We start from the raw sequence: 56357 nt of genomic DNA on the forward strand, positions 1-56357 counted from the left end.
AACGACGAACATCGACCCGGGTACTACTGCGTACCGGCGGAACGTTCGTCGTTCGAGGAGACGCCCCGGAGGGGCACCGGACCCCCACCCACCGGAACAAGGCGAACCCCGCAACGCGGAGCGACCCGCACCCACGGGGCGACCCGCACACACCAAGCCCGTCCGGCGATTGAGGACGGAACCCCACGCCCCGGACCGGGACAAGGCCAAAGCCACCCGCTGCCGCCCGCCCAAGGGCAACGGTCACTCCACGAACAGCCCCCGGGCCACAGCCCCCGCGTCGAACTCCTCCAGGCGGGCCTGCGCGTCGGGCAGGGCGTCGCACATGGCCTCCAGCAGCACGCGCCCGAGCAGCATCGGCGCGCACGCGGTGTCGAAGGCGAGCCCGGTCCCCACGGCGGCCGGGATCAGCAGATCGCTGTGCCGGGCCACGGGGGCGAAGGCGGAGTCGGCGACCGACACCACGGTCAGGCCCTGGTTCCGCGCGTGGCCGAGCGCGTCCACGACCTCGCGGGGGTGGCGGGGCAGCGCGAAGCAGATCAGCGCACTGGCACCGGCCCGCCGGGCCGCGTCGATCCGGTCGTGCAGCATGCTGCCGCCCTCGTCGAGCACCCTGACGTCGGGGTGCACCTTGGCGGCGAAGTACCCGAACCCCCGGGCCTGGGAGGACGCGGCGCGCAGCCCGAGCACGAGCAGCGGGCGTGAGGCGGCGAGCAGTCTTCCGGCCCGCTCGACGGGGCCCGGGTCGGCGAGCAGTTCGGCGAGGTGGCGCAGGTTCTCGATCTCGCCGAGCACCGCCTGCTGGTACTCGTTGCGCACGTCCTCCCCGTCGCTCTCGGCAGTTCCGGCCGGGGCGACCTCGCGCAGGTGCTTGCGCAGCGCGGGATAGCCGTCGAAGCCGAGGGCGACGGCGAACCGGGTGACGGAGGGCTGGCTGACCCCGGCCAGTTCGGCCAGTTCCACGCTGGAGAGGAACGGGGCGTCACCGGCCCGGCGCACCATCGAGTGCGCGATGCGCCGCTGCGTGGGTGTGAGCCTGCGCCCCTCGAACAGCTGCTGCAGACGTGCGCCCTGGCTGCTCCCGCTCATCCTGTCCCCTCGGTAGACGGTTCGCCGGGATCCTGCACCGACGAATCCATTCAGCCAGCAAGCCGTCTGCATGTCCATATGCAGCCGGGCGGGGCACGGGGCCGATCTTCGTGAGGCCCGGCGCGGGTGCCGGCCCTCGTACGGCCACCCGCTCGGACGCCCCGGCCACCCGGAGGCCCCCGCCCGCACCGAGGACCCCGGCCGTCAGCCGGGCAGGCCGGCCCGCTCGGCGAGTACGGCGAGAGCGTCGCGCAGCCCGGCCACCGACGCGGCGTCCAGGCCTGCCGTCAGCTCCTCATCGAGGGCGGCGGCCGTCGACGCGCAGAGGTCGAGCAGTTCACGCCCTCTGGCGGTGAGGGTGAGGATCTGACGGCGGCGGTCGCCGGGGTCCCGCTCCCGGCCGACCGCGCCCAGCTCTTCGAGATGGTCCGCGAGGCCGACGACCAGGCTCGGAGTGACCCGCATGGTGCGGGCGATCTCCTGCTGCGAGGCGGCGGCGCCGCTGGCCAGCACTGCCATCAGCCCGGCGTGTTTGGGCTTGAGCGGTCTCAACGCGGTCATGGCGGTGGCTTCGGCGGCCGCGGCCGTGGCCGGGGTTGTGCGCCCCACGCTCGTCCTCGGTCCCGGCGCGGAGCCGACAGCCGGGCTACAGCTCTACGCCGAGGCGTACGCGGTCCGCGCCGTCCCGCTCGCCGCCGCGGTGCTGTACCTGCTGCGCGGCGAAGGCCGCGGACTGGTCCCGGTCCTCGCGGTGGCGGGCACGGCCCAGCTCGGTGATGTGTACATCGGCGGCAGCCGGGGGATCACCGGCATGGCCGTCGGCGGAGCGCTCGCGGCGGGCACCCACCTCGCCTCCGCATGGTGGCTGAACCGCCGCACCGGCCCCCGCACCCTGCGGCCGGCTCTTTAAGGGGCGACGGAGGACCGCGACCCCGGAATGGCCGCACGCGTCCCGGGGCCGGGTCCGTCCTCCGGCCCCCCCGCCCCGGCTCGGACTCCGGGGCCGGGTCCGTCCTCCGGCCCCCGGAAACAGGGGGGCTAGCCCCACTGACCCGGCCGCCCCCGCTTCGTACCGTGGAACGATGGACGCACCCGACACCGAGCTCAAGAAGGAGCTCAACGCCACCCTTCAGGCCCGAGGCGAGCTTGGGGCCGAGTACGAGTCCGCGCTCGTCGAGTCGTTTCTGGAGAAGGTCGAGCAGCGGCTCGACAGCACCCTCGACCGACGGGTCCGGCGGCATCTCGCGGAGCAGCAGGTCGTCGTCGCGCGCGGGGCCCGCGCTCCGGAGCCGCTGCTGGGCAACTTCGGTGAGCGCTTCGGGTTCGCGATCATCACGCTGGTCCTGGCGATCCCGCTGTCCGCGATCGGGGTGGCCAACGCGGGGATCGAGGGACTCGCCGTGACCTGGCTCGGGATCGTCGGGGTGAACGCCTTCCAGGCCGCGCACGGCGGACGGCTGTTCCGGCGCCGGGACGAGCGACGGACGGCGTCCGACTGGGACAACTGAGACGGCTGGGACGACAGAGCGGAGGGCTCATGGGGCGGCCGCCCCGGAGTGACGGACCGTCGGCCGGATGCGCGCACCGGCGCCACGCGTCAGCACCCGGCCTCGGTCCGTATGACGGGTCCTACGCCTGCCGGGTCGGCAGGACGACCAGCTGGCGCAGGTTGATGTGGCGCGCGCGGCTGGTCGTGTAGGCGATCAGGTCGGCGATCTCGTCGCTCGACAGTCCCCCGAGCGCGTCGAACATGCCGTCGAGCCGGCCGCTCAGCTCCGCGTTGTCGATGTGTCCGGCCAGTTCGGATTCGGTGAGGCCGGGCTCGATGTTCGTGACGCGGACGTCGCGCGGCCCGAGTTCGGTGCGCAGCGAGGCCGACAGATGGGTGAGCGCGGCCTTCGTGGCGCCGTACACCGCGTAGTCGGGGAAGGTGATGTGCGCGCCGATCGAGGAGATGTTGACCAGGTCGGCGGTGCGGCCGTCGGCGGCGGCTGCCACCAGGTCGGCCGTGAAGACCCGGATGACGCGCAGGGCGCCGGTCACGTTGGTGTCGAGCATCCGCTGCCACTCGTCGGCGCGGCCCGCGTCCACCGGGTTCGGCAACATCACCCCGGCGGCGTTGACCACCAGGTCCACCCGGCCGAACTCCGCGTGCACCCGCTCGGCGGCGGCGTCCACGGAGGCCTGGCCGGTGACGTCGGTGACCACGGCGAGCGCCTGCCCGCCCTTGGCGGTGATCTCGGCCGCCAGCTTCTCCAGCCGCTCCGCGCGGCGGGCCAGCAGTGCCACCCGGACCCCCTGGGCGGCGAGCAGCCGGGCGGTCGCGTTCCCCATGCCGCTGGCGGCTCCGGTGATGACGGCGGTGCGGCCTGCGAGCGTTCCGTACGACATGTGGGTGCTCCTTGACGCGGTTCTGCCGGGGCGTCCGCTCCGGCCGGTCCCCACTCTGTGACGGCGCGCGGCCGCCACCCAGGGATGCGTCTTTCCTGGGTCCGGCAGTACCAGGCCGGGAGACGGCCGGTCTTCTACGATCGCGGCATGGACGGCGACCTCGGAGACTTCCTCCGCTCACGACGTGCCCGTATCCAACCCGAGGACGTGGGGCTGAACTCGTACGGCAGAAGGCGTGTCCCCGGGCTCCGGCGCGAGGAGGTCGCCCAGCTCGCCGGGGTGAGCGTCGACTACTACATCCGGCTGGAACAGGGCCGGGGCCCCAGCGTCTCGGACGCCGTGCTCGACGCGATAGCCCGGGTGCTCCGGCTGGACGGGACCGAGCACGGCTATCTGCGCACGGTGGCCCGTCCCGGGACACGTAGGGCAACGCCTCCCGCGCAGCGTGTGCGGCCGGGGCTGCGACTGCTCCTGGACTCGTTCGACCGGGCGCCCGCCTTCCTTCTGGGCCGCCGGATGGACGTCCTGGCGTGGAACGCGCTGGGCGACGCGGTCGTCGGCTTCTCCCGGATGCCGGCCGCCGAGCGCAACATGCCGCGCCAGACGTTCCTGGAGCCGTCGGCCCGGGAGCTGTACCCGGACTGGCCGGCCGTCGCGGCGGAGACGGTCTCGTATCTGCGACTGGACGCGGGCCTGCACCCCGACGACAAGCGGCTCGCCGCCCTGGTCGGCGAACTGTCCTTGAAGAGCGAGGACTTCCGCCGACTGTGGGCGGATCACCAGGTGAGGGCGAAGACCTACGGCGTGAAGCGGATCGACCACCCGGTCGTGGGCGCGCTGACGCTGCCGTACGAGACGCTCGGCGTGCCCGGCGACCCCGGTCAGTCCCTGGTGGTCTACACCCCGGAGCCCGGTTCGGAGACGGCGGAGCGCATCGCGCTGCTGGCGAGCTGGGCGGCAGCACAGCGGACGGATGACGAAGGAGGTGACGAAAACGGGGGCGAGGACGGGGACGGGGACGGGGAGCACGAGGGCCCGCGTGGTCTCCGCGCATAGATGTGTCGCGGGGACCGCCGCACCCCCGGTTTCCCAGGGGGCGGGACGACGGCGGTCCCCGCGAAGGACGCAATCCGGGTCAGGGCCGGTCTCGCATCCGGGCGACGGTGGAGGTCCGGGAGCCGCTCCGTAGTCCGTGTCGCCGTTCGGGTGCCGACGGGTTTCCCTGCCGACACCCACTAATCTGCCCGAGCCGTGTTAAGCCGGTGCTGCGCGTACGTGTCGTGCGCGTACCGTTTTCACGAAGCGCGCGTTCCGTCCCGGGCGGGCCCGCGTTCCGTTCCGGGCCCGGCGTTCCGTCTACGGGTGGGCGGACGTGGCCGTCGTGTCCCTGGCGAGGAATGCCAGCAGGTCCTGCCGGCTGACGACGCCCTTCGGCTTGCCCTCCACCAGCACGATCGCCGCGTCGGCCGCGCCCGTGCCGCCGAGCACCGCCATCAGGTCCTCGACCGGTTCGCCGGAGCCGACCTGCGGCAGCGGCGGGGACATGTGCTTCTCCAGCGGGTCGGTGAGCGAGGCCTGCTGGGCGAAGAGCGCGTTCAGCAGCTCCCGCTCGACGACCGAGCCGATGACCTCGGCGGCCATCACGTCCGGGTGCCCGGCCCCGGGCTTCACGATGGGCATCTGCGAGACGCCGTACTCGCGCAGCACGTCGATCGCCTCGCCGACGGTCTCCTCCGGGTGCATGTGGACGAGTGTGGGGATCGGACCCGCCTTGTGGTCGAGGACGTCGGCGACGCGGGCGGACGGGCCGGTGTCCTCCAGGAAGCCGTAGTCGGCCATCCACTCGTCGTTGAAGATCTTCGAAAGGTAGCCTCGGCCGCTGTCCGGCAGCAGGACGACGACCACGTCGTCGGGCCCGAGCCGCTTCGCGACCTCCAGGGCGCCCACGACCGCCATGCCGCAGGAACCGCCGACCAGCAGCCCCTCCTCCTTGGCGAGGCGGCGGGTCATCTGGAAGGAGTCCTTGTCGGACACGGCGACGATCTCGTCCGTGACCGTCCGGTCGTACGCCGACGGCCAGAAGTCCTCGCCGACGCCCTCGACCAGATACGGCCGTCCGGAGCCGCCCGAATAGACCGAGCCCTCCGGGTCCGCGCCGATGACCTGGACGGCGCCGCCGCTGGCCTCCTTGAGATAGCGGCCGGTGCCGCTGATCGTGCCGCCGGTGCCGACGCCCGCCACGAAGTGGGTGATCTTCCCGTCCGTCTGCTCCCAGAGCTCGGGACCGGTGGTCTCGTAGTGGGAGCGCGGGTTGTTCGGGTTGGAGTACTGGTCGGGCTTCCAGGCGCCCGGCGTCTCACGGACCAGCCGGTCGGAGACGTTGTAGTACGAGTCCGGGTGTTCGGGGTCGACCGCCGTCGGGCAGACGACGACCTCGGCCCCGTAGGCGCGCAGCACGTTGATCTTGTCCGTGGACACCTTGTCCGGGCAGACGAAGACGCACTTGTAGCCCTTCTGCTGCGCGACGATCGCCAGGCCCACGCCCGTGTTGCCGCTCGTCGGCTCGACGATCGTGCCGCCGGGCCGCAACTCGCCGCTCTGTTCGGCTGCCTCGATCATCCGCAGGGCGATCCGGTCCTTGACCGATCCGCCGGGGTTGAAGTACTCGACCTTGGCCAGGACCGTCGCCTGGATGCCGGCCGTCACACTGCGCAGCCTCACCAGCGGGGTATTGCCTACGAGGCTGATCATCGAATCGTGGAATTGCACCGTGTACTCCGGGGTCTCCGAGATGGTGCGGCAAGAGTATGCGTATGGGCACGAGATTGGGCGAAGCGATTGAACAACTGCCCCTTGGGGGCAGTTAGCTCTGTGTACGGCGGTACTGCGACGAGGAGGTGGACCGGACTGTGTCGAGGGCAAGGGTGGCACGGCGGATCGCGGCGGGCGCGGCCTACGGCGGTGGCAGCATCGGGCTGCTGGGCGCTGCGGCGGCAGGCGTCCTGCTGGCGGAGGTCCAGCTGGCGAAGCGGCAGGTGGGCGGCGGTATCGCACCGGTCCCGCCGAGCGCGGACGGGCGGTACGGGGTGGCCTTCGCCGGGTCTTCGGACCCGCTGCGGTTCGGGCTGCTCGGGGATTCCACGGCGGCCGGGCAGGGGGTGCGGCGGGCCGGGCAGACCCCGGGGGCGCTGCTCGCCTCGGGGCTGGCGGCGGTGTCGGAGCGGCCGGTGGATCTGCGCAACGTCGCGCAGCCGGGCGCCCGGTCGGACGATCTGGAGCGGCAGGTCTCGTTGCTGCTCGCGGACCCGTCCCGGGTGCCGGACGTCTGCGTGATCATGATCGGTGCGAACGACGTGACGCACCGGATGCCCGCCACCCAGTCGGTGCGCTGTCTGACGACGGCGGTGCGCAGGCTGCGTACGGCGGGGGCCGAGGTCGTCGTGGGCACCTGCCCGGACCTGGGCACGATCGAGCCGGTCTACCAGCCGTTGCGGTGGATGGCCCGGCGGGTGAGCCGGCAGCTGGCGGCGGCCCAGACGATCGGTACGGTGGAACAGGGCGGACGCACGGTGTCGCTCGGGGACCTGCTGGGCCCGGAGTTCGAGGCGAACCCTCGCGAGCTGTTCGGCCCGGACAACTACCACCCGTCGGCGGAGGGCTACGCGACGGCCTCGATGGCGGTCCTGCCGACGCTCTGCGCGGTGCTGGGCCTGTGGCCGGAGACCGACCGGCTGGACGGCGCCCGGCGCGAGGACATGCTGCCGGTGGCCAAGGCGGCCTCCCAGGCGGCCAGGGAGGCCGGTACGGAGGTCACCGGGGCCCGGGCGCCCTGGGCGCTCCTCAAGCACCGCAGGCGGCGGCGTCTGCCTGCGGCGACGGAGCCTCACCCGCACCCGGAGACGCAGGGGGAGGCGGGCGGCTCGACCCGGGTGGAGCCGCACCCGGGTACGGACACGGGCACCTCGCCCCGGCGCGTCCGAGGGCGGCGGCCCGGCGCCCCGGCACCCGGGTCCGCGCCCCGGCCCTCCGGTGCGGACCCGGCGAACTGAGCGGTCGCTTAGAAAAGAGGCCCGCATCACATGCCCGGTCGGGTGACCTCTGCGGGTACGTCCGGGTAACTTCCAGAGCAGTCCTGCCAGACAGCCTTCCAGCCCTCATGGAGCCGTGTGATGCCCGAAGCCGTGATCGTCTCTGCCGCCCGTTCGCCCATCGGCCGGGCCTTCAAGGGTTCACTGAAGGACCTGCGCGCGGACGACCTGACCGCCACGATCATCCAGACCGCCCTCGCCAAGGTCCCCGAGCTGGACCCGAGGGACATCGACGACCTGATGCTCGGCTGCGGCCTCCCCGGCGGCGAGCAGGGCAACAACCTGGGCCGCATCATCGCCGTACAGATGGGGATGGACCACCTCCCCGGCTGTACGGTCACGCGCTACTGCTCGTCCTCCCTCCAGACGAGCCGCATGGCGCTGCACGCCATCAAGGCCGGCGAGGGCGATGTCTTCATCTCCGCCGGTGTCGAGATGGTGTCCCGCTTCGCGAAGGGCAACTCCGACAGCTGGCCGGACACCCACAACCCGCTCTTCGCCGACGCCGAGGCCCGCACCGCGGCCCGCGCCGAGGAGTCGGGAGCGAGCTGGCACGACCCGCGCGAGGACGGCCTCGTCCCGGACGCGTACATCGCGATGGGGCAGACGGCGGAGAACCTGGCCCGGACCAAGGGCATCACCCGTCAGGACATGGACGAGTTCGGCGTCCGGTCGCAGAACCTCGCCGAGGAAGCCCTGAAGAACGGCTTCTGGGAGCGTGAGATCACTCCGGTGACCACCCCGGACGGCACGGTGGTCTCCAAGGACGACGGCCCGCGTGCGGGTGTCTCCCTGGAGGGCGTGCAGGGTCTGAAGCCGGTCTTCCGCCCCGACGGCCTGGTCACGGCCGCCAACTGCTGCCCGCTCAACGACGGCGCCGCGGCGCTCGTGATCATGTCCGACACCAAGGCGCGCGAGCTGGGCCTGACCCCGCTGGCGCGGATCGTCTCCACCGGCGTCTCGGGCCTCTCCCCCGAGATCATGGGCTACGGACCGGTCGAGGCGAGCAAGCAGGCGCTGAAGCGGGCCGGGCTGACGATCGACGACATCGACCTGGCCGAGATCAACGAGGCGTTCGCCGCCCAGGTGATCCCGTCCTACCGCGACCTGGGCCTGCCGCTGGACAAGGTCAACGTCAACGGCGGCGCCATCGCCGTCGGGCACCCCTTCGGCATGACCGGCGCGCGGATCACCGGCACGCTGATCAACAGCCTGCAGTTCCACGACAAGCAGTTCGGCCTGGAGACCATGTGCGTGGGCGGCGGCCAGGGCATGGCGATGGTCATCGAGCGACTGAGCTGAGCCCCTCCGAAGGCGGCAGGCACCGAACGCGGCAGTGACGCTCCGGATTCACCGGATCACCCGCCACCGGCGCCCGCCGGGCCCACACCGCCCTCCGGCCACTTCGGCCGGACGGAGTGGCCGGTTCCGAGCCCCGACCGTGACCGAATCTCCCCCAGGATGTGACCTATCTCCTGGGGGAGACTCATTCCTGCAGGTCACACCAGCATCAGGGTTTAACCCCAGGTCCAAAGACCTGTCCAATTCGTGACGTAATGCACTGACACATGGTGCCGCTACAGGACAAGCTGATGTAGGAAGTCGGGGGATCGATTGAAACCGGGAGTACGTCAGTGAGCGCCATGTCTCTTGCCCTGTTGCTGACCACCACCGCTGCCACGGCCGTGGGCGCCGCCTCTCTGCATGCCGCTCACGGGCTGCGCCGACAGGTGTCCGCCCTGCGGAGCGAGCTGGCCGACGGCCGCGCCCACAGCGCCGCCGTACCCGCCCAGAGCCGTGGCGAGGCCACTCCTGTCGCCGAAATACGCGCGGCGGTCGCCGAGGCGCTGGCCGAGGAGCGGGAGCGCGAGCTCGCCGAGGCCCGGGCCTTCTGGGCGACCCAGGAGGCGCGTGACGCCGCCGACGCCCCGTCCCTGCTGGGCGGTCTGGCCGGGCTGGGCGAGGACGCCCCGTTCTTCATGCCGCGCCAGAGCGACTTCACCGGGCTGGAGTCGATGGACCTCGACGCCACCGAGGCGTTCGAGGAACTGACCGAACTGGCCGAGCTGACGGAACTGGCCGACATGGCCGAGCTCCCGGAGACGGCCGAGTTCGCCGAGGACTCCCCCGAGCTGGCCGCGGCACGCCGCCGCCACCCCTCGCACCCGGACTTCGTACCGGTACAGACTCCCGTGGTCACCGATCACGAGCGCACGGTGAACCGCCTGGAGGAACTGGCCGACAGCCGGACCGAGCTCGCCGATGTGCGCCCCGGCCCGCTCGGCACGCTCGACGTGTACGTCTTCGCCGACGGCACCACGCTCTGTATGACCCCCGGCCACCGCGAGACGGCCGAGCAGCTGGCCGCGTCGATGCGGGCCGGTGAGCGCCCCGTGCTCCTGGGCGGTTCCGGCGTCTCGGGCGCCTACGCGCTGACCTTCTCGTGCGGCAAGGACAACGTCTACATACTGGCCGACCGCGTCATCGCGAGCTTCTAGCCGGCCCGCTGACCGGTCTCCGGCCCCACCCCTGGTACAGCGGCTCTCGCCGGCCGCTGCCGGTCCAGGACCTCGCGCGCGATCCCCTCGGCGCACCCGACCCGATCGAACGCCCGCGCGCCCTCATCGCCCGAACGAACGCCCGCACCCACCACAGGGACGAACGCCCGCCCGCGCGCACCGCTCAAGCGAACGCCCGCGCGGCCGCTTCCCCGACGAACCGCACGGCCTCGTCCAGCTCCACGGACGGGGCCATTTCCAGTGCCACGGCCAGATCGCGCCCCGCGACAGCGAGTTGGTCACCGATGGCGAAGATCCCGGCGTCCGGCATGATCCTCGGTTCCCGCTCCGGCGCCTCGACGCGCTGGGCCCGCACCGCGAGCTCCCTGGCCGCGGCCAGCCCCTCGGCCGCCGCACCCCGCTGGAGTCTGCTCTGCGGGGCGGCGCGCAGCCGGTCGGCGAATCGGTCCACGGCGGTGATCAGGGGCGTCGTATCAAGCACCCCGCGACCCTACGCGCCCCTCCCGGACGGTTGCCAACGGACCGATGCCACAGCCCACCGCCCGGTCGTCATCCCCTCCGGCCCCGTCCCCGTGCCCGTGCCCGTCCCCATCCCCGTACAACAGAATCGGCCCGCAGGCTCCGTCCTTCCGGAGCCTGCGGGCCGATTCACGTATCCGTCGCGGGGGACTAGTCGTCGCCGCTGAGGATGGAGAGCAGACGCAGCATCTCCAGGTAGATCCACACCAGGGTCATGGTGAGGCCGAAGGCCGCCAGCCAGGACTCCTCGCGCGGAGCGCCGTACGCGATGCCGTCCTCGACCTGCTTGAAGTCCAGGGCCAGGAAGCACGCGCCGAGGATGATGCCGATGACACCGAAGAGGATGCCGAGGCCGCCGCTGCGGAAGCCCAGGCCGTCACCGCCGCCGAACACGGAGAACAGCAGGTTGACCACCATGAGGAGCATGAAGCCCATGGCGGCGGCCATCACGAAGCCGTAGAACCGGCGGGTCACACGGATCCAGCGCATCTTGTACGCGAGCAGCACACCGGCGAAGACACACATGGTGCCCATCACCGCCTGCATCACGACGCCCGGTCCGATGTAGGTGCTGACCGCGCTGGAGATGACCCCGAGGAACACGCCCTCGAAGGCCGCGTACGCGATGATCAGCGCCGGGACGGGCGTGCGCTTGAACGACTGGACGAGCGACAGCACGAAGGCGATCAGCGCGGCGCCGATCGCAATGCCGTACGACTTGCCGATGTTGGCCTCGTCGACCGGCAGCAGGGCCCAGGCGAGCGCGGCGCCGAGCACGACCGTGCCCAGCGTCAGCCCGGTGCGGGTGACGACATCGTCGATCGTCATCACACCGGAGCGCGCCGGCGCCTGCGGGGCGCCGTACTGGGTGTCCTGCTGGGCATAGGGGTTGGTGGCGTACGGGTTCGGGGCGGTGCCCTGTGCGTACGGGTTGGCACCCGCTGCGGGGGCCCCGGCCTGCGGTGACGCGTTGAAGCCCGCGTGACCGTTGTCGCGGCTGAATCCCCGTCGCGAGAAGACCGGGTTGCTGCTCCTCATCTCACTCCTCCATGGCCACCCAGCGTGGCCTTCCCACAAGAGTAATGGGTAGGCAAAGCAAACTCCCTAGTGCCAGGGGAGGATCTTTCATCGATTACCGGCAGCAGACCGACGGCCTCCGGCCCTCAGCGCCCGGAGGCCTCCCGGGCGGCCCGCTCCACCCGTTCCCGGTGGTCCGCCCATCCGGCCGCATCGCCGGGGGCCATGTTGCGGCCCGCCTTCCGCTGCCCGGTGTCCCCGTCGACCAGTTCCCGGACGATGTCGGCGTGCCCGGCATGGCGCTGGGTCTCGGCGACCATGTGGACGAGGACCCGGTGAAGGGTCAGCTCCTTGCCCTCGCCCCCGGGGAGCCGGCCGGTCGCGTCGAGGTCCAGCGCATCGATCGTCGCGTCGGAGTGGGCCCACACCCGGCGGTACCGTGCGACGATCCCGTCACGGGTCTCGTCGGCCGTCGCCCACAGGTCCGCGTTCGGCTCGGCGTCGCCGGCGATCCAGAGGTCCGGCGAGTCGGCCGGCCGGCCGAAGACATCGCCGAAGTAGAAGCCCTCGGCTCCGGTGACGTGTTTGACCAGGCCCAGCAGATTGGTGCCGGTGGAGGTCATGGGCCGGCGGACGTCGTACTCCGACAGCCCCTCCAGCTTCCACAGGAACGCGTCGCGGGCGTCCTGCAGATATACGTGCAGGTCCTTCTTGTGATCGGCCCTCTGGCACGTCCCCGTCATGCGGTCACTCTGCCGGACGTCCGGTCCGCGCCCAACTGCTTTCCGTACGGGCGGCCTCACGCGGCGAGCCCCTGCCCCCGCCCCGGCCGAGGGCAAGCAGGCAGGCGGGCGAGCGGGCGAGCGTGCGGGCGGGCGGGCGGGCGGGCGGGCGGGCGGGCGGGCGGGCGGGCGGGCGGGCGGGCGGGCGGGCGGGCGGTGAGGAACGAGGCCGGGTCCGGGACCGTTCCTCACGATCGCTTGACCTGGAGCGCGCTCCAGATCCGAGGATGGCGCCATGGACACCAACGAACCCCAGATCGTCCTCGGCACCATGGACTTCGGCACCCGCGTCGCTCCGGACCGGGCCTTCGCGATCCTCGATTCCTTCGTCGCCGGCGGCGGGGTCTGGCTCGACACCGCGAACTGCTACTCCTTCTGGAACGACCCCGCCGGTGTCGGCGGCGCCAGCGAGCGTGTCATCGGCGCGTGGCTCCGGGCCCGCGCCGGCGCGCGCGACACCGTCAGGATCGCGACGAAGGTCCGTCACAACCCGCTCGTCGCGCACGCGCCGGAAAGCGCCGAGGGGCTCTCGGCGCGCGCCGTTCACGCCGGTGTGGAGGAGAGCCTGAGCCGGCTCGGAGTCGATCACGTCGATCTGCTCTGGGCGCACGCCGAGGACCGGGACGTTCCGCTCGAGGAGACGGTCGGCGCCTTCGGTGAACTGGTCGCGAAGGGGGTGACTCTGCGGGTCGGGGCGGCGAACCACGCCGCCTGGCGCGTCGAGCGAGCCCGGTCACTGGCGCGGGAGCGGGGCGTGGAACCGTGGACCTGCCTGCAACTGCGGCACTCGCTCACCCAGCCCCGGCCGCTCACCCCCGTCGCGGAGGGCGGCCACCGCATGCTCGCGGCCGAGGATCTCGACCTCGCGCGGTCGGAGGGGCTCGCCGTGTGGTCGTACAGCTCCCTGATGTGGGGTTCGTACGTACGCGAGGACAAGCCGCTTCCGTCGACCTACGATCACCCCGGAACCACCCGGGTCCTCACGGTCCTGGACGATGTGGCCGACGAGCTCGCGGCCACGAGGAACCAGGTCGTCCTCGCCTGGCTGATGCGGCAGGGGATCGATCCCATCGTCGGCACGAGCCGGGTGGCGCAGATCGAGGAGGCCCTCGCCGCACGCCGTGTGCGGCTCGGGGACGCGCACCTGGCCCGCTTCGCCGAAGCGCGGTAGGGGCAGTGACGGAAGGAACCCTGATGACCCTCACCCCGGCGGTTGCCGCCGACCGCACCGGCGTCTCCATAGACACACTGCGGTACTACGAGCGTGAAGGGCTCATCGGCCCGATCCGGCGCTCAGGAGGCGGACGCCGGGAGTACACCGAGGACGACGTCTTCTGGATCGGTCTCGTCACCTGCTTCCGCGATGCCGGGCTCGGCATCGCGGACCTGCGGGACTTCGTCGCCCTCCTGCGCGCCGAACAGCCCCCGCAGGAGCGGGTCGCCTTCCTCCGCGAGCGCCGTACCGCCCTGGAACAGCGGGTGACGGCGCTGCACCGGGCCATGCAGGTCCTCGACGACAAGATCGCCTACTACAGCTGAGCAACGGGCGCGCTGCCCTGCGGTGTTGTCGGCGCGATACGCGATACGCGGCACGAGGGCACAGGGGCACGGGGAGGCAGGGTGGCACGGCCACCCGGAGCGGCAGCGCGGCGCCCGGCGGGTGCCGCGCCGGGCGTCACTACGCCGCTGCTGCCGCCGCCGACGCCTCGGCCAGACGCTCGAACGTCTCGTTGAGGACCTTCCGGCGCTCGACCTTGTACGTCGCGTCCGGCTCCAGGCCGTCGATCGTCTCCTCCCACACCGCGAGGAACGTCTTCTGCCACGACCTGATCAGCTCGGGCGCCGGAAGGGTCACCCCCACCCAGCCCTGCCGGTCCAGGACCAGCAGCAGCTCCAGATTGCAGGGGACGGTCACGCCCCCGTACTCGTCCGGTTCGAGCTCCACCGGATCGCCTGCCATCATCTCGGTCACCTCGGCCACCAACCGGCCCGCCAGGTCCCCGAGACGGTCGGCCGCCGTGTCACTGTCGAAGTTGCCCGCGCCCCACGTGCCCACTGTTCCGCCTCCGCGTTGTGCGTTGCCGCCCGCCGTCTCTTCGCTACGTCATCACAGCAGAGGGCACTGACAGCCAGGAGGAGCATCAACCGGCGTGACAGCCGGTCAGTCGAACAGGTTCTGCGGGAAGTCCGTGAGGAACATCAGCAGCACCAGCCCCATCAGCAGCAGGGAGACGGCCCCCTCGGTCAGCGCCGCGCGCGGGGTGCCCGCGAGGGTCGCCGTCCGGTGCGGGTCCGCGGGGTCGTAGCGGACCATGACCCGGGCCCCTTCGAGGAAGCGTTTGCCTCCGCCGTCGCGGAACTCGATCCACTCCCCGCTCCGTGCGGTGAACGCGAACACGTACCAGGCCCGCCGGTCGCCCGTGGAGCCCGTCGCCGAGTCCCGCTCGTACACCCGGATGCAGCGCGCGGGCGCGGTCACGCCGGAGCGTGCGCCGCGCAGTTGCTGCACGGTCCGGCCCAGGGACCTGAGCGCCGCGAGCGCGACGACACCGGTGATGACGAGCGAGGTGTCCATGGAGACCTTCTAACCGTTGCGCAGCCTGTCGACGAGGAAGCCCACCGCACAGCCAACCACCAGGACGACCAGTTGCACCAGGAACGTGAGGACGGTGAGGTCGCCGCCCTGCGAGAAGAAGATCACCAGTTGCAGGGCGACGGCCGGGGTGAACGCCGCGACCCAGTGCCGTACCCGTGACTCCCGCGACGCTCCCTGGTGCAGGGCCGCCGCGATCCAGGTGCCCAGGGCGACGCAGGCAGCGGACGGCAGGTGGAGCAGCAGAATGGTGCGGACCGGTGAGTCCATGGTGGAGACGTCGTCGCCGGTGATGATGTCCCAGACGAGCATGGCGAGCGCCAGCTGCGTCATCAGCATCACGACGATGCCCGCGGCCCAGGGGATCATGAAGTCCAGCAGTCGCGGCCGGTCGTCGCCGGGTGCGGGGGCGTATCCGCGGTGTACGTCGTATCGGGACATTCGGCTGCCTCTTCGTCGTCGCCCGACGCCTCGGGCGCTGCTTCACCCTGGACCGGGGCTCTGCTTCATCGTGGACTCGGGCCCTGCTTCATCCTGGACTCGGGCCCTGCCTGCACTGCTCCACCCGGAACCGGGCACTGCCTCACCCTGGAGGGGCGCTGCGTCACGCCTCCCCCCGGGCGCTACTTCACCTGGATGCTCTCGACGATCTTCGTCCGGTCGGCCTCGCTGAGCTTGCCTTCCTGGGCATCGATGCGGACGGAGTAGATCTTCCCGTCGGAGTCGACGCCCGTGATGACCACGCCGTCGACCGTCGCGCCCTTCGGTGGCGACTGCGGCACCCCTGTACCCGTATAGGTGAAGTCGATGCGCTTGGCATCCTTCGCACCCGCGATGCCCGCGTCCTTCGTGCTCTTCACCTCGGTGGTCGCCATGAGGAGTGCCCGGCCGACCGAGGCCGCGTCGTCCCCGGTCGAGGCGTCGGCGAAGCCGCTCTGGATCGACACCTTCACCGTGGGCCGGCCGCTCTCGCTCCGCAGGGCGGCGGCGTCGTTGAGCTTGCCGCGCTCCGCCGCGCTCTGCTGGACGAGACCGGCCGGGTGGACCAGCGACACCGTCGGTCCGGCGAGCTTCTTCCAGCCGCTCGGCACGGCGGATGCGGCCTGGTCCGAGCCCTCCTCACCGCCGCACGCGGTGAGCATCAGACCGGCGGTGAGTGCTGCGGTGGCGACGGCGACGGTCCGCACGGTCCGCCGGACAGAAAGCTTGGTCATGATCACGTCTCCTTGTACCGCTGGATCATTTCGCACAGTAGCTGTACGGGAAGAACGAGCGCCGGCCGTCGGAGGGGGCCCCCAGGAACTCCGCCTTCGTCAGCCGCTTCTGCGACTCGGAGGTGGTGTAGGCGCCGTTGATGCCGGCGACTTCCAGGTTGATGTCGAGGCCGATCTCCTCGGACGAGGAGGAACCGTCGTACTCCTGCTTGCTGACCTGGCCGTGGTTGAAAGCGTAGTGGCCGAACGGGTCGCCCGCGCCCGGGTCCTCGGTCGGTACCGGGGTGCCGGTGAAGAGGTAGTTGAAGGCGCTGTTCATGCCCTGGCCGGAGAACATCTGGGCCTTGATGGCGTCGGACTCGGCCTTGGACATGTTCTTGTCGTCGAGGGGGACGGTGGTGGTGATGACCTGGGTCGTCGTTCCGCCGCCCTTCGCGTTGCCGTTCACATCACCCTTGAGACCGGCGTTGGCCTCCGCCTTGCCTTCCAGGGTCCGCGTCATCGTGATGCTCTTCACCTTGCCGGTCTTGCTGTCGACCGTGACGGTGATGGCACCGGCCGCCGAACCGGCGGCCTCCGCACCCGCCTTGACCGGACCGGCCTCGCCCTTCGCGTACGCACCGCCGGTGGCCTTGGCCTGGTAGGTGTACGAGTCTGTGTTGTTGATGTGGTTCTGCGTCAGCGTGACTTCCTGGGCCTCGGAGATCTTGAGGCCGGCCTCGGCGGTGGCGCCGGGCTTGGGAGCCGGGGTGGTCGTGCCGTCGGCGTTCGTCGTGTCGGGGGCGTTCATGCCCGCGCCGAACTGGAACCCGGCCTGCGCGGCGACTTCGAGGCTGATCTTCTGCGTGGTGATGTGCTTGTTGCCGAGCTTGTCCTCGATGCTCTGCTTGAGGCGGCTCTCATGGGCCTTCGGCCCCTTGCCGAACCAGCTGGCTATCTCGGTGGAACCGCCCACGATCGGGCTGAGGTTGGAGAGCTTGTTCAGCCGGCTGAGCTTCTTGTACTCCTGGAGGTCCTTGCGGAACTGGTCCGCCTCCTCCTGGCTGTCGAAGACCCAGGTGTCGCCCGTCGTGACGGTGAGACCGGCGGCGATCTCCACCTTGTCCTTGCCCACGTCCCCGATCTTGATCCGGCCCTTGGGCTTCTCCGTGCCCTTGATCGAGCCGGCGTCGGTGAAGGTGAGCGAGACCTGCTCGTCGTTGTCGTCGATCTTGCCGTCTTTGTTGACGTCCGTCTTCGCCCTGCTCGTCGTCTCCTCGAAGCCGAACTCGCCGCCGAACTCGACACCGAGCGTCTCGAACGAGACCCCGAACTTGCCGCCCTGCGTACCGGCCTTGGTGACCGTGGCACAGGTGAGGGGCTCGAACTCGGCGTTGGGATCGCCGCCCGCCTCGCCGCCTTCCCCGCCCGCGCAGGCCCCGCCGCCCATGACGGAGGAGATGGCGCACGAGAACCGTTCACTGACCGGCCCTGCGAGGCCGGTCACCAGCAGGGCGCCCACGATGGCCACGGCGACCATGACCATGCCGACGTACTCCAGGGCGGATCCGCCCCGGTCGCCCCATGCACCGCGCGAGGACATGGCCCCCCGACACCTCGTCCGTGGCATGTTTATGTCCTCCCCGATGGCCTCAGGGGTCGGAGGCTACGAGAGGTGCAGGTGTGCGGGCACGGGCCCGTGGGCCCAAATACGGGGCCCCTTTACGGACGTACGAGCGAATGAATGTGGGCCCAACGGGTCTCGGAGACGGCCCCCGCCGGGGCATCGCCGACGCGGTCCGGGGCAGACGGCGGGTGGCGGACAGCGGACAGCGGATCGGCACACTCCCCCGGTGCACGGCGGGCGGTGCGGCTCCGCCCTACGGTGCCCGGTGCGGGGCGCGGCGTATGGCGAGGACGGCCAGGTCGTCCTGTTGCGTTGCCTCGGTGAAGTCGCGCATGTCGTCGATGAGTGAACTGATCAGCCGTCCGGCGGTGATGTCGACGCGGCCGCCGAGACGTTCCTCCAGCGGATAGAAGGCACCGTCGGGCGACCGGGCCTCCGTCAGACCGTCGGTGCACAGCAGCAGCGTGGCCCCGGCGGGGAAGGGGAACCAGGCCACCGTGCGTGGTTCGTCGACCAGACTCGCCAGCCCCAGCGGCACATGTTCCTCCCCCGCGCCGACTTCGGTGACCGAACCCTCGTGCAGCAGATAGGGCGGGATGTGGCCGCATCCGACGACCTGGGTGTCGGTGCCCGCGTCGACACCCAGGACAAGTGCGGTGACGAACCGTTCGGGCTCGCCGCGCTGTCCGGCGTAGTCGTTGTGCCGGACGACCGCCGCCTCCAGTGCGTCGACGAGCGCGGTCACGGTCGGCTCGCGGTGGGCCGCCTCGCGGAACGCTCCGACCACGTCGATGGCCATGCCGATGGCGGCCAGCCCCTTCCCCTGGACATCGCCGATCATCACCCGGGTGCCCCAGGGCGTGGCCACCACGTCGTAGATGTCGCCCCCGACGAGCTTGTCCTGTTGCAGCGGCTCGTAGACGCCGTCGACGAGGACATCGTCGGTGAGCAGCGGGAGCGGCCGCAGGATCTGCCTCTGCATCGCCGCCGCGGTCGACCGCAGGCTCACCAGCGCGCCCTCACGCACGATGCGTACCCGGGATCCGTAGACGGCCAGCGCGCCGAAGCCGACGGCGAACAGCGTCAGAATCACCCGGTCGAGGATCCGTCCCCCGGTCTGGAAGATCACAGGTGCGACGACGACAAGGCTCACCCACACGGAGACCAGCGCCGTCTGCCCCGGGCTGCACAGTGCCGCGGTGAACGCGGGCAGGAACACCAGCAGGCCGAGGAGCAGCACCGCGGTCCCGGTCAGCAGCCCGAAGACGACCACCACCGCCGTCGTGACCAGCGTTGCCAGGACGACGCTGCCGGTCGACGGCGTACGGATGGCCGTGACGTCGTCCTCGTTCGACGAGCCCCGGGCCGAGGGCAGCGCGGCGCGCACCGGACGGAACATGCGGGAACCTCCAGCGGCGGAGTGGCCGACGCGTGCACGTGCCGCACACGGCAGCGGACGGGGAGATCCCGATCATCCCTTCGGGCCGAGGAGGTGACCGGAGCCGGGCCGAGGCTCCGCCCAAAGTGCCTCCGTTCGAGTGGCGCCCCCGCACTGTCGTATGCTCTCCGCCGCCCACGACCACCTCCGCACCGCCCTCTCCCCAGCAGCAGGAGCACCGTGACCGCCACACCCCCCACCACCTCCGGGTTCTCCGCGTTCGGCCTGGAGCCCTTCCCCGAAGTCCGGCCGGGTGACGACCTCGCGACCACCATCACCACGGTGCTGTCCCAGAACGGAACCGCCCTGCTCGACGGAGACGTGGTGGTCGTCGCGAGCAAGATCGTGTCGATCTCGGAGGACCGCTACGTGGACCTGGCCGACGTCACACCCTCCGACGAGGCCCTGGAGCTGTCGGCCCGAACGGGCAAGCCCGCGACGGTGGTCCAGCTCATCCTGGACCACTCCACCACGCACTTCCTGGCCACGGAGCGGGGGCCGATCATCGCCCAGCACCGGCTCGGCCACCTGCTGACGTCGGCCGGGATCGACCGAGCCGGTGACAAGGGGGCATGGCTGCTCCCCGAGGACCCCGACGCCTCAGCCCGCGCGCTGCGCGACGCCCTGGTCACTCACACCGGCGCGACCGTCGCCGTAGTCGTCGCCGACTCCGACGGCCGCGCGGACCGACGCGGGGCCACATGCATCGCCGTCGGGGCCGCCGGAGTCGCACCGCTGCGAGTCACCGAGCACGACGCGAAACGGCAGGAGGAGACCCAGGTCGACATGATCGCCGCAGCTGCCGGGCTGATCCTCGGCCAGCGCGGACGCGGCGTCCCCGTCGCGATCCTGCGCGGCATCAACTACGGCTCCTCGGACGCGGGCGTGGCGGCGATCCTGCATCACGCACCGGCCCGGTAGGAGCCACCGGGCGCACGGCCCGACCCGGTCCGCGTACCTCGGAGCACACATATGAGGTGGGCCGTCAGAACCAGCAGCAGAGCAGTCCGTCCTCCCCAGTCCGAACGTACTCGCTTCAGCCCGGCCGGTACCGGGCGTTGCCGGTCCACATCGCTATCGCTGCCGCCATGTCCGCGTACGCTCGCAGCGCCGCCAGGGGCGCATCCCCGCGGGCCCGAAACCAGCACGCCCAGGACTCCGCCTCCGCCGTGCTGTGCCGCTCGCTCTGCGAATCTCCGGCACGGGAGCCACTCAGGCAACACTTGACCTGATAGCCGGTGACCTCTCCGGCCCTGTACCTTCGCTCCGCGATGTACGTCATGGGCCGACCGTAGGGAACGGTGCGCCCGCCGTGCGCCCCATACCCGAAGAAGGGATGGGCCCAACCGACCGCTCTCCCAGTTCAACCCGCGCGACAAGTTGAGTGCCCGGAGCCGGACTCGAACCGGCACGCCCCCGAGGGGCAGCGAGGTTTAAGCTCGCCGTGTCTGCATTCCACCATCCGGGCTTGGCGCGCGGCTCCGCGTTGGCACATGACCCTATCCGGGGGCTCACCCTGAGCAGACGGACAGTGGCTCGATGTTGTCTTATTTTATTGATCGCTTGAGGGTGCGTCAGCACACCCGGGAGGCATAGTCACACGCCTGGGCGGGTGTCGGGCGCGGCGGCCTCGTATCCGAATTGACGGAAAGTCGCCGCACCCATACAGCCGATTCGCCAGGCGCGCGCCACGGATCGCCAGGGGCGCGCCACCCCTATCGGGCAACGGCGTCGTTCACGCAGCGCAGTACCGGGTGCGAGCCCAGCGCCTCCGGGTCCTCCAGGACCGCTCCTGTGATCATGAACACCGTGCTCTCGCCGGGCAGCAGCGTGACGAGCATCTCGTCCACCTCGGCCGCCGGGTCCAGCCGGTCGGGGAAGAGCGCGAGGTCCCTCAGAAGGGTGCGGGCCGTCACCTCGACGCGGTATCCGGGCGCCTCGTCCCCGCTCTCCGTCACCGTGACGTCGTACCGGGCCGGCGGCAGCGCCAGGCGGGTGTCCTCCTCGTAGAACTCCACCGTCCGGGTCTCCCCGATGCGGGCGACCAGGAGTTCGCGGGCCCGGTCGGCCGGTTCGGCCACGGACGGCGGCAGCGGGACCCGGGAGACCGAGCGGGCGGCGGTGCTCACCAGCACGTCCTCCTCGGCCAGCACCGCCCCGTCCAGGCCGTGCCGGGTCAGCCGCAGTGTGCCGGCCCAGGGCGTGGAGGTGTCGTTGACGAGGTGGACGGCGCCGTCGCGTACGGCGATCAGCCGGTCCGCGTACACGGCCCGCAGGGCGTACCAGAGGGGCTTGCGGCGGCCGTCGCCGTCGACGGCGGCCCAGGAGACGACCGGCCAGCAGTCGTTGAGCTGCCACACGATCGTGCCCATGCAGTACGGGGTGTGGGAGCGGAAGTGACGGATGCCGAACGCCACGGCGCGGGCCTGGTTGAGCTGGGTGAGCCAGTGCCAGTCGTCGAAGTCCTCGCCCGGCTGCGGGAGGTGGTCGCCCAGGCCCCGGAGCAGCTTGGCGTTGCCGTCGTCGGCCTTCTGGTGATGGGCCAGGAGCGGGGCGTCGGGGGTCAGCGGGCCGCTGACGGCGCGGCGCAGGGTGGTGTACGCGGGCGGGCCCTGGAAGCCGAACTCGGCGACGAAGCGCGGCACCCGGTCCGCGTAGGCGCGGTAGTCGGCCCGGTTCCACACGTCCCAGATGTGGATGGTGCCGTGTGCCGGGTCCTGCGGGTGGATGTCCTCGGTGCCGGAGTAGGGCGAGCCGGGCCAGTACGGGCGGGTCGGGTCGGTCTCGGCGACGACGGCGGGGAGCAGCTCGTGGTAGTAGCCGTGGCCCCAGGTCCGGTCGCCCAGTTCCTTCTGCCAGTCCCAGTCGGCGTGGCCCTCCAGGTTCTCGTTGTTTCCGCACCACAGGACGAGGGAGGGGTGCGGGGCGAGGCGGGTGACGTTCTCCCGGGCCTCGGCCGCCACCTCGTCCCACAGCGGCTGCTCCTCCGGGTAGGCCGCGCAGGCGAAGGGGAAGTCCTGCCAGACCAGCAGGCCCTTCTCGTCGGCCAGTTCGTAGAACTCGTCGCTCTCGTAGAGTCCGCCGCCCCAGACCCGGATCAGGTTGACCCCGGCGGCGACCGCCTGGTCGAAGCGGTCGGAGATCCACTGCCGGGTGAGGCGGTGCGGGAAGCAGTCCTCGGGGATCCAGTTGACGCCGCGTACGAAGACGGGTTCGCCGTTGACGACGAAGCGGAACGCCTCGCGCTCCAGAGCGACGCCTCGGAAGCCGGTCCTGCCCTGCCAGGTCCGCTCGCCGAGGCGGACGGTGACGCCGTACAGGGGCTGCTCGCCGTGGCTGAGCGGCCACCAGAGATCCGCGCGCGGCACGGAGAGGGTGGTGGTGGCCCGGTCCTCGCCGGCGGGGACGGTGAACGCGGCACGCTCGCCCGCGACCTCCACCACCGCTTCGAGCACCTCGGCCGACTCCTGGCCCGGCCGGTCGATGCCGAGGGTGACGGTCAGGCGGGGCACCCCCGCCTCGTCGAGATCGGGCAGCAGGGTGACGGAGGCGATCCTCGGACCGCTCCAGGTCTCCAGGGCGACCGGCCGCCATATGCCGGAGGTGACCAGTGTCGGACCCCAGTCCCAGCCGAAGTTGCACGCCATCTTGCGGATGAAGGCGTACGGCTCCGCATAGGCGCCGGGCCGGTCGCCGAGCCGTTCGCGCAGCTCCTCGGCGTAGGTGTACGGGGCGGTGAACCGTACGACGAGGGTGTTGGCGCCCTCGCGCAGCAGGGGGCGGACGGGGAAGCGGTAGGAGCGGTGCTGGTTGGCGGTGCGGCCGACCTCGGTGCCGTTGAGCAGGACGGTGGCGACGGTGTCGAGGCCGTCGAAGCACAGGTCGGCGTGGTCGTGCCCGTCCGGCGTCCAGTCGAACGTGGTCCGGTACGTCCAGTCGGTGCGGCCGATCCAGCCGAGCCGGCTCTCGTTGTCGTCCAGGTACGGGTCGTCGATGAGCCCGGCCGCGAGCAGGTCCGTGTGGACGCAGCCGGGCACGGTGGCGGCCACGCCCGCCACGGGGAGCCCCGGGGGCACGGGGCTGTCGGCGGTGAGCGTCCAGCCGTCGTGCAGGGGCAGGTGGCTGAGGGTCACGCGGGGGTCCTTCCACAGGCGGGGAGCTGGGCGCAGGCGACGAAGTGGTCCGGCTCGGTCTCGTACAGGTCGGTGTCGCCGCCGCCCTCGTGGAAGGCGCAGCTCTCCAGCGGCTGCGGCGGGTCCCACGGGGTGTTGAGGCGGGGCACCGCGGCCAGCAGGGTGCGGGTGTAGGGGTGGAGGGGGTTGCCGAACACCTTCTGGGTGTCGCCGCGTTCGACGACCCGGCCGCGGCGCAGCACGACGGTCTTCTCGGCGAGGTAGGTGCCGAGCGCCAGGTCGTGGGTGATGTAGAGGACGCCGAGGCCGCGTTCCTTGAGTGCGGCCAGGAGGTTGAGGACGTCGATGCGGGTGGAGGCGTCGAGCATGCTGGTGATCTCGTCGGCGACCAGGAAGCTCAGGTCGAGCAGGAGGGCGCGGGCGATGAGGAGGCGTTGCAGCTGTCCGCCGCTGAGCTGGTGCGGGTAGCGGCCCAGCACCTGCCCGGGGTCCAGACGGACGTCCCGTACGGCCTTCTCGACGCGGTCGGCCCATTCCTTGTCGGGGACGCCCGGGTGGTAGGCGCGGCGGACGAGGGCGAAGACGCGGTCGGCCCGGAAGACCGGGTTGTAGCAGGAGAAGGGGTCCTGGAAGACGCCCTGGACGCGGCGGTAGAAGTCCTTTCCCGGGCGGACCTGCTGTCCGTCCAGGGTGAGGCTGCCGGAGCTGACGCCGGTCAGGCCGAGGATCATCCGGCCGATGGTGGACTTTCCGCTGCCGCTCTCGCCGATGAGGGAGACGACCTCGCCGGGTGCGGCGGTGAAGGACACCCGGTCGACGGCTGTGACGGAACCGCCGCCGAACGCTCCGGCGCGGTAGGTCTTGGTGACGTGGTCGAGGGTCAGCATCAGGCCTTCCAGCATGCGACGGAGTGACGGGGGGCGATCTCCACGACCGGGGGCTCCTCGGCGCACTCGTCACCGGCGAGCGGGCAGCGGTCGCGGAAGCGGCAGCCGGCCGGGGGGTTCAGCAGGGAGGGCGGGGCGCCCGCGATGCCCTTGAGGGGCTTGTCGGCGTACCGGGCGCCGACTTCGGGGAGCGAGCCGAGCAGGAGCTTGGTGTACGGGTGGCGGGGCGCGGTCGTGAGGACCTTCGTGGGCGCCTTCTCGGCGAGCTTGCCCGCGTACATCACCATGATGGAGTCGGCGATGTGCGAGGTCAGGCCGAGGTCGTGCGTCACGAAGATCATGCTGGTGACCAGGCCCTTGTCGCGCAGCCCGGTGAGCGCGCCGACGACGGCCCGCTGGGTGGAGACGTCGAGGGCGGAGGTGACCTCGTCCGCGATGAGGACGGACGGGTCGAGCAGGGTGGAGATCACCATGACGGTGCGCTGTTTCATGCCGCCGGAGAGCTCGATCGGATAGCGGTCGAGGACGTCGTGGTCCAGGCCCACCAGGTCGAGGCGGCGGTGGAGTTCGGCGGTGTCCACGCTGACGCCGCGCGAGGCGAGCAGTTCGCGGATCATGCGCCCGATGCGCCGGGTGGGGTTGAGAGCGCTCATGGAGTACTGCGGGACGAGCGATATCCGGTGGAAGCGGAAGGCGTTCATCGCCCGGTCGTCGGAGACCGGGACGTCGTCGCCGTCGAGGGTGACGGTGCCGCCCGCGTGCCGCATCCGGCCGTCGAGACGGATCAGCGACTTGCCGAGCGTCGTCTTGCCGCAGCCGGACTCGCCGGCCAGGCCCAGGATCTCCCCGTCGGCCAGGTCGAAGCTGACGCCGTCCAGGGCCCGGACCTCACCGCGCAGTGTGCGGTAGTGGACCCTCAGATCGGTCACGGTCAGGGTCATGTGCTCAGGCCTCTCCGGGATCGGTCACGGTGGGAGTCATGTCTCAGGCCTCCCGGAGCTTCGGGTTGAAGACCTCGTCGAGGCCGACGTTGGCGACGTAGAGCGCGCCGACGATCGCGGTGATCCCGGCGCCCGGCGGGACGAACCACCACCACATGCCGAGTTGGAGCGCGCTCCACTGCTGGGCGCTCTGGAGCATCATCCCCAGCGAGACGCCCTCGGTGGGGCCGAGCCCGATGAAGTCGAGCGAGGAGGCGATCAGTACGGATCCGCCGAAGAGCAGGATGAACATCATGAAGAGGTACGAGCTCATGTTGGGCGCGATCTCGCGGAAGACGATCCGCCAGGTGCCGCTGCCGCTGAGCCGGGCCAGGTCCACGAACTCCCGGGTGCGCAGCGAGAACGTCTGCGCGCGGATCGCGCGCGCCGCCCAGGGCCAGGAGGTGAGCCCGATGAACAGGCCCTGGACGGCGACCGAGCGGACCCCGAGGTAGGCGTTGATGATCAGCAGCACGGCGAGGGCGGGCAGCACCAGGACCACGTTGGTGATCATGTTGAGGATCTCGTCGACGGCTCCGCCCCGGTAGCCGGCCAGGAAGCCGACGAGCATGGCGATGACGGCGGCGATGGCCCCGCCGACGACGCCGACCAGGAAGGTGGCGCGCAGCCCGTGCACGAACTGGGCGTACACGTCCTGGCCGAAGGTGGTGGTGCCCATCCAGTACGTGCCGTCGGGCGGCGCGGCCTGCGGGCCCACGTATTCGTTGGGGTCGGCGTTGTCGAGCAGCGGCGGGCCGAAGACGCCGACGAGCAGGAGCAGCACGACGACGGTGAACCCGATGAGGAGCTTGGGGTTGCGCACGGCGTAGTGGAGCGTCTCGCGGCCCGGTGTGGCCGCTGCCACGGCGGGCGCCGCCGGAGCCCCGGGAACGGGTCCGGGGCCGGTGTCGGGGCCGGTGGGACCGGTGCCGGTGGCCGGTTCGGGCACGGTACTCATGACTGGCCTCCTGCCATGCCGGTACGGGTCCGGGGGTCGACGACGACGTACACGATGTCGATGAGGAAGTTGGCGATCAGTACGCCGATGACGATGAAGAGGAACGCGCCCTGGAGCAGGAAGAAGTCCTGGTTCTGGATCGCGGCCAGGATCAGTGAGCCGAGCCCGGGATAGGCGAAGACGATCTCGGTGACGAGGGCCCCGGCCACCAGGACACCCAGCTGGAGGGCGAGTCCGGTGATCTGGGGCAGGACGGCGTTGCGGAAGGCGTAGCGGCGGATGAGCCGCTGCGGTGCGCCGAGGGCCGACAGATACGAGGAGTAGTCGGACTCCAGCTCGTAAATGATCATGTTGCGCATGCCGATCGCCCAGCCGCCGAGTGCGACCAGGAAGAGCGAGAGGAACGGCAGCACCCAGTGCTGGAGCAGGTCCACGGCGAAGGCGGTGGACCAGCTCGGCTGGATGTCGAGGCTGTATCCGCCGGAGAGCGGGAACCAGCCCGCCTTGGAGCCGAGCGCCCAGGCGAGGATGACGGCGATCCACATGTAGGGCATCGCGGTGAGCAGATATCCGGCCGGCAGCACGGTGTTGTCGAGCACCTTGCGGCGGGCGGCCAGCGCCCCGGCCCAGTTGCCGACGAACCAGCTGAGCAGGACGGACGGGATCATCAGCCCCAGCGTGTACGGGAGTGCGTCGAGCAGCACGTCGGCCACGGGCTTGGGGAAGACCCAGATGGACAGCCCGAAGTCGCCCTGCAGCAGGGCGCCCCAGAAGTGCAGGTACTGCTGCCAGACGGGTTCGTCGAAGCCGAAGAGGTTGTTGTAGTAGGCGCGCATGGCCTCGACGGCCTCGGGCTGCGAGACCCGGGCCCTGGCCACCATGGCGGCGACGGGGTCGCCCGGCATGAAGCGCGGGATCATCCAGTTGACGGTGACGGCGACGACGAAGGTCAGTGCGTAGATCAGTAGTTTGCGGGCGAAGTAGCGGCGCAAGGGAGCTCCCCGGGGAGAGCCCCGCCGTGCGGGCGTCAGGGCGGCCTGCGCACGGCGGGGCGGTCATGGATTCAGGGCCCGGCGCCGGCCCGCCGTGTCGCGGCGGGCCGGCGGGGGTCCCTCAGAACGGGTGGGTCACTTGGCGGGCTTGAGCTGGGTGAGGGCTTCGAAGCCGCCCATCTCCAGCCAGTTGCGCCACATCGCCGGCGCGTACTTGGGCGCGCCCTCGGCGTCCGACGGCCAGTTCGTCCAGCTTCCGACGGTGGACTGGGCCCAGAGGCCGTTGTACCAGAGCGGAATGACCGGCATCTCCTTGAGCTGGATCGCCTGGATCTTCGAGATGACCTTCTTCATGCCCTCGGTGTCGTCCGTCTTGACCGCGCCGAGCTCCTGGACGAGCTTCCAGGCCTCCTCGTTCTCGTACCGGCCGAAGTTGACCGTGTTCTGCTGCTTCTGGACGGGCAGCTGGAACATGTACTCGTAGTACGTCCACGGGGTGCTGGACAGCTGGCGCTCGTTGTTGACGACGAGGTCGAAGTTGCCCTTGCCGCGCGTCTCGTTGAGGGCGTTCGCGTCGGGGAACTCGGTGGTGATGGAGATGCCCGCGTCCTTGGCCGACGAGGCGATGACCTTGGCGGCCTCCATCCAGTCGGTCCAGCCGGTGGGCACGGCCAGCTTCAGGCTGAGCTTGGAGCCGTCCTTGTTCTCCACCAGGCCGTCGCCGTTGGTGTCCTTGTACCCGGCGTCCGCGAGGATCTGCTTGGCCTTGTCGGTGTCGAAGGAGAAGCCCTCCTTCGACACCAGGTCCTGGTCGACGAACTTGTCCCACTGCGGGAGCAGACCGGTCGGGTTGGCGGGCTTGACCAGTTCCCCGTACACACCCTTGACGATCTTGCCGGTGTCCACCGAGGCGGCCAGCGCCCTGCGGAAGGCCGCGTCGTTCATCGGCTTCCTCGTGGTGTTGGGCACCAGCCAGGCCGTGTTGGCGGAGAGCATGTAGGGCGGCTTGTCGTAGTACGAGACGACCTTCTTGCTCTTGATCAGCGAGGAGGCGCCGGGCAGGAAGTTGTTGCTGAGGTCCAGCTGCCCCTGGCCCAGCTGGCCGATGACGACCTCGTTGCTCGGGTTGGAGACGTCGACGATGTAGCGGGGCGCGGGCTTCATGGAGAGCGCCTTGACGCCCCACCAGTCGTCGCGCCGCTGCCAGACGACCCGGTCCTGGGACTTGCTCTTGAGCGTGTACGCACCGGTGCCGACCGGCTTGTCGTTGACGCCGTCCAGGATCTCCTTCTCGGAGCGCTTGCCCCAGATGTGCTCCGGGACGACCGGCTGTCCGTAGAGGGTGAAGTCCCACTCCTGGTAGCGGGCCTCCTTGAAGGTGAAGCGGACCGTCGTGGCGTCCACCGCCTTCGCGTCCGACAGCCAGCTCCACAGGGTGTGGAAGGACGAGGCCTCGATCTTGCCGATCCCGTAGGAGTACGCGACGTCCTTGGCGGTCAGCGGCTTGCCGTCCGACCAGGTGATGCCCGGACGGAGCTTCACCTCGTACGTCTTGGCGCCGGTCCAGCTGCCCGACTCCGCCAGCCAGGGCGTCAGCTTGCCCGCGTCGGGGTCGAAGTGGAACAGCGTCTCGTAGACCAGCCCCTTGGTGCCGGTCGCGTGGTCCCAGTTGTGCAGCGGGTTGTAGTTGGCCGGTGGCCCCCACTGCGTCCCGGTGGTGTAGAGCGTCTCGTTGCGCGGAAGCGCGCCACCCCCGCCACCCGATCCGCCCGAGCCGCCCGCCGAGGAGCCGCCCCCCGTGCACGCGGTGGCGGCGAGTGCGATCACGGCGAGCGTGGCCGCGGTCCGTCCCCGGAATCCCGTGCCCATCGTCCCTCCTTCTCCCCGCCGTCCTTGCCGAGCGGAGTTACTGAACCGGGTAAGTGCCGTGAAGCTAAGGCCGCCAAGAGGGCATGTCAAGGGTGCGGGAGCGCTCCCATCCCTTTATTTTCCGGGGCAGTTGAGCGATCATCCCTCCGGGAGAGGAGTACCGAACGAGAGATCGCCGACTAGGGCATTTCGTGTAATACGAACCGGTTAAGTGAGGTCGCATTTGCCCAGACACCGCCCCACGATCGCCGACATAGCGCGCCGCGCCGGGGTCTCCAAGGTCGCGGTGTCCTACGCGCTGAACGACCGGCCGGGCGTCTCCCCCGCGACCCGCGCCACCATCAAGGCCATCGCCCAGGAGATCGGCTGGCAGCCCAACAGCGCGGCCCGCGCCCTCACCCGGGCACGCGCCGACGCGGTCGGCCTCGCCCTGTGCCGGCCCGCCCGGCTGCTCGGCATGGAGCCGTTCTTCATGGAACTGATCAGCGGGATCGAGAGCGAACTCTCCCCGCGCGGCTGCGCCCTGCTCCTCCAGGTCGTCACCGATCCGGCGCAGGAGCTGGAGCTCTACCGCCGCTGGTGGGGCGAGGGCCGGGTGGACGGCGTGTTCCTCGCCGACCTGCGCAGCCCCGACCCCAGGATCGAGGGCGTCGTCGGCACGGGGCTGCCGGCGGTGGTGATCGGCCACCCCTCGGCGGCCGGCCCCCTGCCCGCCGTATGGTCGGACGAGCACGCGGCACTCCGGGACACCCTCACGTATCTGACCGCGCTGGGGCACCGGTCCATCGCCCGGGTCGCGGGCATGCCCGGCCTCAACCACACGGAACTGCGCGACCGGGCCCAGCGTGGGATCTGCGCCGAACTCGGTCTCGGTGAACCGGTCATCGTCCACACGGACTACTCCGGACAGGACGGGGCGCACGCCACCCGACGGCTGATCAGTTCCCCGCGGCGCCCCACCGCCGTCGTCTACGACAACGACATCATGGCCGTGGCCGGTCTCTCGGTCGCCCAGGAGATGGGGCTCCAGGTGCCGGACGACCTCTCCCTGATCGCCTGGGACGACTCCCAGCTCTCCCGGGTGGTCCGGCCGCCGCTCACCGCGCTGAGCCGCGACATCCCGGCGTACGGGGGCCATGCCGCGCGCACCCTGCTGTCCCTGGTCACCGACGGTACGGCGGCGGGGTTCGAGGACGCGGCGGCCCGCCTGGTCCCGCGCGGGTCGACGGGACCGCCCCGGCGGACGGCCTTGACCTGAAGCGCGATTGAGCTTCTAGCGTCTCCTCCAGTTGCCCGTCCGGCAGTTGCCCGCCCGGCAGTTGCCCGTCCGACGACAGGAGAAGGTCCTCATGATGCTCATAACGGGAGCCACCGGGAACGTAGGAAGTGCGCTGCTCAAGGAATTGCACGCGTACGGTGCCGGGCCGCTGAGAGCGCTCACCCGTGACGCGGCGAAGGCCGTTCTCCCCGAAGGGGTCGAGGCCGTCGAGGGCGACTTCACCGACCCGGCCTCACTGAAGCCCGCTCTGGACGGGGTGCGCTCGCTGTTCCTCGTGTCGCGCCTGGGCCCGGACGCCGACGTCCTCGCGGCGGCCCGGCAGGCGGGCGTCGCCCACGTGGTGCTCGTCTCGTCCATCACGGTCCTGACCCATCCGCACCTCGGTCCCGCAGGCGAGAACCTGGCGGTCGAACAGCTCCTCAAGGACAGCGGCATGGCGTGGACGATCCTGCGGCCGACGCAGTTCGCCTCGAACTCCCTGATGTGGGCGGCTTCGGTCCGCGCGCACGAGACGGTCCTCGCGCCCTACGCGGACACCGGACTGCCCACCATCCACCCCTCGGACATCGCGTCGGTGGCGCGGGTGGCACTGACCGGGACCGGCCACCACGGACGGACGTACGCCCTGACCGGCCCGGAGCGGGTGACCGCCCGGCAGCAGGCCGAGGCCATCGGCGCGGCCCTGGGGAGGGAGGTGCCTTTCGCCGAGATCAGCCGGCAGGAGGCCCATGCCGGGATGGCCGAGGTCTTCGGGAGCGAAGCCGCGGACGCGGTCCTCGACATCACGGGCGGCGACGTCAACGACGCGATACAGGCGGTGCGCACCACGGTCTCGCAGGTCACCGGCGCCCCGGCCAGGCCGTTCCGGCAGTGGGCCGCGGAGAACGTCGCCGCCTTCCGCTGAACCGGCCGGCACTCCGCCCACCGCCCCGATGGCGCGGGCGCGGCCTACGGCTCCGGGGCGGCCGGGGCGAGTACGGCGTGCCCCTGCCCCGCGAGCCCCGCCTGGCCCGGTCCGGGCGAGGGGTCCTCGGGGTCGGTGTCATACCGCAGGAGGACGCCAGGGCCTCCCCGGTGCGACTCAAGGCTGCCCTCGATACGGGCACCGGGAGTGACGATCCCCGGCCGGCCGGCCGGGACGATGGAGCAGTGCCCTGTCCTGGGCCCGCCGCCCGGCGGGACTGCCGGGCGGGCTCCCCGTCCCGTACCCGCCCGACCCTGGAGTCTCCCGTGACCACCATGTCCACCGCTCACCGCGCCACCGCGGTGGCCGCCCGCGCCACGGAACTGTCGAAGGTCTACGGAGAGGGCGAGACGAAGGTGACCGCCCTGGACCGGGTCACCGTGGACTTCCCGCAGGGCGAGTTCACCGCGATCATGGGGCCCTCCGGCTCCGGCAAGTCCACGCTGATGCACTGCGTGGCCGGCCTCGACAGCTTCAGCAGCGGTTCCGTGCGGATCGGCGAGACCGAGCTGGGGTCCCTCAAGGACAAGCAGCTCACCCAGTTGCGCCGGGACAAGATCGGTTTCATCTTCCAGGCGTTCAACCTGCTGCCGACGCTGACCGCGCTGGAGAACATCACGCTGCCGATGGACATCGCGGGCCGCAAGCCCGACCAGGACTGGCTGCGCAAGGTCATCGAGATGGTGGGCCTCGTCGACCGCCTCAACCACCGGCCCACCGAGCTCTCCGGCGGCCAGCAGCAGCGTGTCGCGGTGGCCCGCGCCCTCGCCTCGCGGCCCGAGATCATCTTCGGCGACGAGCCCACCGGGAACCTGGACTCCCGCTCCGGCGCCGAAGTCCTCGGCTTCCTGCGCAACTCGGTGCGCGAACTGGGCCAGACCGTGGTGATGGTGACCCACGACCCGGCCGCGGCCTCCTACGCGGACCGGGTGATCTTCCTCGCGGACGGGGCGATCGTGGACCAGATGACACACCCCACCGCCGACAAGGTGCTGGACCGGATGAAGGCGTTCGACGCCAAGGGCCGCACGAGCTGAGCCCCGGGCTCCCTCCCGCGCCCCCCCCTTCCGGACCCCATCCCCAGGACTGACAGACATGTTCCGTACCGCCCTGCGCAATGTGCTCTCGCACAAGGCCAGGCTGCTGATGACCGTCCTCGCCGTGATGCTCGGCGTGGCCTTCGTCTCCGGCACCCTGGTCTTCACCGACACCCTCGGCAACGCCTTCCGCAACCAGTCGGCGAAGAGTTACGACGACATCGCCGTCGCCGTCACCACCCACGCCGACCGGCGCGACGAGCAGACCGCCGCCATCGACGCCGCCACCCTGAAGAAGATCCGGGCCCTGGACGGCGTGGCCTCCGCCACCGGCCGGGTCGCCGGCTTCGCCGGGGTCGCCGACCCCGACGGCAAGCTCATCGGCAACGGCTGGTCCAACACCGGTTCCAACTTCGCCCCCGGCAAGGACGGCAAGGACAGCCAGTACACCTTCAGCGACGGTTCCGGACCGGCCTCGGCAGGCAGCGTCGCGCTGGACAAGGACACCGCGAAGAAGGGCGAGTACAAGGTCGGCGACAAGGTACGGGTCGCGACCAACGGGCCGGTGAAGGAGTACACCCTGTCCGGGGTCTTCACCACCGAGGACGGCGCCGTCAACGCGGGCGGCAGCCTGGTCCTGTTCGACGCCCCCGTCGCCCAGCAGCTGTTCCTGCGGCCGGGCGAGTTCAAGGACGTCAACGTCACCGCAGCCCCCGGCACCACCGACGAGCAGCTGCTGAGCGCCGTGAAGCCGCTGCTCCCCGAGGACGCCGAGGCCAAGACCGGCAAGGCGCGCGCGGACGAACAGGCCGACCAGGCCGAAACCGCCCTGAGCAGCCTCAACAAGCTGCTGCTCGCCTTCGCGGGCATCGCACTCTTCGTCGGCATCTTCCTGATCGCCAACACCTTCACCATGCTGGTCGCCCAGCGCACCAAGGAGCTGGCGCTGCTGCGCGCCGTCGGCGCCTCCCGCCGCCAGGTCAAGCGCTCGGTGCTGATCGAAGCGGCCGTGGTCGGTCTGATCGCGTCCCTGGTCGGCTTCGTGCTGGGCCTCGGCCTCGCCACCGCCCTGCGCTCCGCGATGAGCCTGATCGGCGGGAAGATCCCGGCCGGACCGTTGGTCGTCGCCCCGCTCACCGTCGTCGCCGCCTTCGGCGTCGGCGTCCTGATCACCGTGCTGGCCGCCTGGCTGCCCGCCCGCCGGGCCGCGAAGATCCCGCCGGTCGCGGCGATGAACAGCCAGTACGCGGTGGCCACGGTGAAGTCCCTGGTGGTGCGCAACTCGATCGGCGGCTTCATCGCGCTGCTCGGCGGCGCGGCCGTCGTGGGCGGCGCGGCGAAGGCCGGGTCCAGCGGTCAGACGCTCCTCGCGGGCGGCGCCTTCCTGACCCTGATCGGCATCATCATCCTGATCCCCCTGCTGTCCCGCCCGGTGATCGCCCTGCTGCGCCCGCTGCTGCGGCGGACGTTCGGGGTCTCCGGCAAGCTGGCCGCGCAGAACGCGGTCCGCAACCCCCGGCGCACCGGCGCCACCGCCTCCGCGCTGGCGATCGGTCTCACCCTCGTCACCGGCATCTCGGTGCTCGGCGTCACCCTCGGCCAGGCCGTCGACAAGATGACGACGGACAACATCAAGGCCGACTACATGGTCTCGATGGCCGGCGGCGACGCGCTCGACGAGTCGGCTCTCACCGCCCTGGAGAAGGCCGACGGCGTCACCGCCCTCTCGCCCCAGCAGTCGGTCTGGCTGGACATCGGCGACACCTCGCTCTCGGCGTCCGGTGTCACCCCCGGCGATGTGGAGAAGGTCCTCGCCGTCGACACGGTCGCGGGCTCCCTGGACTCCCTGGGCCGGGGCGAGATCGCCGTCTCGGACAAGACCGCGAAGGCGCAGGGCTGGAAGACCGGGGACAGCGTCCCCGTCACGTACCAGGACGACAAGAAGGGCAGCCTGAAGGTCGGCGCCCTCTACAAGGACAACGAGTTCCTCTCGCCGGTCCTGATCCCGCGTGACGTCGTCGCCCCGCACGAGGGCCGTGCGGACATCCGTGAGATCTGGGTGAAGACGCAGGGCGGCGCGAGCGCGGCCAACGAGCAGGCGCTGGTCGACGCCCTGGGCGACAACCCGGGCATGAGCATCATGGACAGCGAGGACATCCGTGACATGTTCGGCGGCTCGATCAACCTCGCCATGAACATCATGTACGGGCTGCTGGCCATGGCACTGATCATCGCGGTGCTCGGCGTCGTCAACACCCTGGCCATGTCGGTGTTCGAGCGACAGCAGGAGATCGGCATGCTGCGGGCCATCGGCCTGGACCGGCGCAAGGTCAAGCGCATGATCCGGCTGGAGGCCGTCGTCATCTCGCTCTTCGGCGCGGTGGTCGGCATCGGGCTCGGCATGTTCCTCGGCTGGGCGATCGGCCGGACCGTGGCGGCCGAGATCCCGGGCTACGTCCTGGTCGTGCCGTGGGGCCGGATCGCGGTCTTCCTGCTCCTGGCCGCTCTGGTGGGGACGCTGGCCGCCCTGTGGCCGGCCCGCAACGCCGCGAAGCTGAACATGCTGACGGCGATCAAGACGGAGTAGTACCGCACCGGACACGGCAGAGGGCCGGTACCCGCCGCGGCGGGTACCGGCCCTCTGCCGTGTCCGCGGTCAGCCGCTCGCGTCGGCCTTCCAGTCGCGGGCGCGCAGCGGCATGCGGGCGCTTCCGCCGTCGGCCGGGCGGACCGCGAGAATCTGGTTCACGCCGATCTTGTTGTGCTCGAAGGAGAGCGCGGAGGCCGCCATGTAGAGGCGCCAGACCCTGGCCCTGCCGGGCGAGGTCATCCGCACGGCGCGCTCCCACTCCTTCTCCAGATTGGCGACCCAGCGGCGCAGGGTCAGGGCGTAGTGCTCACGGAGCGACTCGACGTCGCGCGTCTCGAAACCGGCTTCTTCGAGCGTCGCGACGGTCCGGCCCACCGGGGCCAGTTCGCCGTCCGGGAAGACATAGGCGTCGATGAACTCGTCCACGTGGTACGCGGACTCGTCCTTCTCCGGTCGGCGGGCGATCTGGTGGTTGAGGAGGCGCCCGCCGGGCTTGAGGAGTGCGTAGAGGTCGTCGGCGTACTCGCGGTAGCGGACGGAGCCGACGTGTTCGGCCATGCCGATCGAGGAGATGGCGTCGTACGGGCCGTCCCTGACGTCCCGGTAGTCCTGGACCCGGATCTCGATCCGGTCGGTCAGGCCTTCCCCGGCGATGCGCTTCCTCGCGAAGGCGGCCTGTTCGACGGAGAGGGTCACTCCGGTGACCCGGGCGCCGTACTCGCGGGCGGCGTGGATGGCCATGGAGCCCCAGCCGCAGCCGACGTCCAGGAGGCGGTCGTCCTTCTTCAGCGCGAGCTTGCGGCAGACCAGGTCGAGCTTGTCACGCTGGGCGTCCTCCAGGTTCCCGCCGTCCTCCCAGTAGGCGCAGGAGTAGACCATGGACGGGCCGAGGACCAGTGCGTAGAAGTCATTGCCGACGTCGTAGTGGTGGCTGATGGCCTCCTTGTCGCGGCGCTTGGTGTGCAGCGAGCCGCTGCGCCGGCGTACCTCCTCGGACGGGGGCGGGGGCGGCGGCCACGGACCGGCCAGCCGCAGCAGCCCCTTGACGGCGGACCGCACCTTCGGGTCGCGGGCCGGATGGGCGCCGCCCTTCGTCTCACCGGCGCGCTCCCAGATCAGCCCGGCCATCAGGTCCAGGGCCGTGTACAGATCGCCTTCGATGTCGATCTCGCCGGCCACCCAGCCCCGGGCCAGGCCCAGTTCGCCCGGCTTCCACAGCAGCCGGCGCAGGGCGCGGCGGTTCCTGATGACGAGGGCGGGGGCATCGGGGGGGCCGGATTCGCTGCCGTCCCAGGCCCGGATGCGGACCGGTAGGGGTTCTCCCAGCAGCTCCTGGGCGAGAGCGGTCAGCCGCGATGCGGCGTCTGCCATGGCGCACACCTCCGTGATGGTGTTTCCCAACGTGCCCGGACATGCCCACACATGCCCCGGACCACACCGCGGCGCCCATGGCGCCATGGCGAGGCACACCCCCCACAACAGTTTCCGGCGGCCGGACCATCCCGCTACCGCGCAATGGAACGGCAAAATGCCTGTAGCGCACACGCATCCGCCGGGGTGCTGGCTCCCGCACCCATGCGGCAGCATCCGCGCCGACCTGCCCCGATACGCCGAAGGGGCCGTCCGCACCACGGATGGCGGACGGCCCCTTCGGGCGTCGTACAACTGTCTGCTGCGGATACGGAGATCCGCGGACCGGGGCCGGAGAGCGGGGCCCTCCCGTCCGGACACGGGGCCGGAGAGTGCCCTCGGGCCGAGGCCGCCGCCCGAAGGGCGGACGGCGGTCCGACGGCACGGCCGAGGTCTTCCGTGCGGCTCGCGCCGGGCCGCGTGGACCCGGCATGAGCGTTGCGGAAGGCTCTAGGCCTTGGCCTTCTCACCCACGGGCTTGGCGGCCGCGGGGGCCGGCTTGGCAGCCTCGTAGAACTCCTCGCGCGGAGTCTCCATGGCGCCGAGGGAGACGACCTCGCGCTTGAGGAACATCGCCAGGGTCCAGTCGGCGAAGATCCGGATCTTACGGTTCCAGGTCGGCATCGCCATGCCGTGGTAGCCGCGGTGCATGTACCAGGCGAGACGGCCCTTGAGCTTGATCTTCACCTTGCCCATGACGATCATCGCGACGCCCTTGTGCAGGCCCAGACCGGCGACCGCACCCTTGTTGGCGTGGCTGTAGTCGCCCTGCGGGAAGCCGCGCATCCCGGAGATGACGTTGTCACCGAGGACCTTGGCCTGACGCAGCGCGTGCTGGGCGTTCGGCGGGCACCAGGCGTTCGGGTTGCCGGCCTTGCGGCCGATCAGGTCCGGCACCTGGGCGTTGTCGCCCGCGGCCCAGATGTAGTCGGTGCCCTGGACCTGGAGCTTCTCGGAGGTGTCCACGTGGCCGCGCGGACCGAGCGGCAGGCCGAAGCGGGCCAGCGCCGGGTTCGGCTTCACGCCCGCGGTCCACACGATGGTGTTGGAGTCGACCTCGAGGCCGTTCTTCAGCACCACGTGACCGTCGACGCAGGAGTCCATGGAGGTCGAGAGGAAGACCTCGACACCACGGGACTCCAGGTGCTCCCGGCCCCAGGTGCCCAGCTTCGGGCCGACCTCGGGAAGGATCTTGTCAGCGGCGTCGACGAGGATGAAGCGCATGTCCTCGCGCTTCACGTTCGTGTAGTACTTGGCCGCGTCGCGGGCCATGTCCTCGACCTCGCCGATGGTCTCCGCGCCGGCGAAGCCGCCGCCCACGAAGACGAACGTCAGCGCCCTGCGGCGGACGTCCTCGTCGGTCGTCGAGTCGGCCTTGTCCAGCTGCTCGAGGACGTGGTTGCGCAGACCGATGGCCTCCTCGATGCCCTTCATGCCGATGCCCTGTTCGGCCAGGCCGGGGATCGGGAAGGTACGGGAGACGGCGCCCATCGCGATGACCAGGTAGTCGAAGGGCAGCTCGTAGGCCTCGCCGACGAGCGGCGCAACCGTGGCGACCTTGCGGTCCTGGTCGATGGTCGTGACTCGGCCGGTGAGGACCTCGGCCTTGGGCAGCACGCGTCGCAGCGGGACGACGACATGCCGAGGCGAGATGCTGCCGGCCGCAGCTTCGGGGAGGAAGGGCTGGTAGGTCATGTACGACCGGGGGTCGACGACCGTGACGGTCGCCTCGCCGTAGCGCATCTTCTTCAGAATGCGCCGAGCTGCGTACAGGCCTACGTACCCACCGCCTACTACGAGGATCCTGGGACGCTCCGTGGTGCTCATGCCATCGAGTATCCACCCCCCTCGGAGGGCACGCTCGTGAGCCCCTTCACAAGGTATGGCCCACCCTCTGCTACACTTCGCCGCCCACGTGACCCAGGTCATGACCCGGCAGGGGAACCACAACACCCCGGCGAACGTTGTTCACCGCTTGTGAGCAGGCTTTTAGGCCGCCCAGCGAGGTGGACCACCCCTCCGATTCACACTCCCGCAACACGCTCGGAACCGTCCCGTACCCGGCGCGGGCTACCCCATGCACCCTCCCGTGGGCCCGTTCGGAGCAGAAGTCGGCCCCAGGGCACCGAATTCCTTGTGAAGAAGTTCACGAACTTGGTCGCGCCGTCTCTCCGAAGGGGCCCGAGAAGGGGCCGCGAACCTCTCAAAGGTGCAGGCCGGAGTACTGATGAGCAGCCTTCGCGGCCGGTGGCGGGGCAGGGCCGCGGAAAGCGCCCCCGCCCCTCGGCGGGCCGCTCGGAGAGCCGTGCCGCCCCTCAGCGGGCGGCGTAGAAAGCGATGCCGTCAAGGATGTCGTGTTCGCTGACGACGACCTCACCCGCACCGGTCCGCTCCATCACGGCCAGCAGGATCAGCGCCCCCGAGGTGATCACATCGACCCGGCCCGGGTGCATCGCACCGATCGCCGCCCGTTCCGCGTGGGTCGAGACGAGGAGCCGCCCGGTGATCTCCCGGACCTGCTCCAGGGAGACGCGGGAGTGGTGGATCGCCTCGGGGTCGTACTCCCGCAGCCCCAGCGCGATCGCGGCCACCGTGGTGACCGTCCCGGCGAGGCCGACGAGCGTGGCCGCCGAGGTGAGCGGCACGGTCTCCTCGACGAGGTCCAGCGCGGCCTCCACATCGGCCCGGACCGCGTCGACCGCGGCCTGCGCGGGCGGGTCGGCGACGACACCGTCCCGCACGAGGTGGCGCTCGGTCATCCGGACGCAGCCGATGTCCACGGACCGGGCGGCCCGCACCCGGTCGTCGCCGACGACGAACTCGGTGGAACCGCCGCCGATGTCCACGACCAGGTACGGCTTCGCCAGGTCGTCGCGCCCGGCAAGCTCCTTGGTGGCCCCGTCGAACGAGAACTCGGCCTCCTGGTCACCGCTGATCACCTCGGGCTCGACGCCCAGGATGTCCAGCACGCCACGGACGAAATCGGCCCGGTTCTCCGCGTCGCGGGAGGCGGAGGTGGCGACGAAGCGGACCTTCTCCGCCCCGTGCTCCTTGATCACCGCCGCGTACCGCCGGCAGGCCGCGAAGGTCCGCTCCAGCGCCTCGGGGGCGAGCCGGCCGGTCCGGTCGACACCCTGCCCCAGCCGGACGATCTCCATCCGCCGGTCGAGCTCGACGAGCTCCCCGGTGGCCGGGTCGGCGTCCGCGACCAGCAGACGGATCGAGTTCGTACCGCAGTCGATGGCGGCCACACGCGTCATGTTTCAAGCCTCTCCGGCTAGGGGTGAGCGGGGGCCCGGGGGCAGTGCCCCCGGGTGCGGGCGGGTCAGCCCTCGTCCGGCGTGCCGCACGGCGACACGCACGGACCCTTGCGCCACCACTCCGGCAGCATCGCGATCGCCTCGTCCCCGAGCGGGTTCACACCCGGCCCCGCGGCCAGCGAGTGACCGACGAGCACATGCAGGCACTTCACCCGGTCCGGCATGCCGCCCGCGCTCGGGAAGCCCTCCAGCACCTCGATGGCGTCACGCCGCGCGATGTAGTCCTCGTGCGCGGCGCGGTACGCCGCGGCCAGCTCGGGGTCCGTGGCCAGGCGCTCGGTCATCTCCTTCATGACCCCGTTCGCCTCCAGCGTGCCGATCGCGGACGCCGCGCGCGGGCACGTCAGATAGAACGTCGTCGGGAACGGCGTACCGTCCTCCAGCCGGGGCTGCGTCTCGACCACGTCCGGGTTGCCGCACGGGCAGCGGTGCGCGATCGCGCGCAGCCCCCGCGGCGGGCGCCCCAGCTGCTGCTGGAACGCGGCGATGTCCGCGTCGGTGGGCGCGGTGGACTCGGTCTGGGGAGGGGGCGTTTCCATGCCTGCCTAGGGGTTCTGATCGGACTGCTCGGACCGCGGTTGCGTGGACGACCGCGGTTCCGCAGACATGCGGAGAGAGCAGATGTACGGGAAAGGGATACGGCTCAGCCTCGGTCGGCGCTGTCGACGCCGTCCCACAGGTTGGAGTGCCAGGGCCGGTCGGACTCCTCCGGCTTCCCGTTGCGCTCCTTGACCGCGTCGGGGTCGACCACGGTGTAGCCGGTCTCCCCCGGAAGAACGTAGTGCAGGTGCTCACGGGCCAGCCGCTTGACGTACGCGTCGTCCTGGAGCCGCGCCTTCTCGTCGCGCAGCTCCTCGGTACGGGCCTCGGCCTCCTGCGCCAGCCGCTCCTGCTCGGCGATCTCGTCACGCTGCGACACATAGCTCCGCATCGGGTACGCCAGGGCGACGATCAGCGAGCAGACGATCAGAGCCAGGAAGGCCGCCCTGCCGGTGAGCCGGGAGCGTCGGGCCTGACGGCGGTTCTGGGACCGGTAGACGCGGGCCGCCGTCTGCTCGCCGAGCAACCGCAGCCGGGTCGCGGTGGAGAACCGGTCCCGGTCCTTCGCGGCCATCTCTCCGCCTCCCCATTACGCACGTCCGTCCCCGCACACGGTACGGGACCGAGTGCGGGGACGGACGGAGGCCGGGGCACTCGGCCCCGGCCGGGCCTGTCAGGCCGTGCCGTGCGTGTCAGCCCTTGAAGCGCGGGAACGCGGAACGGCCCGCGTACACCGCGGCGTCGTCGAGGATCTCCTCGATGCGCAGCAGCTGGTTGTACTTGGCGACGCGGTCCGAGCGGGCCGGGGCACCGGTCTTGATCTGGCCGCAGTTCACGGCGACCGCGAGGTCGGCGATGGTGACGTCCTCGGTCTCGCCGGAGCGGTGCGACATCATGCACTTGAAGCCGTTGCGCTGGGCCAGCTCGACGGCGTCCAGGGTCTCGGTCAGCGAACCGATCTGGTTGACCTTGACGAGCAGAGCGTTGGCGGAGCCCTCCTCGATGCCGCGGGACAGACGCTCCGGGTTGGTGACGAAGAGGTCGTCGCCGACGATCTGCACCTTGGCGCCGATCTTGTCGGTGATGACCTTCCAGCCGGCCCAGTCGTCCTCGTACAGCGGGTCCTCGATGGAGACGAGCGGGTACGCGGAGACGAGCTCCTCGTAGTACTCGGTCATCTCGGCGGCCGAGCGGGACTTGCCCTCGAACTCGTACTTGCCGTCCTTGTAGAACTCCGAGGCGGCGACGTCGAGCGCGAGCGCGATGTCCTTGCCCGGGGCGTAGCCGGCTTCCTTGATGGCCTCGACGATGAGGTCCAGGGCGGCGCGGTTCGACTCCAGGTTCGGCGCGAAGCCGCCCTCGTCACCGAGACCGGTGGACAGGCCCTTGGTCTTCAGGACCTTCTTCAGCGTGTGGTAGACCTCGGCGCCCCAGCGCAGGGCCTCGGAGAAGGACTCCGCGCCGATCGGCGCGATCATGAACTCCTGGATGTCCACGTTGGAGTCGGCGTGCGACCCACCGTTGAGGATGTTCATCATCGGGACGGGCAGCAGGTGCGCGTTCGGGCCACCGAGGTAGCGGAACAGCGGCAGGTCCGAGGCCTCGGACGCGGCGTGGGCGACGGCGAGCGAGACGCCGAGGATGGCGTTGGCGCCGAGGGAGCCCTTGTTCTCGGTGGCGTCCAGGTCGAACATCGCCTGGTCGATCAGCCGCTGCTCGGTCGCGTCGTAGCCGACGAGCTCCGGGCCGATCTGCTCGATCACGGCGAGAACGGCCTTCTCGACACCCTTGCCGTGGTAGCGGTTGGGGTCGCCGTCACGAAGCTCGATGGCCTCGAACGCACCGGTGGAGGCGCCGGACGGAACGGCAGCACGGCCCGTGCTGCCGTCGTCGAGGCCGACCTCGACCTCGACCGTGGGGTTTCCGCGGGAGTCGAGGATTTCCCTGGCTACGACGACGTCGATGGACGGCACGAGGCATCTCCTTCTGGGATATGACGCTGGTGGTGCAGGGTCGCTTTGGCCTTGCGACAAGAGCCTAACCGGCCCGGCCGCCGCAACCGGCCGACCGCCCGTCCCCTGGGACGAAAAAGGACCCAAGGGCAGGCATAGCGGGGCAAAGGTCCAGAAATTTACTGACGAGTAACTACAACAGTTGAACGATCAAACTCGAAACCGGCCGACCCCGGCCCGGTACGCACGGGGGGAAGGTGCGCACCGGGCCGGGGCGGCCGGAGATGTCAGCGAGGAGGGATCGCGACTACTTCGTCAGGTGGAGCTGCTGACCCGGGTAGATCAGGTCGGCGTCCTTGACGATGTCCTTGTTCAGCTCGAAGAGCTTCTCCCAGCCGCCCTTGACCTTGTGGTCGGCGGCGATCTTGCTCAGGGAGTCGCCGGAGACGACCTTGTACTCGCCGTCACCCTTCGCGACCTTGGCACCGGTCGGGGTGGTGACGGTCTTCTTCTGCTCGGCCTTCTTCGGGGCGGCGGAGCGGTCCGAGCGGTTGGTGGCGGGGGCCTCGGCGCGCTCGGCCTTCTTCGGCTCGGCCTGCTGGACCGGCGCGGACTCCTGCTTGGGCGCGGTCTCGGTCCTGGCGGCGGAGGAGCCGGTGTCGACGCCCGGGTCGACACCGTCGTTGCTCAGGTTGCCGGCGCCGGCGCAGGACCAGGCACCCGGGCCCTGGATGGCGAGGAGCTTCTCGGCGGTGGCGATCTGCTGGGCCTTGGTGGCCAGGTCGGCACGGGCCGCGTACTGGGTACCGCCGGCGGCGGCCCAGCTCGACTGCGAGAACTGCAGACCGCCGTAGTAGCCGTTGCCGGTATTGATGGACCAGTTGCCACCGGACTCGCACTGGGCGACGGCGTCCCAGGTGGACACGGAAGCGGCGGAAGCGCCGGTCGCACCCATCAGGGGGACGGCGATGGCGGCACCGGCGACACCGGCGAGCGTGGCGATACGGACGGCCTTGGACGGGCGACGGTGCTTGTTGCCCTTGCTGTTGAGCAGCATCGAGACTTCTCCTCACCGACGCCTACGAGGTGAGCTGTCGGGTTCGGGCCAAGTGAGTTGCCCGGCCGCGCGTCCTAGCGCACGACTTCACCCCAAGCCGGTCCTGATGCGTCTCTCGACGACCGGGCCCGGCGCTTACCTGGGTCCCCCGCTCCTGCCTACGGCGCTTTACGCGTCTGTTCCCTTCGACCGACGGCAGGATTCGGCGTGACGGTCGACGGGGCCCGCGGTGCGAGCGGTTCCGACCGTAAACACACCCAGCCCCGATATCCAAAGATAGACATACCGGATAAACGGCCCTTCCTTGCATCCGAAGAACCATCATTTGCGCAGGTCGGAACGGATGTGGCGGGACCTCCCGGACAAGACACGCCAGTTCACGCAAAGAGACCCATGTCTCACTCCGTCAAAAGTGGGACATAGGCCTCTTAAGTACCTCAAATTTTGAGGCATTCTCAGCCGATCATCAGACCGCTCTCAGTCCGCCTTCACACCGAGATCGAGGCTCTGGCCAGGCAGGATGAGGTCCGGGTCGGAGCCCACCTCCGCCTTGTTGGCCTCGTACAGCTGGGTCCAGCCGCCCGGCAGCTCCTGAGCTTCGGCGATCGCCCAGAGGTTGTCGCCGGCGCGCACGGTGTACGTACCGTCAGCAGCCGGAGCACCGGTGTCGCGTGCGCCACTCTCACCGCGCGAGGCATGGCGCCCCGCCTCCCGGTCGCCGCCGCCGCTCCCCCGGGTCTCCTCGGGGGCCGGAGCGCCCCGGTGCTTGCCGGACTTCTCCTGGCCCCCCGTCGATCCGTTCTCGGCGCCGGAGGCCTTGCCCGAGGGCGTGGTGGAGGGCGTGGCCGAGGGGGAGGCGGACGCGTCCGGGATCCTGCCCTTGCCCTCGGCGCCGCCCGAGGCATCGGCCGAGGCATCGCCCCCGGCGGCGTCCGTGGCCCCGTCCGCCGGCGTCGTCGCGTCCGAGGACGCGTCGTCCGACGCGGTGGCGTCCTCGGAGGGGTCGGCGCTCACCGACGGGTCGGCGGAGGGCGTGGTGCCCGGATCCACACCGGGCAGGCCGCTGTCCGTGGCCAGGCCCGAGATGACCGCACAGCTGGGCCACGCGTTCGGCCCCCGGTCCTCCAGGACCTTCTCCGCCACGGCGATCTGCTGCGAGCGGCTGGCGAGGTCGGCGCGCTCGGCGTACGACTCGCCGCCGTACGACTTCCAGAGCTCCTGCGAGAACTGCAGGCCCCCGTAGTAGCCGTTGCCGAGGTCGGCGCTCCACATGCCGCCGCTCTCGCACTCGGCCACCCGGTCCCAGGTCGAGGCGTCTGCGGCGTGCGCGCCTGCCGCGCCGAGCAGCGGGATGGCGATGGCCGAACCGGTCACGCCTGCGGCGACGACGATCGCGGGTGCCTGCCGAGGGCGACGGTGTCTGCCGTTAGCGGAGCCCATGGGAATGCCTTCCGTGTGACTGACGAGCAACTGATGAGTAGACGGTGAACCTAGCGGGACTCGAACGTGTGTCACAAGTCGATGCAGCAGAGATCACGTGAAAGTCACAGAGTTGACAGAGTGTCACCTTCACCGCGTACCGGGCCCGGCGTGAACTCCACCGGCAGCGTGCGCAGTCCACGCATGATGAGCCCGCCGCGCCACCGCAAATCGGCAGGATCCCCCGCAAGTCGCAGGTCCGGAAGGCGTGTCAGAAGCGTGGCGAGGGCGGTCTGCCCCTCCAGCCGGGCGAGCGGCGCTCCCAGGCAGTAATGGATGCCGTGCCCGTACCCGAGGTGCTGATTGTCACGCCGTGCAAGGTCCAGCGTGTCCGGTCCGCCGAAGCGTTCGGGGTCCCGGTCGGCAGCCGCCAGCACGACGAGGACGGGGTCGCCCTCGCCGACCCGCTGTCCGCCGATGGTCAGCGCCTCGGTGGCGTACCGCCAGGTCGCCAGCTCCACCGGGCCGTCGTACCGCAGCAGTTCCTCGACACCTGTGGTCAGCAGACCCGTCTCCCCCGCGGCGAGGGAGGCCTGGAGCCGTGCGCGCTGATCCGGGTGGCCCAGCAGCGTGTGGACGCTGTTGCCGATGAGATTGACGGTCGTCTCGAAACCGGCGAACAGGATGATGAAGGCCATCGCGGCGGCCTCGTTCTCCGTCAGGTGCTCGCCGTGGTCGCTCGCCCGGATCAGGCCCGAGATCAGGTCGTCCCCCGGGTTCTCGCGCTTGCGGTGGATGAGTTCGAGGAGATAGCTCCGCATCTTCTTCACGGAGCGGGCCACCCCGCCGCGCGGGCCGCCGCCGTGGCGGATCATCATGCCCGCCCATTCCCGGAAGTCGTCCTGGTCCTCGGGCGGAACGCCCAGCAGGTCGCAGATCGCGTAGATGGGGAGCGGGAAGGCGAACTCGTGGATGAGGTCCGCCTCCCCCTTCCCGGCGAACCCGTCGATGAGCCGGTCGGTCAGCTCCTGCACGCGCGGGGCGAACTCCGCGACGCGACGCGGGGTGAACGCCTTGGACACGAGACGGCGCAGCCGGGTGTGGTCGGGCGGGTCGATGTTCAGCAGATGCGTCATCAGCTCCGCCTTGCGCTCGCCCGGGATCCCCGTCTTCCCCTTGGCGTGCGCGGACTCGGCGTGGTGGGCCGGGTTCTTGGACAGCCGGCTGTCGGCGAGGGCCTCCCGGGCGTCCGCGTACCGCGTCACCAGCCAGGCCTCGACCCCGCTGGGCAGCGTGGTGCGGTGCACGGGGCTGTGTGCGCGCAGCCAGGCGTAGGCGGGGTACGGGTCGGTGGCGAACTCCCAGGTGAAGAGTTCGGGCGCGGGTGCGGCTGCGTCGCCACCGTGGGCGGGGCAGCCGGCGGGGGCGTCGGCGGGTCGGTCGGCGGGGGCGGCGGGTCGGTCGTTCACCCCCCGACGTTATCCGCTGCTACCCGACGCCCTCCGCCGCCCTGATGGCGTCCCGGTACGCACGCCCCGCGGCCCTCAGCGCCGCCTCCGGGTCGATGCCGTCCTCCTGGGCGCGCACGGCCAGGGCGAGGAGCCGGTACCCGATGCCGTCGCCCTCGTCGCCGCCCTCGCGCCCGCCTCCGCCGCCGCCCTCGGGGAGCGGCACGTCGAGTCCGGCGGTACGGACGCGGCTGGCCAGCTTCGCGGCGAGTGCCAGGCCGGGCTGGCCGAGCGGCACCCCGTCGGTGACCGACTCGCGCTGCTTCTCGATCGCCTTGGTGCGCAGCCAGTGCGCGTGGACGTCCTCCGGTGTCTCGGCGGTCTCGTCGCCGAAGACGTGCGGGTGGCGGTGGATCAGCTTCTCGACGAGGGTGGCGGCGACGTCGTCCACGGAGAACGGCTCGTCCTCGTCCTCCTCGGCGATGCGCGCGTGGAAGACGACCTGGAGCAGTACGTCCCCGAGCTCTTCGCGCAGTTCCTCGCGGTTGCCGTCCTCGATCGCCTCGACGAGTTCGTAGGCCTCCTCGATGGCGTACTTGGCGAGGCCCTTGTGGGTCTTCTGCGAGGTCCAGGGGCATTCGAGGCGGATGCGGTCCATGACCTGGACCAGGTCGAGGAGGCGGGCGCCCGGCAGATCGTACGAACCGGGCAGCAGCTCCAGGTCCGGCATCGACACCCGTCCCGAACCGGCCAGCCGGGCCAGTCCGTCCGTCAGCGGCTGGTTGCCCTCGCCGCCGGTGAGGACGACCACCGTCCGGCCGCCGGCACACGCGTCCACCAGCTCCTGCGCGTCGGGCACGCCGGGGGTGACGGTGACACCCGCCTCGCGCAGATACGGCAGCTGCGGCCGGCCGTCCTCCCCGCAGTGCACCCGGTCGGCGGCGTGCAGGGTCTGCCAGGCCGGCCAGGACAGGAGTCCGGGCGCGACGCGGTGGCTGGCGGTGAGCAGGACGATGCGGCCGGGGTCTTCAGCGTTCACACCGCCGAATCTACCCCGGCCGCCGCACGGTCCTCAGGCCCCGGCCTCCGCGGCCGACTGGGCCGGCTTGGTGACCTGGTTGATCCAGGGGGCCTTGTACTCGGCGAGCTGGATCTGCTGGTCGTTCCAGGCGCCGAAGCGCGGGTTGACGTCGACCTTCAGCGCCTTGGACGCCTCGGTCAGCGCGTCCCCGAGGATCTTCGTACCGGCCGGGGTCGTCGGGTCGGCGCCGAGTGCCTGGCCGAGCTTGGTCAGCTGGATCTGTTCGCGCAGGAAGGCGTCGATCTGGTCCGGGGCGATCCAGCGCTCCTGGAGCACCGCCGCACGCAGCCCGTCCTCCCCCTTGTACTGGGCGACGGCCTGCTGGCGCATCTGCTGGATCTCGGCACGGGAGACGGTCACTCCCGCGTCGGCCGCTGCCTTGTCCAGGACGCGGTCCAGGATCAGCCCGTGCAGTTTGGCACGGCCGAGCTGGCCGGACTGGTCGGTGATCTGGGCGGCCTGCTTCGAGGCGTCCTGCGCCTGGCGTACGTCGGCGACCTGGCCCTGCACGGTGGCCACCGTGATCCGGTCCCCGCCCACGACGGCCGCGGCGCCCGGGTGGGCCTGACTGCCGCAGGCGGCGAGGAGCGGCGCTGCGGCGAGCAGTGCGGCGGAGACGGTGAGCGCGTTGCGACGGCGGCGGTGCAAAGGAGCCTCCCGAGGAGATTGTGCGGCGGTGCACAAAGCCTTGCGGTGATCGATGCTAGAGCATCCGGCACTTGGCGGGCAGGGGAACCGGTCCGGGCCACTGATCCGGCCAACGATTCGGGAGGGATGGGGGATACGGGTGTCCGGGGGTGCGTCCCGGCGGCGCGTCCGGCCGGTTTCGGCGGGGCTCCTGTGGGGCGGGGCCCGCCCCCGGAACTCCCGGCCGCTACGCGGCCGCCGGCGCCGCCGCCAGCGGGACGAGTGCGGCCACGGCCTCCATGTCCTTGACGCCGAACCGCGGGAAGAAGACCCGCATCGCGCTCTGCGCGGACTCGTCGAGCAGGATGAACGAGTGCTTCACGAGTCCGCGCTTGATCTCGGTCCGCTTCACGTTCTCGATCAGGAACGTGGCGAGGTGCCGGTCCGGCTTCGCGAAGGTCGGGTTGGCCTGGAAAAGGAACAGGCGTTCGCGGCTGGCCGCGAGATACATGGGCTGGGGGGACGCCGCGGCGATCATCGTCCCGCCCCTCAGGACAGCCGCGGCGAGGCCCATGGCGATGTTCTTCTTGACGGAGACCTCGCTGAGGTTCACCAGCGACGTGGCCTCGACCTGCTCACCGGGCTCCAGCATGACCTCGACGGCTTTCAGCAGGGCCCGGCGTCTTCTCGCGTTCACAACACACCTCTGTGGATGGATCAGGGAAATACGGTGCGCGGCGAACCGGCCGCCCGAGGCCGCGCCGAGAGCACGCCACCTCACCGGGGCCGCACGGCGCGACGGCTTTGTCCGGCTCGACGCATATGACCGGGACACTTTGCCACACGGCCGGACCGGCTCCGTACGGTCCGCTTCAGCCGGCCCGTCCGACCGGTTCAGCCGGCCCGTCCGACCGCTTTCGGCGGTGCGTCCGGTCGCAGCATGATCGTGCGCGAGACGACGAAGGTGACGGGGACGGCGGCCGCCGCCGCCACCAGGGGGGCGTACCGGCTGCTGAATCCGGCCAGGCCGACCAGCAGGTAGACGCCACCGGTGGTGATGACGAAGTTGGCCGCGTTGGTGAGCGGGAAGAGCAGGAACTTCCGCCAGGTGGGCCGGGTGCGGTAGGTGAAGTACGAGTTGAGGAAGAACGACCCGGTCATGCTGAGGGCGAAGGCCAGTACATGTGCGGCCAGGTAGGGCAGCCAGTGCAGCAGGGCGAGGTAGCAGCCGTAGTACGTGCCGGTGTTCACGGCACCCACGAGGGCGAAGCGGACCAGTTGTGCCTTGACCGTCATCGGCGTACGGACTCCAGGGGTTCCGGCTCCGGGGCCGGCCTGCGGTTCGGGGTGTTGGTGGCCTTCACCAGGAAGTGCGGGCGGCGCTTCACCTCGTAGTAGATGCGGCCGACGTACTCCCCGACGACTCCGACCATCACCATCTGGACCCCGGCGAGGGCGGTGAGTACGACGAGAAGGGTGACGTATCCGGGGGTGTCGACGCCCTTCACCAGGGCGACGCCGACGATCCAGGCGGCGTAGACGAAGGCCACGGACATCAGGAGCATGCCGAGGTAGAGGGCGGCGCGCAGGGGCTTGTTGTTGAAGGAGAGGAGTCCGTCGAGTCCGTAGTTGAGGAGCTTGCCGAAGGTCCAGGCGGAGCGCCCCTGCTCCCGGACGGCGTTCTCGTAGCTGAATGTCGTGGTGGGGAAGCCGACCCAGGCGAAGAGTCCCTTGGAGAAGCGGTTGTACTCGGTGAGTTCGAGTACGGCGTCGGCGGCGCGGCGTGACAGCAGCCGGAAGTCGCCCACTCCGTCGACGAGTTCGACGTCGACGAGGCGGTTGATGAGCCAGTAGTAGGCGCGGGCGGTGAGGGTGCGGGTGACGCGGTCGCCCGTGCGGGTACGGCGGGCGATCACCTGGTCGTAGCCCTGGGCGTGTTCCTGGAGCATGCGGCCGACGAGTTCCGGCGGGTGCTGGAGGTCGGCGTCCATCAGGACGACGGCGTCACCGTCCGCGTGCTGGAGGCCGGCCAGCATGGCGGCTTCCTTGCCGAAGTTGCGGCTGAAGGAGACGTAGCGGGCGCGGGGGTCGGCGGCGGCCAGCTTCTGGAGGATCGGCAGGGTCCGGTCCTCGCTCCCGTCGTCCACGTACACGAGCTGGAACGCGTGACCGAGGCGGGTCATCTCGTCCGTCACGCGTTCATGGAAGCGTTCGAGAATCTCTTCCTCGTTGAAGCAGGGCACCACCAGCGAGATCAGCACGCTTGTACATCAGCCGGTCGAAGTGTCGGGAGCGGATGACGGGCGTGGCCCGGGGGCGACGTTTGGGTGAACTGGCTCCGGAACAAGCCCGGATGGACCGGGGGCCGTATCCGTTCGGCGCGCTCGCCGCAGGCGGCTCAGCCGCCTCCGACCTGTAGCTGGCGCTCCAGCCGGCGGCGCAGTTCGAGCGGCAGCGGGTGGTGCGGCCCGTACATCCGCTCGGTGTCGTACAGCAGCCCCTGGAGCTGGGCGCGTGCGCCCGCGTGGTCGCCGAGGGCCAGCAGCAGCTGGCCGATGCGGTGGCGGATCTCGTACGAGCGTGCCGGGTCGTTGTTCGTGGCGTACTGGTTCTCGTAGTACGGAAGGACCGCGCGGTACTCGGCGAGTGCGGCGGCGGGTTCGCCGAGCTGTTCCAGGCACTGTGCGGCGTCGTAGCGGAACTGCAGGGCCTGCGGGTCGGCGGGTCCGGAATCGGCGGCACGGTCGTCGGCGAGCCGGCGCAGTTCGGGCAGGGCGCGGCGGTACTGGCCGTCGTCCATCAGCGTCGCCGCGTACTGCTTGCGCAGGATGCGGACGACCGGGGAGCCCTCGCCGTGCTGTTCGGCGGCGGCGGGGAGGATGCCGCCGAGCATGTCGACGGCCTGGGTGATGCGGCCTTCGCCCAGGAGTCTCTTGACCTCGTCGACGGCGGCCGCGACGTCGGGCCGGGTGGGCAGCGGCGCGGGCCGGCCGGCCGGCGGGGTCGTGACGCGGTCGGGCCAGGGGGCGTGGGGGCGCAGGAAGGGGCGGGTCGGGTCGAGCGGGCGGGAGGGGTGTCCCGTGGTGCGGGCGGGCAGCAGGGGGGCGAGGTGTTCGTACACCTCCTGGGCGCTCGCCGGGCGGTGTTGCGGGTCCTTGGCGAGCAGGCGCAGGACGAGGGTTTCGAGGGCTTCGGGGATGTCGGGGCGGATCTGCCGGACGGGGACGGCCGGCTCGTAGAGGTGGCGGTGCAGTACGCCGAGGGCGGTGGAACCGGAGAACGGCACGTCTCCGCTGAGGAGTTCGTGCAGGAGGACGCCGAGGGCGTACAGATCGGTGTACGGGCCGACGGCGCCGCCCATGGCCTGCTCGGGGGCCATGTAGGCCGGGGAGCCGATCGGTGAGCCGGTGTGGGTGAGGCGGGTGGTGTCGTTGTCCAGGACGGAGGCGACGCCGAGGTCGAGGACGACGACGGTGCCGTCGGGGCGCACCATCACATTGCGGGGCTTGAGGTCGCGGTGGACGATCGGCACCGCGTGCACGGCGCTCAGGACGGCGCAGAGCTGGGCGGCGACGGCGACGGCCCACTGCCAGGGGTACGGATCGTGTTCGGCGAGGTGGTCGCCGAGGTCGGCGCCCTCGACGTACTGCATGACGAGGAACAGTTCGTCGCCGTCGCTGCCCGCGTCGTGGACGGTGACGAGGCCCGGGTGGTCGACCTGGGCGGTGACCCGGCATTCGCGGACGAAGCGGCGGCGCAGGTCGCCCGCGACGTCGCTGCCGACGGGCCCGGTGACCCGGTCGGGGCGCAGCAGCTTGACCGCGACCCTGCGGTCCAGGCGCTGGTCGTAGGCCGTCCAGACCTGGCCCATGCCGCCTTGCCCGAGGACCGTCGCCAGCTCGTACCGCCCGCCGACGAGACGCCCGCTCATCTGCCCTCCTCCTTACGGAGGTAGTCGCTCAGCTCGTCGAGTTCGGCGCGGACCTGGTCGAGGCGCTGGGGGTGGGGCTGGGGCTGGGGCTGGGGGCGAGGGTTGGTGGGGGGTGCCGGTTGGAGCTGAGGCGCCGGGTGGGGCTGCGGGTACTGCGGGGTGTACGGCTGCGGGGTGTAGGGCTGAGGGGTGTGAGGCTGCGGCGTGTAGGGCTGAGGGGCCGGGGGCTGTTGTCCGGCCGGCCGCATCGGCGTCGGCGTCGGCAGAGGTGTCTGCATCGGCACGGTGGGCGCGTAGGCGTAACCCGGGGCCGGCGGTGGGGGGCCGGCCATGACGTTCTGCCGCGCCGGCTCCGCGTGGTGGCGGATGTCGGCGACGATGAAGTGCGCGGGGGCGGCCACCATGGCGAGCAGCAGGAGCGGGATGAGGACGTAGTCGATGCCCTGGGGGTCGGAGTCGCTGCCGTCCCTGCCGAGGACCGGCAGCAGTACGCAGACGAGTACGAAGCCTGCCCCGGTCATCCACCAGTCGAAGGCCCTGCGGCGCACGATGGCCAGCCGGAGCAGGGGTGTCCACAGGAGCATGCCGCAGGAGAACACCGAGAGCACGCTGAACAGCACGCGCATCGACACGGTCCAGCCCCTGCTGGGGACTGCGCGCGGCGCCGTCGGCGGTTGGCCCGGGGCGTACATGGCTGCTCCTGGATACCTGGTCGTGGGAGGTCCGCGCGCACCTGGACGTGCGCGCGGAACCGAGCGTAAGGGGCGACACCGACAGGAGGCCCCGGGGTGTGCGGAACCGTTGTGGTTCCCCTCATCCCGGTGTGACCGTTCCGTCCCTTCCCGGTGTGACCGTTCCGTCCGTCAGTCCGTCGTACATCCCTTGGACGAGCCGTCCGCCGAGCTGGCCGGCGAGGCGCAGCGCGTCCTCGAACGCGGCCAGGGTGCGGAAGCGTTCGCCGTACCGCTGCTGCTCGGCCAGTGGCAGCCGGGGCAGCTGGAGGCGGCGTGCGTCGAGCCGGGTCGCGGTGGAGGCGTGGCTGCTGGCCTGGCGGTTGTTGGCGGTGCCGCGCAGGAAACCGGCGAGGAACCAGGGGTCGAGGGCGGCCGGATCGGGGCGCAGCAGCTGGAGGTTGCGGCCGAGTGCGGCGCCCGCCGTGGCGTCGTCGACGACGCGGGCGACGGAGCCGCCGCCGAGGACGGGCACCACGACGTCGCCCGGTTCGATGAGCACCGGCTCCTCGTGCGGCCCGTCGGCGGGCAGGCTCCCCGACGGGGCCGCGGAGCCGAGGACGTCGTGCTCGGTGAGCACGGGGCCGGAGCCGGTGCCGGAGCCGCCGGTGCGGAGCTGGAGGGCGCCGGCGCGGGCGAGTTCGCCGACGGTGGTGAGCGGCCAGCGGGCGGGGGCGGAGGCCTCGACGGGCGTGGGCGGGGTGAGGGCGCCGGTGAGGCCGAGTGTCGCGGAGAGCCGCTCCCGCAGCCGCGCCAGCTCGGCCGGTCCGGCGGCCGCGTTGGGGGGCGGCAGATGGCGGGCGGGTGCCAGGTCCACGGCGTCGTCGAGGAGGTCGATGACGGGAACGGCGCGGCTGGGCCGCCTTCCGCCGCCCGTGTCCCGGCTCTCTCCGCTGCCGCCTGCCGCCTTCTCCCGGGTCTTCCCCCGGCCGGCCTCCCCGTCCCGGCCCTCTGCCCTGCCGGCCTCCCCGTTACGGCCCGCGCTCTCGAACGACCGCCAGATGTCGAGTACGTCGCTGTGGACGGCCTGCCAGTCGAGCCGGTCACGCCCGGCAGGCGCGGCGGTGGGAGCCGGCGCCACGAGGGGGGGCTCCGCCGGTTCCGCGGCGTCGACGAGCAGGAGTTCCGGCGCGGGGGGCAGGCCGCCGTCCGGCTTGCGCAGCACCCAGAGATGGAGCGGGATGCCGTACGGCGGAGCGGCGCCCGCCGGAAGCGCGATGACGGCCCGCAGGGCGCCGCGCCGCAGCAGGTCGGCACGGATCCGGCGGCCGGAGCGGCGTGACGCGGCGGCCGGCGGCATCAGGAGTACGGCGGTCCCGCCCTCGCGCAGGCGGGCCAGGGCGTGCTGGACCCAGGCGAGTTCCGACTCGGTGCGGGCCGGCAGGCCGTACTCCCAGCGCGGGTCGTAGGCGAGTTCGTCGTGACCCCAGTTGCGTTCGTTGAACGGGGGGTGGCAGAGCACGGCGTCGGCGCCGAGGTGGGGAAAGGCATCGGCGCGCAGGGTGTCGCCGGTCCGTACCTCAAGGCCTCGGCCGGTGTGCGCGTCGGTGTGCAGGGCGAGCCGCAGTGCGGTGAGTGCGGCCAGGTCGGGGTCGGATTCCTGCGCGTACAGGGTGCCGGTGCCTTCGACGGCGCGGAGCAGGGCTCCGGTGCCTGCGGCGGGGTCGACGACCGTACGGACCGCGGGAGTTCCGGCCTCCGCCAGGGCGGCCATGAGTGCGGCGAGTCCGGGTGGCGTGAGGGTGTACTGGCGCGGATTGGAGTCCAGTTGGCGTCCGAGCAGGAACTCGAAGGTCTGCGGTGCGCCGGTCTCGGCGGCGAGTTCGGCGGCGGCACGGAGCAGCGGCACGGACGGCAGCAGTTCCGCGCGGCCGGGGGTGCGTACGGCCCGCCCGGGTTCCGCGGCGGGGCCGAAGCGGGCGTCGAGCAGTTCACCGAGGGCGAGCGACAGCACGCCGGCCATCGCCTCGTCCGGGACGGCGGTGAGCTCCTTCCAAGCGACAGGGCTGCTCCGCAGGAGCAACAGGGCGCCGCCCGTGTGGATCAGGGCGGCCATGGCGCCGGCCGGGTGGCCCGCGAGCTGCTGCCAGACCCGTTCGCGCAGGGGGATCTCGGCGATCTTCCCCTGCTCGCGCAGCCACAGTTCGACCGCGGACAGGGCGAACGACGGACTCGTCTCGGTGCCGCCGACGGGGTGCGGGAAGTCGGCGTACCGGCGGCGCCAGTTGCTGACGGCGGCGCGCCCCACACCCGCGAGCCTGGCGATCCCGGCAGCGGTCACCTCTGTCGAGTTCTCCGGCACTGATCTGTCTCCCTGGTCACTCGCCCCGGTAGGTCGCCCTGCGCGGGCGAGCATACCGATCCCGCCTTTGCCCAACCCGTTCACACAGCGATTCACAGAGTCCAAGGTGTTGCCTGTTGACTCGGTTCACAAGCTCTGGTCTGATGTGCGTGTCGTCACCCCACCAGCCTTCGGAGCCTTCTCCCCATGCGCCTTCTCGCCCGTACCGCCGTCAACACCCTCTGCGCCTTCACCGTGCTGGGTCTGGCCGCCTGCGGCACCGACACGCCCGCCCCGAAGGAATCCACTCCGAAGGAGTCCGCCCCCAAGGACTCCACCCCCAAGGAGTCCGGTCCCTTCGCGGACCTCTCGGGCCCGGAGGTCGCCAACAAGGCTGTCGCGGCCACCAAGAAGGTGAAGTCCCTGAAGATCGACGTCGACACGGTGTCGGACGGGGAGCGGATCTCCGCGCACCTCAGCAGCAGCACCTCCGGCGACTGCACCGGGACGATGGCCATCGGCCCGGCCGGGAGTATGGAGATCCGCAGGACCGGCGACACGGTCTACACGAAGTTCGACGAGGCGATGCTGCGCGAACAGTCCAAGGGCGAGCCCGCCGAGGACATACAGGCGGCGGTGGACATGCTCGCCGGCCACTGGCTGAAGTCGAAGGCCTCGGACCCCGACAACAAGGAAATGCTCGGACTCTGCGAACTGAACTCGCTGCTGAAGGACTTCGAGGCCAACGACACCGAGGCGAAGAAGAGCGGCAGCACCACCGTCGACGGCCGCCCGGCGCTGCGCCTCACCGAAAAGGACAGCGAGGGCACCTACACGATCCTGGTGGCCACCGAGGGAGAGCCGTACCTCCTCAAGGTCGACGCCAAGGGCGGCGAGGACCCGATGTCGATGACGTTCTCCGAGTTCGACAAGCCCGTCGTCGTGCAGAAGCCCGCCACGAAGGACATCGTCGACCCCGGCTGACCGGCCCCGGGCGGGGTGTTCACGCCCTCGCCGGCGCCACGGACGGATGACGTACGCCACGGCCGGCGGGGCGGGAGCGCCCCGCCGAACGGCCTGTCCGCCCCGGGGAGAACAGCCCCCGGGGCGGACCACCTGCCGGATTCAGGCCCCGCACAGCTCCAGCATGACCTTCTTGTCGGCGGCGGTGACCGGGAGTTCGTACTTCAGCGAGACCTGCGCGAACCGCAGCGCGTACGAGCAGCGCACCGGCTTGTACGGCGGCAGCCAGGACGCGGGACCCGAGTCGCGCTTGGCGTTGTTGGCCGGGCCGTCCACGGGCAGAAGATTCAGCGGATCGTTGGCGATCTGCTGCCGCTTGGCCTCGTTCCAGCGTGCGGCGCCCATCTGCCAGTCGTACGACAGCGGCATGACGTGGTCGATCTGGACCTTGGTCGCCTGCTGCTTGCGCCACTCGATGGTCGAACCGGTGTAGGGGTCCTTGAGGGTCATCGCGACGACCACACAGTCCGAACCGGAGCGGAGCGCGACATCCTTGCCGTCGCGGGCCAGCAGGTCGTTCCGTGTGTCGCAGCCGTTCCGCGAGAGCGGGATGCCGTCGACCGAGTCCTTCCAGGCGTAGCCGAACTTGTCG

General features: G+C 71.0%; 51 protein-coding genes, 1 tRNA gene and 1 riboswitch (1 of these 53 running past the window's edge). Of the genes, 14 read left to right on the forward strand and 38 right to left on the reverse strand.

From position 1 onward, the window contains the following. Positions 1-243: 243 nt before the first annotated feature. Entirely contained in the window at positions 244-1089 is an 846-nt protein-coding gene (locus ACZ4LX_RS23710; protein ID WP_467647527.1) for a MurR/RpiR family transcriptional regulator, read from the reverse strand. 204 nt (positions 1090-1293) lie between these two features. Continuing rightward, positions 1294-1650 (reverse strand): MarR family winged helix-turn-helix transcriptional regulator, encoded by a 357-nt coding sequence (locus tag ACZ4LX_RS23715; protein ID WP_467647530.1) that lies wholly within the window; start codon positions 1648-1650, stop codon positions 1294-1296. Here ACZ4LX_RS23715 and ACZ4LX_RS23720 point away from each other — a divergent pair. Together ACZ4LX_RS23720 and ACZ4LX_RS23725 are read left to right on the forward strand one after the other, a co-directional pair. Further along, positions 1649-1999: a hypothetical protein gene (locus ACZ4LX_RS23720; RefSeq protein WP_467647532.1), complete on the forward strand. Its 351-nt coding sequence runs from the start codon at positions 1649-1651 to the stop codon at positions 1997-1999. The two genes, ACZ4LX_RS23715 and ACZ4LX_RS23720, sit on opposite strands and share 2 nt — an antisense overlap. Positions 2000-2171: 172 nt before the next feature. After that, positions 2172-2597, forward strand: a complete 426-nt coding sequence (locus ACZ4LX_RS23725; RefSeq protein WP_467647535.1) for a hypothetical protein — start codon at positions 2172-2174, stop codon at positions 2595-2597. Positions 2598-2718: 121 nt separating this feature from the next. Here ACZ4LX_RS23725 and ACZ4LX_RS23730 read toward each other — a convergent pair whose 3' ends face one another. Continuing rightward, on the reverse strand, positions 2719-3480 hold the full coding sequence (locus tag ACZ4LX_RS23730; protein WP_467647538.1) for an SDR family oxidoreductase: 762 nt from the start codon (positions 3478-3480) through the stop codon (positions 2719-2721). Between the two features lie 147 nt (positions 3481-3627). On the opposite strand from ACZ4LX_RS23730, the gene ACZ4LX_RS23735 reads away from it, so the two are divergent. Then, positions 3628-4536, forward strand: coding sequence for a helix-turn-helix transcriptional regulator (locus tag ACZ4LX_RS23735; RefSeq protein ID WP_467647540.1), 909 nt, complete (start codon positions 3628-3630; stop codon positions 4534-4536). 300 nt (positions 4537-4836) lie between these two features. On the opposite strand, the gene ACZ4LX_RS23740 is transcribed toward ACZ4LX_RS23735, so the two are convergent. Continuing rightward, positions 4837-6249, reverse strand: a complete 1413-nt coding sequence (locus ACZ4LX_RS23740) for a cystathionine beta-synthase (RefSeq protein ID WP_467647544.1) — start codon at positions 6247-6249, stop codon at positions 4837-4839. Positions 6250-6404: 155 nt separating this feature from the next. Between ACZ4LX_RS23740 and ACZ4LX_RS23745 the strand changes: the two genes are divergently transcribed. The 3 genes from ACZ4LX_RS23745 to ACZ4LX_RS23755 all read left to right on the forward strand — a co-directional run bounded on the left by ACZ4LX_RS23745 (position 6405) and on the right by ACZ4LX_RS23755 (position 10066). Next, complete coding sequence (locus tag ACZ4LX_RS23745) at positions 6405-7529, forward strand: SGNH/GDSL hydrolase family protein (RefSeq protein ID WP_467647711.1); 1125 nt, start codon at positions 6405-6407, stop codon at positions 7527-7529. 120 nt (positions 7530-7649) lie between these two features. Continuing rightward, positions 7650-8870 (forward strand): acetyl-CoA C-acetyltransferase, encoded by a 1221-nt coding sequence (locus ACZ4LX_RS23750; RefSeq protein WP_467647547.1) that lies wholly within the window; start codon positions 7650-7652, stop codon positions 8868-8870. Between the two features lie 356 nt (positions 8871-9226). Further along, positions 9227-10066 (forward strand): hypothetical protein, encoded by an 840-nt coding sequence (locus ACZ4LX_RS23755; RefSeq protein WP_467647715.1) that lies wholly within the window; start codon positions 9227-9229, stop codon positions 10064-10066. 184 nt (positions 10067-10250) lie between these two features. Here the strand turns inward: ACZ4LX_RS23755 and ACZ4LX_RS23760 are convergent, their stop codons facing one another. The 3 genes from ACZ4LX_RS23760 to ACZ4LX_RS23770 form a co-directional block, all read right to left on the reverse strand. Next, positions 10251-10568, reverse strand: a complete 318-nt coding sequence (locus ACZ4LX_RS23760) for a hypothetical protein (RefSeq protein ID WP_467647549.1) — start codon at positions 10566-10568, stop codon at positions 10251-10253. 188 nt (positions 10569-10756) lie between these two features. After that, the gene (locus ACZ4LX_RS23765) at positions 10757-11644 is read right to left on the reverse strand and encodes a Bax inhibitor-1/YccA family protein (RefSeq protein ID WP_467647552.1); all 888 of its coding nucleotides are present in this window, start codon (positions 11642-11644) and stop codon (positions 10757-10759) included. A gap of 125 nt (positions 11645-11769) precedes the next feature. Beyond that, positions 11770-12366, reverse strand: a complete 597-nt coding sequence (locus ACZ4LX_RS23770; RefSeq protein ID WP_467647556.1) for a DinB family protein — start codon at positions 12364-12366, stop codon at positions 11770-11772. 274 nt (positions 12367-12640) lie between these two features. Here ACZ4LX_RS23770 and ACZ4LX_RS23775 point away from each other — a divergent pair, with 274 nt between their 5' ends. Beyond that, positions 12641-13576: an aldo/keto reductase gene (locus ACZ4LX_RS23775; protein ID WP_467647560.1), complete on the forward strand. Its 936-nt coding sequence runs from the start codon at positions 12641-12643 to the stop codon at positions 13574-13576. Between the two features lie 20 nt (positions 13577-13596). Next, a complete protein-coding gene (locus tag ACZ4LX_RS23780; RefSeq protein WP_467647719.1) occupies positions 13597-13944 on the forward strand; it encodes a MerR family transcriptional regulator in 348 nt (115 codons plus the stop codon). Between the two features lie 139 nt (positions 13945-14083). On the opposite strand, the gene ACZ4LX_RS23785 is transcribed toward ACZ4LX_RS23780, so the two are convergent. The 6 genes from ACZ4LX_RS23785 to ACZ4LX_RS23810 form a co-directional block, all read right to left on the reverse strand. After that, on the reverse strand, positions 14084-14461 hold the full coding sequence (locus ACZ4LX_RS23785) for a DUF4259 domain-containing protein (RefSeq protein ID WP_467647564.1): 378 nt from the start codon (positions 14459-14461) through the stop codon (positions 14084-14086). Positions 14462-14566: 105 nt separating this feature from the next. Then, a complete protein-coding gene (locus tag ACZ4LX_RS23790; protein ID WP_467647567.1) occupies positions 14567-14980 on the reverse strand; it encodes a DUF3592 domain-containing protein in 414 nt (137 codons plus the stop codon). A gap of 9 nt (positions 14981-14989) precedes the next feature. Beyond that, a complete protein-coding gene (locus ACZ4LX_RS23795; RefSeq protein WP_467647570.1) occupies positions 14990-15439 on the reverse strand; it encodes a hypothetical protein in 450 nt (149 codons plus the stop codon). A 182-nt stretch (positions 15440-15621) separates the two neighbouring features. After that, positions 15622-16212, reverse strand: coding sequence for a hypothetical protein (locus tag ACZ4LX_RS23800; protein WP_467647573.1), 591 nt, complete (start codon positions 16210-16212; stop codon positions 15622-15624). 25 nt (positions 16213-16237) lie between these two features. After that, positions 16238-17794, reverse strand: a complete 1557-nt coding sequence (locus tag ACZ4LX_RS23805; protein WP_467647576.1) for a hypothetical protein — start codon at positions 17792-17794, stop codon at positions 16238-16240. Between the two features lie 277 nt (positions 17795-18071). Then, on the reverse strand, positions 18072-19217 hold the full coding sequence (locus ACZ4LX_RS23810) for a PP2C family protein-serine/threonine phosphatase (RefSeq protein WP_467647579.1): 1146 nt from the start codon (positions 19215-19217) through the stop codon (positions 18072-18074). 219 nt (positions 19218-19436) lie between these two features. On the opposite strand from ACZ4LX_RS23810, the gene ACZ4LX_RS23815 reads away from it, so the two are divergent. Beyond that, positions 19437-20177, forward strand: a complete 741-nt coding sequence (locus tag ACZ4LX_RS23815) for a coenzyme F420-0:L-glutamate ligase (protein WP_467647582.1) — start codon at positions 19437-19439, stop codon at positions 20175-20177. Between the two features lie 464 nt (positions 20178-20641). Here the strand turns inward: ACZ4LX_RS23815 and ACZ4LX_RS23820 are convergent. From ACZ4LX_RS23820 to ACZ4LX_RS23850, 7 genes are all read right to left on the reverse strand, one after another. Further along, a tRNA-Leu gene (locus tag ACZ4LX_RS23820) sits at positions 20642-20724 on the reverse strand. Between the two features lie 247 nt (positions 20725-20971). Further along, on the reverse strand, positions 20972-23389 hold the full coding sequence (locus tag ACZ4LX_RS23825) for a glycoside hydrolase family 2 protein (RefSeq protein WP_467647584.1): 2418 nt from the start codon (positions 23387-23389) through the stop codon (positions 20972-20974). Then, on the reverse strand, positions 23386-24291 hold the full coding sequence (locus ACZ4LX_RS23830) for an ATP-binding cassette domain-containing protein (protein ID WP_467647588.1): 906 nt from the start codon (positions 24289-24291) through the stop codon (positions 23386-23388). The genes ACZ4LX_RS23825 and ACZ4LX_RS23830 overlap by 4 nt, the downstream gene beginning before the upstream one ends. Next, on the reverse strand, positions 24276-25217 hold the full coding sequence (locus ACZ4LX_RS23835; RefSeq protein ID WP_467647590.1) for an ABC transporter ATP-binding protein: 942 nt from the start codon (positions 25215-25217) through the stop codon (positions 24276-24278). Before ACZ4LX_RS23835 ends, ACZ4LX_RS23830 begins: the two co-directional genes overlap by 16 nt. Positions 25218-25260: 43 nt before the next feature. Continuing rightward, on the reverse strand, positions 25261-26214 hold the full coding sequence (locus ACZ4LX_RS23840; protein WP_467647593.1) for an ABC transporter permease: 954 nt from the start codon (positions 26212-26214) through the stop codon (positions 25261-25263). Beyond that, positions 26211-27206, reverse strand: coding sequence for an ABC transporter permease (locus ACZ4LX_RS23845; protein ID WP_363067460.1), 996 nt, complete (start codon positions 27204-27206; stop codon positions 26211-26213). Before ACZ4LX_RS23845 ends, ACZ4LX_RS23840 begins: the two co-directional genes overlap by 4 nt. A gap of 135 nt (positions 27207-27341) precedes the next feature. After that, entirely contained in the window at positions 27342-29075 is a 1734-nt protein-coding gene (locus tag ACZ4LX_RS23850) for an ABC transporter substrate-binding protein (protein ID WP_467647596.1), read from the reverse strand. 223 nt (positions 29076-29298) lie between these two features. On the opposite strand from ACZ4LX_RS23850, the gene ACZ4LX_RS23855 reads away from it, so the two are divergent. The 4 genes from ACZ4LX_RS23855 (at position 29299) to ACZ4LX_RS23870 (ending at position 34942) form a co-directional block, all read left to right on the forward strand. Next, positions 29299-30333: a LacI family DNA-binding transcriptional regulator gene (locus ACZ4LX_RS23855; protein WP_467647598.1), complete on the forward strand. Its 1035-nt coding sequence runs from the start codon at positions 29299-29301 to the stop codon at positions 30331-30333. 91 nt (positions 30334-30424) lie between these two features. Further along, entirely contained in the window at positions 30425-31258 is an 834-nt protein-coding gene (locus ACZ4LX_RS23860) for an NAD(P)H-binding protein (RefSeq protein ID WP_467647601.1), read from the forward strand. Positions 31259-31584: 326 nt separating this feature from the next. Next, complete coding sequence (locus tag ACZ4LX_RS23865) at positions 31585-32355, forward strand: ABC transporter ATP-binding protein (RefSeq protein WP_467647604.1); 771 nt, start codon at positions 31585-31587, stop codon at positions 32353-32355. A 58-nt stretch (positions 32356-32413) separates the two neighbouring features. Next, a complete protein-coding gene (locus tag ACZ4LX_RS23870; RefSeq protein ID WP_467647607.1) occupies positions 32414-34942 on the forward strand; it encodes an ABC transporter permease in 2529 nt (842 codons plus the stop codon). Positions 34943-35011: 69 nt separating this feature from the next. Here ACZ4LX_RS23870 and ACZ4LX_RS23875 read toward each other — a convergent pair whose 3' ends face one another. From ACZ4LX_RS23875 to ACZ4LX_RS23955, 17 genes are all read right to left on the reverse strand, one after another. Next, on the reverse strand, positions 35012-36316 hold the full coding sequence (locus ACZ4LX_RS23875) for a class I SAM-dependent methyltransferase (RefSeq protein WP_467647610.1): 1305 nt from the start codon (positions 36314-36316) through the stop codon (positions 35012-35014). Between the two features lie 489 nt (positions 36317-36805). After that, entirely contained in the window at positions 36806-38182 is a 1377-nt protein-coding gene (locus ACZ4LX_RS23880; protein WP_467647613.1) for an NAD(P)/FAD-dependent oxidoreductase, read from the reverse strand. A 488-nt stretch (positions 38183-38670) separates the two neighbouring features. Continuing rightward, the gene (locus tag ACZ4LX_RS23885) at positions 38671-39615 is read right to left on the reverse strand and encodes a Ppx/GppA phosphatase family protein (RefSeq protein WP_467647617.1); all 945 of its coding nucleotides are present in this window, start codon (positions 39613-39615) and stop codon (positions 38671-38673) included. 65 nt (positions 39616-39680) lie between these two features. After that, positions 39681-40214, reverse strand: a complete 534-nt coding sequence (locus tag ACZ4LX_RS23890) for a DUF501 domain-containing protein (protein WP_467647620.1) — start codon at positions 40212-40214, stop codon at positions 39681-39683. A 104-nt stretch (positions 40215-40318) separates the two neighbouring features. Further along, entirely contained in the window at positions 40319-40789 is a 471-nt protein-coding gene (locus tag ACZ4LX_RS23895; protein ID WP_467647625.1) for an FtsB family cell division protein, read from the reverse strand. Between the two features lie 118 nt (positions 40790-40907). Then, positions 40908-42188 carry a phosphopyruvate hydratase gene (gene eno, locus ACZ4LX_RS23900; RefSeq protein WP_219572828.1) on the reverse strand — a complete coding sequence of 427 codons (1281 nt, stop codon included), beginning with the start codon at positions 42186-42188 and terminating at the stop codon, positions 40908-40910. Between the two features lie 286 nt (positions 42189-42474). Continuing rightward, a complete protein-coding gene (locus ACZ4LX_RS23905; RefSeq protein WP_467647628.1) occupies positions 42475-43224 on the reverse strand; it encodes a transglycosylase family protein in 750 nt (249 codons plus the stop codon). 4 nt (positions 43225-43228) lie between these two features. After that, a riboswitch (cyclic di-AMP (ydaO/yuaA leader) is annotated at positions 43229-43400 on the reverse strand. Between the two features lie 301 nt (positions 43401-43701). Next, positions 43702-44664 carry a transglycosylase family protein gene (locus tag ACZ4LX_RS23910; RefSeq protein ID WP_467647631.1) on the reverse strand — a complete coding sequence of 321 codons (963 nt, stop codon included), beginning with the start codon at positions 44662-44664 and terminating at the stop codon, positions 43702-43704. 104 nt (positions 44665-44768) lie between these two features. Continuing rightward, a complete protein-coding gene (locus ACZ4LX_RS23915) occupies positions 44769-46112 on the reverse strand; it encodes a cytochrome P450 family protein (RefSeq protein WP_467647634.1) in 1344 nt (447 codons plus the stop codon). A 19-nt stretch (positions 46113-46131) separates the two neighbouring features. Further along, positions 46132-47130 (reverse strand): nucleoside triphosphate pyrophosphohydrolase, encoded by a 999-nt coding sequence (locus ACZ4LX_RS23920; protein WP_467647638.1) that lies wholly within the window; start codon positions 47128-47130, stop codon positions 46132-46134. 33 nt (positions 47131-47163) lie between these two features. Next, on the reverse strand, positions 47164-47820 hold the full coding sequence (locus tag ACZ4LX_RS23925; RefSeq protein WP_467647642.1) for a SurA N-terminal domain-containing protein: 657 nt from the start codon (positions 47818-47820) through the stop codon (positions 47164-47166). 226 nt (positions 47821-48046) lie between these two features. Next, on the reverse strand, positions 48047-48496 hold the full coding sequence (locus ACZ4LX_RS23930) for a hypothetical protein (RefSeq protein ID WP_467647646.1): 450 nt from the start codon (positions 48494-48496) through the stop codon (positions 48047-48049). A gap of 197 nt (positions 48497-48693) precedes the next feature. Continuing rightward, the gene (locus ACZ4LX_RS23935) at positions 48694-49095 is read right to left on the reverse strand and encodes a GtrA family protein (RefSeq protein WP_467647650.1); all 402 of its coding nucleotides are present in this window, start codon (positions 49093-49095) and stop codon (positions 48694-48696) included. Then, complete coding sequence (locus tag ACZ4LX_RS23940; protein WP_467647652.1) at positions 49092-50060, reverse strand: glycosyltransferase family 2 protein; 969 nt, start codon at positions 50058-50060, stop codon at positions 49092-49094. The genes ACZ4LX_RS23935 and ACZ4LX_RS23940 overlap by 4 nt, the downstream gene beginning before the upstream one ends. Before the next feature lie 137 nt (positions 50061-50197). Next, the gene (locus tag ACZ4LX_RS23945) at positions 50198-51730 is read right to left on the reverse strand and encodes a protein kinase domain-containing protein (RefSeq protein ID WP_467647656.1); all 1533 of its coding nucleotides are present in this window, start codon (positions 51728-51730) and stop codon (positions 50198-50200) included. Continuing rightward, on the reverse strand, positions 51727-52356 hold the full coding sequence (locus ACZ4LX_RS23950) for a hypothetical protein (protein WP_467647722.1): 630 nt from the start codon (positions 52354-52356) through the stop codon (positions 51727-51729). The genes ACZ4LX_RS23945 and ACZ4LX_RS23950 overlap by 4 nt, the downstream gene beginning before the upstream one ends. Positions 52357-52543: 187 nt before the next feature. Next, on the reverse strand, positions 52544-54763 hold the full coding sequence (locus ACZ4LX_RS23955) for an N-6 DNA methylase (protein ID WP_467647660.1): 2220 nt from the start codon (positions 54761-54763) through the stop codon (positions 52544-52546). Positions 54764-54949: 186 nt separating this feature from the next. Between ACZ4LX_RS23955 and ACZ4LX_RS23960 the strand changes: the two genes are divergently transcribed. Next, a complete protein-coding gene (locus ACZ4LX_RS23960) occupies positions 54950-55726 on the forward strand; it encodes a hypothetical protein (RefSeq protein WP_467647665.1) in 777 nt (258 codons plus the stop codon). 141 nt (positions 55727-55867) lie between these two features. Here ACZ4LX_RS23960 and ACZ4LX_RS23965 read toward each other — a convergent pair whose 3' ends face one another. After that, on the reverse strand, positions 55868-56357 hold the 3' portion of the coding sequence (locus ACZ4LX_RS23965; protein ID WP_467647666.1) for an HNH endonuclease family protein. It continues 269 nt past the right edge of the window; the window shows 490 of its 759 coding nt (coding positions 270-759); the start codon falls outside the window, past its right edge — the gene reads right to left on this strand; its stop codon occupies positions 55868-55870.

The organism is Streptomyces sp. NPDC026062 (assembly GCF_055568375.1).

What these genes read in the sequence shown, in the direction of transcription:
- ACZ4LX_RS23710 (WP_467647527.1), bottom strand. Translation starts at nt 1,089, where the DNA reads ATGAGCGGGAGCAGCCAGGGCGCACGTCTGCAGCAGCTGTTCGAGGGG.
- ACZ4LX_RS23935 (WP_467647650.1), bottom strand. Translation starts at nt 49,095, where the DNA reads ATGACGGTCAAGGCACAACTGGTCCGCTTCGCCCTCGTGGGTGCCGTG.
- ACZ4LX_RS23810 (WP_467647579.1), bottom strand. Translation starts at nt 19,217, where the DNA reads ATGTTCCGTCCGGTGCGCGCCGCGCTGCCCTCGGCCCGGGGCTCGTCG.
- ACZ4LX_RS23960 (WP_467647665.1), top strand. Translation starts at nt 54,950, where the DNA reads ATGCGCCTTCTCGCCCGTACCGCCGTCAACACCCTCTGCGCCTTCACC.
- ACZ4LX_RS23770 (WP_467647556.1), bottom strand. Translation starts at nt 12,366, where the DNA reads ATGACGGGGACGTGCCAGAGGGCCGATCACAAGAAGGACCTGCACGTA.
- ACZ4LX_RS23795 (WP_467647570.1), bottom strand. Translation starts at nt 15,439, where the DNA reads ATGTCCCGATACGACGTACACCGCGGATACGCCCCCGCACCCGGCGAC.
- ACZ4LX_RS23830 (WP_467647588.1), bottom strand. Translation starts at nt 24,291, where the DNA reads ATGCTGGAAGGCCTGATGCTGACCCTCGACCACGTCACCAAGACCTAC.
- ACZ4LX_RS23730 (WP_467647538.1), bottom strand. Translation starts at nt 3,480, where the DNA reads ATGTCGTACGGAACGCTCGCAGGCCGCACCGCCGTCATCACCGGAGCC.
- ACZ4LX_RS23850 (WP_467647596.1), bottom strand. Translation starts at nt 29,075, where the DNA reads ATGGGCACGGGATTCCGGGGACGGACCGCGGCCACGCTCGCCGTGATC.
- ACZ4LX_RS23765 (WP_467647552.1), bottom strand. Translation starts at nt 11,644, where the DNA reads ATGAGGAGCAGCAACCCGGTCTTCTCGCGACGGGGATTCAGCCGCGAC.
- ACZ4LX_RS23880 (WP_467647613.1), bottom strand. Translation starts at nt 38,182, where the DNA reads ATGAGCACCACGGAGCGTCCCAGGATCCTCGTAGTAGGCGGTGGGTAC.
- ACZ4LX_RS23910 (WP_467647631.1), bottom strand. Translation starts at nt 44,664, where the DNA reads ATGGGCTCCGCTAACGGCAGACACCGTCGCCCTCGGCAGGCACCCGCG.
- ACZ4LX_RS23945 (WP_467647656.1), bottom strand. Translation starts at nt 51,730, where the DNA reads ATGAGCGGGCGTCTCGTCGGCGGGCGGTACGAGCTGGCGACGGTCCTC.
- ACZ4LX_RS23840 (WP_467647593.1), bottom strand. Translation starts at nt 26,214, where the DNA reads ATGAGTACCGTGCCCGAACCGGCCACCGGCACCGGTCCCACCGGCCCC.
- ACZ4LX_RS23800 (WP_467647573.1), bottom strand. Translation starts at nt 16,212, where the DNA reads ATGACCAAGCTTTCTGTCCGGCGGACCGTGCGGACCGTCGCCGTCGCC.
- ACZ4LX_RS23775 (WP_467647560.1), top strand. Translation starts at nt 12,641, where the DNA reads ATGGACACCAACGAACCCCAGATCGTCCTCGGCACCATGGACTTCGGC.
- ACZ4LX_RS23725 (WP_467647535.1), top strand. Translation starts at nt 2,172, where the DNA reads ATGGACGCACCCGACACCGAGCTCAAGAAGGAGCTCAACGCCACCCTT.
- ACZ4LX_RS23715 (WP_467647530.1), bottom strand. Translation starts at nt 1,650, where the DNA reads ATGACCGCGTTGAGACCGCTCAAGCCCAAACACGCCGGGCTGATGGCA.
- ACZ4LX_RS23885 (WP_467647617.1), bottom strand. Translation starts at nt 39,615, where the DNA reads ATGACGCGTGTGGCCGCCATCGACTGCGGTACGAACTCGATCCGTCTG.
- ACZ4LX_RS23790 (WP_467647567.1), bottom strand. Translation starts at nt 14,980, where the DNA reads ATGGACACCTCGCTCGTCATCACCGGTGTCGTCGCGCTCGCGGCGCTC.
- ACZ4LX_RS23805 (WP_467647576.1), bottom strand. Translation starts at nt 17,794, where the DNA reads ATGTCCTCGCGCGGTGCATGGGGCGACCGGGGCGGATCCGCCCTGGAG.
- ACZ4LX_RS23860 (WP_467647601.1), top strand. Translation starts at nt 30,425, where the DNA reads ATGATGCTCATAACGGGAGCCACCGGGAACGTAGGAAGTGCGCTGCTC.
- ACZ4LX_RS23835 (WP_467647590.1), bottom strand. Translation starts at nt 25,217, where the DNA reads ATGACCCTGACCGTGACCGATCTGAGGGTCCACTACCGCACACTGCGC.
- ACZ4LX_RS23890 (WP_467647620.1), bottom strand. Translation starts at nt 40,214, where the DNA reads ATGGAAACGCCCCCTCCCCAGACCGAGTCCACCGCGCCCACCGACGCG.
- ACZ4LX_RS23870 (WP_467647607.1), top strand. Translation starts at nt 32,414, where the DNA reads ATGTTCCGTACCGCCCTGCGCAATGTGCTCTCGCACAAGGCCAGGCTG.
- ACZ4LX_RS23875 (WP_467647610.1), bottom strand. Translation starts at nt 36,316, where the DNA reads ATGGCAGACGCCGCATCGCGGCTGACCGCTCTCGCCCAGGAGCTGCTG.
- ACZ4LX_RS23895 (WP_467647625.1), bottom strand. Translation starts at nt 40,789, where the DNA reads ATGGCCGCGAAGGACCGGGACCGGTTCTCCACCGCGACCCGGCTGCGG.
- ACZ4LX_RS23905 (WP_467647628.1), bottom strand. Translation starts at nt 43,224, where the DNA reads ATGCTGCTCAACAGCAAGGGCAACAAGCACCGTCGCCCGTCCAAGGCC.
- ACZ4LX_RS23720 (WP_467647532.1), top strand. Translation starts at nt 1,649, where the DNA reads ATGGCGGTGGCTTCGGCGGCCGCGGCCGTGGCCGGGGTTGTGCGCCCC.
- ACZ4LX_RS23750 (WP_467647547.1), top strand. Translation starts at nt 7,650, where the DNA reads ATGCCCGAAGCCGTGATCGTCTCTGCCGCCCGTTCGCCCATCGGCCGG.
- ACZ4LX_RS23735 (WP_467647540.1), top strand. Translation starts at nt 3,628, where the DNA reads ATGGACGGCGACCTCGGAGACTTCCTCCGCTCACGACGTGCCCGTATC.
- ACZ4LX_RS23950 (WP_467647722.1), bottom strand. Translation starts at nt 52,356, where the DNA reads ATGCGCGTGCTGTTCAGCGTGCTCTCGGTGTTCTCCTGCGGCATGCTC.